60 protein-coding genes (1 of these 60 running past the window's edge) are annotated in these 57671 nt (G+C 40.6%); 26 read left to right on the top strand and 34 right to left on the bottom strand.

Features of this window, described 5'->3' with window-relative positions:
• The 4 genes from E6139_RS19270 to E6139_RS19255 all read right to left on the bottom strand — a co-directional run.
• Window positions 1–242 carry the 5' portion of a hypothetical protein gene (locus tag E6139_RS19270; RefSeq protein ID WP_316405159.1) on the bottom strand. The gene continues 169 nt to the left of window position 1, outside the view, so only the first 242 of its 411 coding nucleotides appear in the window; it begins with the start codon at window positions 240–242; its stop codon lies off the left edge, out of view.
• A 4-nt stretch (window positions 243–246) separates the two neighbouring features.
• A complete protein-coding gene (locus tag E6139_RS19265; protein ID WP_316405158.1) occupies window positions 247–1083 on the bottom strand; it encodes a carbohydrate ABC transporter permease in 837 nt (278 codons plus the stop codon).
• 14 nt (window positions 1084–1097) lie between these two features.
• Entirely contained in the window at window positions 1098–2003 is a 906-nt protein-coding gene (locus E6139_RS19260) for a carbohydrate ABC transporter permease (RefSeq protein ID WP_410470554.1), read from the bottom strand.
• A 78-nt stretch (window positions 2004–2081) separates the two neighbouring features.
• Window positions 2082–3359: an extracellular solute-binding protein gene (locus E6139_RS19255; RefSeq protein ID WP_316405157.1), complete on the bottom strand. Its 1278-nt coding sequence runs from the start codon at window positions 3357–3359 to the stop codon at window positions 2082–2084.
• Between the two features lie 240 nt (window positions 3360–3599).
• On the opposite strand from E6139_RS19255, the gene E6139_RS19250 reads away from it, so the two are divergent.
• Complete coding sequence (locus E6139_RS19250; RefSeq protein ID WP_316405156.1) at window positions 3600–4514, top strand: ArsR/SmtB family transcription factor; 915 nt, start codon at window positions 3600–3602, stop codon at window positions 4512–4514.
• 196 nt (window positions 4515–4710) lie between these two features.
• Here E6139_RS19250 and E6139_RS19245 read toward each other — a convergent pair whose 3' ends face one another.
• Window positions 4711–5523 (bottom strand): helix-turn-helix transcriptional regulator, encoded by an 813-nt coding sequence (locus E6139_RS19245; RefSeq protein WP_316405155.1) that lies wholly within the window; start codon window positions 5521–5523, stop codon window positions 4711–4713.
• 118 nt (window positions 5524–5641) lie between these two features.
• On the opposite strand from E6139_RS19245, the gene E6139_RS19240 reads away from it, so the two are divergent.
• Window positions 5642–6481 (top strand): NAD(P)-dependent oxidoreductase, encoded by an 840-nt coding sequence (locus tag E6139_RS19240; protein WP_316405154.1) that lies wholly within the window; start codon window positions 5642–5644, stop codon window positions 6479–6481.
• A 33-nt stretch (window positions 6482–6514) separates the two neighbouring features.
• Here the strand turns inward: E6139_RS19240 and E6139_RS19235 are convergent, their stop codons facing one another.
• Window positions 6515–8206, bottom strand: coding sequence for a metallophosphoesterase family protein (locus E6139_RS19235; RefSeq protein WP_316405153.1), 1692 nt, complete (start codon window positions 8204–8206; stop codon window positions 6515–6517).
• A 379-nt stretch (window positions 8207–8585) separates the two neighbouring features.
• On the bottom strand, window positions 8586–9590 hold the full coding sequence (gene rsgA / locus E6139_RS19230) for a ribosome small subunit-dependent GTPase A (RefSeq protein ID WP_316405152.1): 1005 nt from the start codon (window positions 9588–9590) through the stop codon (window positions 8586–8588).
• Between the two features lie 453 nt (window positions 9591–10043).
• Between rsgA and E6139_RS19225 the strand changes: the two genes are divergently transcribed.
• Window positions 10044–10193 (top strand): hypothetical protein, encoded by a 150-nt coding sequence (locus E6139_RS19225; RefSeq protein WP_316405151.1) that lies wholly within the window; start codon window positions 10044–10046, stop codon window positions 10191–10193.
• A gap of 41 nt (window positions 10194–10234) precedes the next feature.
• Here E6139_RS19225 and E6139_RS19220 read toward each other — a convergent pair whose 3' ends face one another.
• The 9 genes from E6139_RS19220 to E6139_RS19180 all read right to left on the bottom strand — a co-directional run bounded on the left by E6139_RS19220 (window position 10235) and on the right by E6139_RS19180 (window position 21413).
• Window positions 10235–12967, bottom strand: coding sequence for a cation-translocating P-type ATPase (locus E6139_RS19220; protein WP_316405150.1), 2733 nt, complete (start codon window positions 12965–12967; stop codon window positions 10235–10237).
• A 214-nt stretch (window positions 12968–13181) separates the two neighbouring features.
• Complete coding sequence (locus tag E6139_RS19215; RefSeq protein ID WP_316405149.1) at window positions 13182–13934, bottom strand: SDR family NAD(P)-dependent oxidoreductase; 753 nt, start codon at window positions 13932–13934, stop codon at window positions 13182–13184.
• A gap of 14 nt (window positions 13935–13948) precedes the next feature.
• The gene (locus E6139_RS19210; protein ID WP_316405148.1) at window positions 13949–15226 is read right to left on the bottom strand and encodes an SLC13 family permease; all 1278 of its coding nucleotides are present in this window, start codon (window positions 15224–15226) and stop codon (window positions 13949–13951) included.
• A gap of 171 nt (window positions 15227–15397) precedes the next feature.
• Window positions 15398–16561 carry a sialidase family protein gene (locus tag E6139_RS19205; RefSeq protein WP_316405165.1) on the bottom strand — a complete coding sequence of 388 codons (1164 nt, stop codon included), beginning with the start codon at window positions 16559–16561 and terminating at the stop codon, window positions 15398–15400.
• A gap of 17 nt (window positions 16562–16578) precedes the next feature.
• Window positions 16579–17031 carry a YhcH/YjgK/YiaL family protein gene (locus tag E6139_RS19200; protein ID WP_316405147.1) on the bottom strand — a complete coding sequence of 151 codons (453 nt, stop codon included), beginning with the start codon at window positions 17029–17031 and terminating at the stop codon, window positions 16579–16581.
• 12 nt (window positions 17032–17043) lie between these two features.
• The gene (gene pdxA, locus E6139_RS19195; RefSeq protein ID WP_316405146.1) at window positions 17044–18069 is read right to left on the bottom strand and encodes a 4-hydroxythreonine-4-phosphate dehydrogenase PdxA; all 1026 of its coding nucleotides are present in this window, start codon (window positions 18067–18069) and stop codon (window positions 17044–17046) included.
• 16 nt (window positions 18070–18085) lie between these two features.
• Window positions 18086–18982, bottom strand: coding sequence for a 4-hydroxy-tetrahydrodipicolinate synthase (gene dapA, locus E6139_RS19190; RefSeq protein ID WP_316405145.1), 897 nt, complete (start codon window positions 18980–18982; stop codon window positions 18086–18088).
• 18 nt (window positions 18983–19000) lie between these two features.
• Window positions 19001–20158 (bottom strand): iron-containing alcohol dehydrogenase, encoded by a 1158-nt coding sequence (locus tag E6139_RS19185; RefSeq protein ID WP_316405144.1) that lies wholly within the window; start codon window positions 20156–20158, stop codon window positions 19001–19003.
• A gap of 19 nt (window positions 20159–20177) precedes the next feature.
• On the bottom strand, window positions 20178–21413 hold the full coding sequence (locus E6139_RS19180) for a four-carbon acid sugar kinase family protein (RefSeq protein WP_316405143.1): 1236 nt from the start codon (window positions 21411–21413) through the stop codon (window positions 20178–20180).
• A 168-nt stretch (window positions 21414–21581) separates the two neighbouring features.
• Here E6139_RS19180 and E6139_RS19175 point away from each other — a divergent pair, with 168 nt between their 5' ends.
• Window positions 21582–23366 carry a sigma-54-dependent Fis family transcriptional regulator gene (locus tag E6139_RS19175; RefSeq protein ID WP_316405142.1) on the top strand — a complete coding sequence of 595 codons (1785 nt, stop codon included), beginning with the start codon at window positions 21582–21584 and terminating at the stop codon, window positions 23364–23366.
• A gap of 69 nt (window positions 23367–23435) precedes the next feature.
• Here E6139_RS19175 and E6139_RS19170 read toward each other — a convergent pair whose 3' ends face one another.
• Both E6139_RS19170 and E6139_RS19165 read right to left on the bottom strand, forming a co-directional pair.
• Window positions 23436–23759, bottom strand: a complete 324-nt coding sequence (locus E6139_RS19170; protein WP_316405141.1) for an SdpI family protein — start codon at window positions 23757–23759, stop codon at window positions 23436–23438.
• A 25-nt stretch (window positions 23760–23784) separates the two neighbouring features.
• The gene (locus E6139_RS19165; protein ID WP_316405140.1) at window positions 23785–24048 is read right to left on the bottom strand and encodes a hypothetical protein; all 264 of its coding nucleotides are present in this window, start codon (window positions 24046–24048) and stop codon (window positions 23785–23787) included.
• A 688-nt stretch (window positions 24049–24736) separates the two neighbouring features.
• On the opposite strand from E6139_RS19165, the gene E6139_RS19160 reads away from it, so the two are divergent.
• The gene (locus E6139_RS19160) at window positions 24737–25378 is read left to right on the top strand and encodes a helix-turn-helix transcriptional regulator (protein ID WP_316405139.1); all 642 of its coding nucleotides are present in this window, start codon (window positions 24737–24739) and stop codon (window positions 25376–25378) included.
• Between the two features lie 141 nt (window positions 25379–25519).
• On the opposite strand, the gene E6139_RS19155 is transcribed toward E6139_RS19160, so the two are convergent.
• The 6 genes from E6139_RS19155 to E6139_RS19130 form a co-directional block, all read right to left on the bottom strand.
• A complete protein-coding gene (locus E6139_RS19155; protein WP_316405138.1) occupies window positions 25520–25741 on the bottom strand; it encodes a hypothetical protein in 222 nt (73 codons plus the stop codon).
• Window positions 25742–25958: 217 nt separating this feature from the next.
• Complete coding sequence (locus tag E6139_RS19150; protein WP_316405137.1) at window positions 25959–27116, bottom strand: ABC transporter permease subunit; 1158 nt, start codon at window positions 27114–27116, stop codon at window positions 25959–25961.
• A gap of 1 nt (window position 27117) precedes the next feature.
• A complete protein-coding gene (locus tag E6139_RS19145; protein ID WP_316405136.1) occupies window positions 27118–27987 on the bottom strand; it encodes an ABC transporter ATP-binding protein in 870 nt (289 codons plus the stop codon).
• Window positions 27988–27989: 2 nt separating this feature from the next.
• Window positions 27990–28727, bottom strand: coding sequence for a hypothetical protein (locus E6139_RS19140; RefSeq protein ID WP_316405135.1), 738 nt, complete (start codon window positions 28725–28727; stop codon window positions 27990–27992).
• Window positions 28720–29253: an RNA polymerase sigma factor gene (locus tag E6139_RS19135; RefSeq protein WP_316405134.1), complete on the bottom strand. Its 534-nt coding sequence runs from the start codon at window positions 29251–29253 to the stop codon at window positions 28720–28722. The genes E6139_RS19140 and E6139_RS19135 overlap by 8 nt, the downstream gene beginning before the upstream one ends.
• Window positions 29254–29380: 127 nt before the next feature.
• Entirely contained in the window at window positions 29381–29710 is a 330-nt protein-coding gene (locus tag E6139_RS19130) for a hypothetical protein (RefSeq protein ID WP_316405133.1), read from the bottom strand.
• A 280-nt stretch (window positions 29711–29990) separates the two neighbouring features.
• Between E6139_RS19130 and E6139_RS19125 the strand changes: the two genes are divergently transcribed.
• The 4 genes from E6139_RS19125 to E6139_RS19110 are packed head-to-tail and all read left to right on the top strand — an operon-like array spanning window position 29991 to window position 33689.
• Window positions 29991–30701: an ABC transporter ATP-binding protein gene (locus E6139_RS19125; protein WP_316405132.1), complete on the top strand. Its 711-nt coding sequence runs from the start codon at window positions 29991–29993 to the stop codon at window positions 30699–30701.
• A 12-nt stretch (window positions 30702–30713) separates the two neighbouring features.
• Window positions 30714–31493, top strand: a complete 780-nt coding sequence (locus E6139_RS19120) for an ABC transporter permease (protein WP_316405131.1) — start codon at window positions 30714–30716, stop codon at window positions 31491–31493.
• 52 nt (window positions 31494–31545) lie between these two features.
• Entirely contained in the window at window positions 31546–32235 is a 690-nt protein-coding gene (locus tag E6139_RS19115) for a response regulator transcription factor (RefSeq protein ID WP_316405130.1), read from the top strand.
• Window positions 32232–33689 (top strand): HAMP domain-containing sensor histidine kinase, encoded by a 1458-nt coding sequence (locus E6139_RS19110; protein WP_316405129.1) that lies wholly within the window; start codon window positions 32232–32234, stop codon window positions 33687–33689. Before E6139_RS19115 ends, E6139_RS19110 begins: the two co-directional genes overlap by 4 nt.
• 78 nt (window positions 33690–33767) lie before the next feature.
• On the opposite strand, the gene E6139_RS19105 is transcribed toward E6139_RS19110, so the two are convergent.
• A complete protein-coding gene (locus E6139_RS19105) occupies window positions 33768–34292 on the bottom strand; it encodes a GNAT family N-acetyltransferase (protein WP_316405128.1) in 525 nt (174 codons plus the stop codon).
• 130 nt (window positions 34293–34422) lie between these two features.
• Window positions 34423–36054: a glucosaminidase domain-containing protein gene (locus tag E6139_RS19100; protein WP_316405127.1), complete on the bottom strand. Its 1632-nt coding sequence runs from the start codon at window positions 36052–36054 to the stop codon at window positions 34423–34425.
• A 245-nt stretch (window positions 36055–36299) separates the two neighbouring features.
• Between E6139_RS19100 and E6139_RS19095 the strand changes: the two genes are divergently transcribed.
• Together E6139_RS19095 and E6139_RS19090 are read left to right on the top strand one after the other, a co-directional pair.
• The gene (locus E6139_RS19095; RefSeq protein ID WP_316405126.1) at window positions 36300–37265 is read left to right on the top strand and encodes a GIY-YIG nuclease family protein; all 966 of its coding nucleotides are present in this window, start codon (window positions 36300–36302) and stop codon (window positions 37263–37265) included.
• 67 nt (window positions 37266–37332) lie between these two features.
• Window positions 37333–37827 (top strand): GyrI-like domain-containing protein, encoded by a 495-nt coding sequence (locus E6139_RS19090; RefSeq protein ID WP_316405125.1) that lies wholly within the window; start codon window positions 37333–37335, stop codon window positions 37825–37827.
• A 505-nt stretch (window positions 37828–38332) separates the two neighbouring features.
• Here E6139_RS19090 and E6139_RS19085 read toward each other — a convergent pair.
• Window positions 38333–38947 (bottom strand): histidine phosphatase family protein, encoded by a 615-nt coding sequence (locus E6139_RS19085; protein ID WP_316405124.1) that lies wholly within the window; start codon window positions 38945–38947, stop codon window positions 38333–38335.
• Window positions 38948–39297: 350 nt separating this feature from the next.
• On the opposite strand from E6139_RS19085, the gene E6139_RS19080 reads away from it, so the two are divergent.
• Window positions 39298–39558 carry a DUF6442 family protein gene (locus E6139_RS19080; protein WP_316405123.1) on the top strand — a complete coding sequence of 87 codons (261 nt, stop codon included), beginning with the start codon at window positions 39298–39300 and terminating at the stop codon, window positions 39556–39558.
• Window positions 39559–39656: 98 nt separating this feature from the next.
• Entirely contained in the window at window positions 39657–40391 is a 735-nt protein-coding gene (locus E6139_RS19075; RefSeq protein WP_316405122.1) for a YdcF family protein, read from the top strand.
• 120 nt (window positions 40392–40511) lie between these two features.
• Here E6139_RS19075 and E6139_RS19070 read toward each other — a convergent pair whose 3' ends face one another.
• Window positions 40512–40766, bottom strand: a complete 255-nt coding sequence (locus E6139_RS19070; RefSeq protein ID WP_316405121.1) for a hypothetical protein — start codon at window positions 40764–40766, stop codon at window positions 40512–40514.
• 341 nt (window positions 40767–41107) lie between these two features.
• Here E6139_RS19070 and aspD point away from each other — a divergent pair, with 341 nt between their 5' ends.
• The gene (gene aspD, locus E6139_RS19065) at window positions 41108–42703 is read left to right on the top strand and encodes an aspartate 4-decarboxylase (protein WP_316405120.1); all 1596 of its coding nucleotides are present in this window, start codon (window positions 41108–41110) and stop codon (window positions 42701–42703) included.
• 51 nt (window positions 42704–42754) lie between these two features.
• Here aspD and E6139_RS19060 read toward each other — a convergent pair whose 3' ends face one another.
• The gene (locus E6139_RS19060; RefSeq protein WP_316405119.1) at window positions 42755–43288 is read right to left on the bottom strand and encodes a phenolic acid decarboxylase; all 534 of its coding nucleotides are present in this window, start codon (window positions 43286–43288) and stop codon (window positions 42755–42757) included.
• A 107-nt stretch (window positions 43289–43395) separates the two neighbouring features.
• On the opposite strand from E6139_RS19060, the gene E6139_RS19055 reads away from it, so the two are divergent.
• From E6139_RS19055 to E6139_RS19045, 3 genes are all read left to right on the top strand, one after another.
• Entirely contained in the window at window positions 43396–43932 is a 537-nt protein-coding gene (locus tag E6139_RS19055) for a PadR family transcriptional regulator (protein ID WP_316405164.1), read from the top strand.
• Window positions 43933–44019: 87 nt separating this feature from the next.
• Window positions 44020–44838: a bifunctional hydroxymethylpyrimidine kinase/phosphomethylpyrimidine kinase gene (gene thiD, locus E6139_RS19050; protein WP_316405118.1), complete on the top strand. Its 819-nt coding sequence runs from the start codon at window positions 44020–44022 to the stop codon at window positions 44836–44838.
• Window positions 44828–45376 (top strand): ECF transporter S component, encoded by a 549-nt coding sequence (locus E6139_RS19045; protein WP_316405117.1) that lies wholly within the window; start codon window positions 44828–44830, stop codon window positions 45374–45376. Before thiD ends, E6139_RS19045 begins: the two co-directional genes overlap by 11 nt.
• An 88-nt stretch (window positions 45377–45464) precedes the next feature.
• Here the strand turns inward: E6139_RS19045 and E6139_RS19040 are convergent, their stop codons facing one another.
• On the bottom strand, window positions 45465–45755 hold the full coding sequence (locus E6139_RS19040; RefSeq protein WP_316405116.1) for a hypothetical protein: 291 nt from the start codon (window positions 45753–45755) through the stop codon (window positions 45465–45467).
• Between the two features lie 27 nt (window positions 45756–45782).
• A complete protein-coding gene (locus E6139_RS19035) occupies window positions 45783–46151 on the bottom strand; it encodes a nuclear transport factor 2 family protein (RefSeq protein WP_316405115.1) in 369 nt (122 codons plus the stop codon).
• 196 nt (window positions 46152–46347) lie between these two features.
• On the opposite strand from E6139_RS19035, the gene E6139_RS19030 reads away from it, so the two are divergent.
• The 4 genes from E6139_RS19030 (at window position 46348) to E6139_RS19015 (ending at window position 50436) form a co-directional block, all read left to right on the top strand.
• A complete protein-coding gene (locus tag E6139_RS19030) occupies window positions 46348–47427 on the top strand; it encodes a type II CAAX endopeptidase family protein (protein ID WP_316405114.1) in 1080 nt (359 codons plus the stop codon).
• A gap of 178 nt (window positions 47428–47605) precedes the next feature.
• Window positions 47606–47752 (top strand): hypothetical protein, encoded by a 147-nt coding sequence (locus tag E6139_RS19025; protein ID WP_316405113.1) that lies wholly within the window; start codon window positions 47606–47608, stop codon window positions 47750–47752.
• 516 nt (window positions 47753–48268) lie between these two features.
• Window positions 48269–49798 (top strand): ABC-F family ATP-binding cassette domain-containing protein, encoded by a 1530-nt coding sequence (locus E6139_RS19020; protein ID WP_316405112.1) that lies wholly within the window; start codon window positions 48269–48271, stop codon window positions 49796–49798.
• A gap of 299 nt (window positions 49799–50097) precedes the next feature.
• Window positions 50098–50436 (top strand): hypothetical protein, encoded by a 339-nt coding sequence (locus E6139_RS19015; RefSeq protein WP_316405111.1) that lies wholly within the window; start codon window positions 50098–50100, stop codon window positions 50434–50436.
• Window positions 50437–50495: 59 nt separating this feature from the next.
• Here E6139_RS19015 and E6139_RS19010 read toward each other — a convergent pair whose 3' ends face one another.
• On the bottom strand, window positions 50496–50933 hold the full coding sequence (locus E6139_RS19010; protein WP_316405110.1) for a hypothetical protein: 438 nt from the start codon (window positions 50931–50933) through the stop codon (window positions 50496–50498).
• Between the two features lie 164 nt (window positions 50934–51097).
• Here E6139_RS19010 and E6139_RS19005 point away from each other — a divergent pair, with 164 nt between their 5' ends.
• Window positions 51098–52669 carry an Nramp family divalent metal transporter gene (locus E6139_RS19005; RefSeq protein WP_316405109.1) on the top strand — a complete coding sequence of 524 codons (1572 nt, stop codon included), beginning with the start codon at window positions 51098–51100 and terminating at the stop codon, window positions 52667–52669.
• 132 nt (window positions 52670–52801) lie between these two features.
• Here E6139_RS19005 and E6139_RS19000 read toward each other — a convergent pair whose 3' ends face one another.
• A complete protein-coding gene (locus E6139_RS19000; RefSeq protein WP_316405108.1) occupies window positions 52802–53518 on the bottom strand; it encodes a DUF5131 family protein in 717 nt (238 codons plus the stop codon).
• A gap of 132 nt (window positions 53519–53650) precedes the next feature.
• Here E6139_RS19000 and E6139_RS18995 point away from each other — a divergent pair, with 132 nt between their 5' ends.
• From E6139_RS18995 to E6139_RS18985, 3 genes are all read left to right on the top strand, one after another.
• A complete protein-coding gene (locus E6139_RS18995; RefSeq protein WP_016178166.1) occupies window positions 53651–53920 on the top strand; it encodes a hypothetical protein in 270 nt (89 codons plus the stop codon).
• A 23-nt stretch (window positions 53921–53943) separates the two neighbouring features.
• Window positions 53944–54885, top strand: a complete 942-nt coding sequence (locus E6139_RS18990) for a DNA/RNA non-specific endonuclease (protein WP_316405107.1) — start codon at window positions 53944–53946, stop codon at window positions 54883–54885.
• A gap of 260 nt (window positions 54886–55145) precedes the next feature.
• A complete protein-coding gene (locus E6139_RS18985) occupies window positions 55146–56168 on the top strand; it encodes an LPXTG cell wall anchor domain-containing protein (protein WP_316405106.1) in 1023 nt (340 codons plus the stop codon).
• Between the two features lie 44 nt (window positions 56169–56212).
• Here the strand turns inward: E6139_RS18985 and fsa are convergent, their stop codons facing one another.
• Window positions 56213–56866 (bottom strand): fructose-6-phosphate aldolase, encoded by a 654-nt coding sequence (gene fsa / locus E6139_RS18980; protein ID WP_316405105.1) that lies wholly within the window; start codon window positions 56864–56866, stop codon window positions 56213–56215.
• A gap of 220 nt (window positions 56867–57086) precedes the next feature.
• Here fsa and E6139_RS18975 point away from each other — a divergent pair, with 220 nt between their 5' ends.
• Window positions 57087–57458 carry a YxeA family protein gene (locus E6139_RS18975; RefSeq protein WP_316405104.1) on the top strand — a complete coding sequence of 124 codons (372 nt, stop codon included), beginning with the start codon at window positions 57087–57089 and terminating at the stop codon, window positions 57456–57458.
• The last annotated feature ends 213 nt before the right edge of the window (window positions 57459–57671 follow it).

Below are 57671 nucleotides of genomic sequence, written 5' to 3'. Positions count from 1 at the left end.
TTCTGGCTAGCGATTAGATTGAATAGACCTAATCCGATCAATAGTGTGCCAAATCCACAAATAAACAAAAAGGCATTGCCGAAAAGTGCATTCATTCCATGATATTGTGTGCTGAAACTACTAGTACTATGATGAGCAAAAAACTCTTGATAGACCCCATAAAACAAAATCGTGATAAGACCGTCGATAATTTGCCAAATTCCCATAACTTTCATCAACATTCGTTCTCTTTTTCGACTCATAGGATTATCCTTTCACGCCAGCTGAAAGTGACATCGACTGTAAGAAATACTTCTGGGCAAAAAGATATAAGATAAACGTTGGAACGATCGCAATCAACGCACCAGCCATCAATAAACCAGGCTTCACATCATACATCCCCTGCAGCAATTGCAGTCCAGCAGTAATTGGCATCCGTTCTACATCATTAAAAACAATTGACGGCCAAAGGAAATCATTCCATGATCCGGTGAATGAAAACAACGCAACTACTAGCAATACAGGCTTAACTAACGGCAGAATGATCTTCGTAAAAATAGTGAACTCTCCTGCACCATCGATTTGAGCTGCCTCATCAAAATCTTTTGGAATATTATCCATAAATTGTCGCACTAGGAAAATGTTGAAGACACCCGAAGCAGCGGGAACGATCATCGCCATCGGTGTATTCACCCAGCCAAAAATATCGACTATTTTATACAAGGGGATCAAATTCACTACAGAAGGAAACATCATTGTCACCAATAAAAAAGTGAATAAGAAATTTTTCCCTTTAAAATTCAAGCGGCTGTAGGCAAACGCCGAAAAGGAAACAACAAAGAGCACAAGTACCGTGTGAGTCACTGCGATAAACATCGAGTTCAAAAACCATCTCAACAGTGGTGCACTGGTGTTGTTTACCAGTAAGTTTGTATAATTGCTCAAAACCCACTCCGCAGGCATAATTTTGAAGCCGCTGGTCATAATCTCTCCGTGCGATTTAAAGGAAGTGAAAAAGCCGTAAAGTAATGGCAACATCCAGATGACCGCCATGACAAATAGAAATAGAAAAGCAACGATTTTGGTAACTGATTTTTTCTTCATTTTTACTTTTCCTCCTAATCCTTGTTTCTCAATAAGACAAACTGCACAGCAGAGACAACCATGATGCACAATCCTAAAATTACTGCTAAAGCAGAAGACATTCCCGCGATTGATTGTCCAGAACCAAAGGCATTTTGTTGGATATACATCAAAAGAACGCGTGTTGAATCATTTGGACCGCCTTTTGTCACCATCAAGGGTTGCCCATAAACATTGAATTGAGAGATCGTCGTCATCACCACGGTATACAAGATCTGTCCTTTGATTGCTGGTAATGTGATCTTGAAAAATTTCTGGATAGAAGTAGCGCCGTCTATATCTGCCGCTTCGTAGAAGTCCTTTGAAATCCCGTTCAATGCTGCTTGATAAATGATCATATTTTGTCCAATCACCCACCAGACCGTAACCACTACTAAAGTTATCCACGCATACGGTTGAATTCCTACCCAAGGAATATCTGTGCCTAAAAGGTGGTTGATCGGTCCAAAGCTGACATTGAACATCATCGTCCATAAAATTGCGACCGCTGAGATGGCAAATAGTGAAGGCAAGTAAAATAGTGATTGGAACACCTTCCAAAATTTTGGTTTGGCATTTAACGCGGCCGCCAAAAATAGCGGCACAATAATACAAAATGGGACGGTAAAGATGACAAATAGAACGGTATTTTTCAGACCAATTCGCAACTGCTCGTAAAAGATCGAGTCCTGATTAAAAAGAATTTCTTTATAGTTGGCTAATCCCACAAATTCTGGTGAACCAACTAGATCCCAATCCGTGAAAGACACGATGACACCAAAAACTGAAGGAATTAGAAAAAATATCAAAAAGATAATTAAGTGAGGTGCTAGAAACAACCAAGGCTTCATCGCAAGTTTTACCTGCTTTTTGGGCTTGGCCTTTTCGGCTGCTGACATCATATTGCTTCCGTCCTTTCATTTAGGAAAGAAAATCGTGGTCTTAGATTAAAGACCCTTCTTAGACCACGACTTCTTTACTTATTTATTGGTTTTATCTTTCGCGATTTTTTCTTTCACTTCTTTTTGCATACCTGCTGTAAAGTCTTTTACCGATTTTTTACCGAAAATAGTATCAAAGCCATTCGTTTCAAGATATTCAGAAACATATCCGTTATATTTATAATCAAAAATCGTCAACGTATCCCGTTCTTTTGGATCATTCATGTATAGTGATTGCGGCATTTTTTTATACTCTTCATTGTTCAAGATATCTAATGATGCAGGATTCTGCCCCGCTTTAGCCCACTCTAGAGAATTCGTACGCAACCATTCAATAAAGTCCATAATCCCTTTTGTCTTGGCATCTGAACGATCCTCATTGTTGAACATCACGAATTGGTGTGAAGATGACCAATTGACAGCCTTACTTAAATCATCTGTTAATTGAGGAGAGTTGGTGAAGCCCCATTCAAATTCCGCTTCGTTAATCGTATTTTGTGCCCAAATCCCTTCTGGCAAGAAAATCGATTTTCCAGATACAAAGATTTGTGTCGCGTCTTCGCCATCCTTATTGGTAATACCCATCTCATAAAGATCTCGCCAAACCTTGATAGCGTCTTTTGAAGCTGCAGTGTCTAAGGTTGGATCGACGCCGTTTTCAGAAAGTTGACCGCCTTTTTGTTTTATTACAGAAAGGAAATTCGGTTTGACCCATGTTTCACCAATAGCCGAAATATTATCCGCTTTTGCTTTTTTGCCAGCTTCCTCGATTTCATCAAACGTCACGATCTCATCATCTAAAGCAGTCGGGCAATACTTCTTCACTAGAGCTTTATTATAGTAAGTTCCCCAAGAGTGAATATCTAATGGGAGACCATAACGCTTATCGTCCAATTCCCCCATGTTCCAAGCAGCCTCAACATAGTTATCAGCTTTTATTTCTGGATAATCAGCTAACACATCATCATAAGTTGTCAGCATTTCATTGTCTTTATATTGTTGAATCCGTTCCGCGTGCACAATGTTCAAATCTGGAATATTCTTTCCTGAACTTACCACTGTCGGAATTTTTTTATACATATCCACTTCCTTCATCGCAACATTTTTCACTTTATAATCAGGATTGGTATCATTGTATTCATTAATCATTTTTTTGATATTTTCACTATCGGCACCGGTGAATGGATTCCAGAAGACAATTTCCTTTTTGTCCTTTGCAGAAGAATTACTGGTCGATCCTCCCCCGCCACAGCCCGCGAGCATTCCTAAACACGCACCTGCTACAATTACTAAACTTGCCAACTTTGATACTTTCATTTGTTTTCCTCCTTTTTACTTATAAGTTAATTACTAATCATTTTTTGTAAAATATATAATTAACTCATTGGTCAAACGTAAAGTATTTATTTATTCTGAAAAGAAAATACCACGCTCAGAAAGCGCTGTCAACGCTATTTATTTCGAATTTACCAAATAGTACTTTTTAGTTAAACTAATATTGTGTTATACTGGTTTCACAAACATTCAATTTAACCAATTAGTTAAAAGGAGGACTTCATGGAACTAGATTTAAGCACCTATTCGCTACCAGTTTTTGAGGCGTTAGCAAGCGAAACAAGAATTAATATTTTGTTGTTTATCGGAAATAGTAAAAAAAGCATCGGAGAAATTGCCAAAAAACTAAATCTTAGTAACGCGATTGTGACTAGACACGTACAGCAAATGGAAGATGCTGGACTGTTAGGCTCAGAGCGAGGTATCGGCGCGAATCGGAATAAAAAGCTTGTGTATCTGAAAGTTGATAATATCAATCTTTCATTTCCTGAAAAGGTTTATCAGGAGTACAAGTCCTACCAGACAAACCTGCGTTTAGGTCACTTTACTGATTTTCATGTAGAACCGACTTGTGGGCTCGCCACCGTGAAGGATGTCGTTGGTTTGACAGATGAACCAAGGTATTTCATGGATGAAAAACGTGTAGATGCCGCGTTGCTTTGGTTTAATAACGGGTTTGTTGAATACAAAATTCCGAATATGCTGCAAGAAGATGAGATCCCTGAAATGCTGGAACTCAGTTTTGAGATTGCTTCGGAATTTCCCATTTCAAATAACGTTTGGCCAAGTGATATTTCGATATTCATTAACGACAAAAAAGTAGCAGTCTATACGGTCCCTGGAAACTATTCAGATACACGAGGCCGCTATACACCTTCATGGTGGGGAGATGAATTCAGCCAGTACGGATTATTGAAGCACCTTAGAGTAAACAAAATCGACACTGGTATTGACGGTCAATCCTATTCTGAAGTGTCTATCGATGATTTAAATTTACATGAAGCGGAGTTTATAAAATTACGTTTTGAAATTGAATCAGATGCGAAGAACAAAGGTGGTTTGACCCTCTTCGGTAAAGGGTTTGGTAATCACGATCAAGATATAAAAATCAATGTCTACTATCGTGAAAGCAACTGAGCAGCATCTCCATCCTAGTCGCTGTTTCCAAACAAAATAAACTTCTAGGATAGTGGGTGAGCTCCCTTCTATCCTAGAAGTTTATTTGTATTCATTTTCAAAAGTTGATAAGATTCCCTTCATTCCAAGATATTCTTAGAAAACCAAACCTAAATTCAGATAGAAAGGTACTCATTCCACATTTAGCAACGGGTAATTAACGCAGACTATTCTCTATTTTTACCTTTGTCGAATCATCCGCCATAAATAGCTTGATTGTATAATTCGGTAATTCTGACGACAGTAGATTCATATGATCAAAGGCGACCGCCCCGATTTCTGGATGCTGCCAATCCTTGTAGCTGTCGGTTGGAATCGTAATCGTTTCCTCTGCCCATTTTTTTGCAAACAAGGAGCTTTCCTTTTGCAACGCATCGATTGTTGCTTGAAATTTCTCATCGTGAGGATATTTCGCCTTGTCAGCACGATAGCGATCCACCATGATTTCAGCATATTTTTGCCAATCGGTAATCAGCTGCTTCATGTGTTCATTCAGCAAAAAATGCTCTAATAGATTCGGAGCATTTGTTTCATGCGACAGCTTAAAAATAAAGTCCGCGGCTTGATTCCAATAGAGGATATTCCAATATTGATCGATTACATAAACAGGATTCGGGTCTAAAGCATCGACCATTCGCGTCATTCCAACACTCAATTCAGTGTTTTCTTGAGTGGATTGGACTTCAGATAGGTTCGCTAGTCCAAAGAGATAGCTCTTTTCGGCTGCCGTCAATTGCAAAGCGGCAGCGATGCTCTCTAATACCTGCAGAGAAGGATGAACATTCTTTCCTTGTTCGATCGCGGTATACCAAGACACCCCGATATTTGCGAGTTCTGCGACTTCTTCTCTTCTCAATCCTGGCGTTCTTCTTCGACGCGTATTCGGTAATCCGACCGTTTCAGGAGTGATTCGTTTGCGGGCAGAAGCAAGAAACGCGCCGATTGATTTTGTAGTGGTTAATTCATTCATGATTGTACTCCTCTCTTAGCCTAATACTGTCAATGGTAGGATAACCAGCATCAGGATAAGCATTGATTCTTCGATTATTATAAAGTAAATGATTTTGATAACAAAGGAGAGAGCTTTTATGAAATACTTTTTAACTGGCGCCACTGGAAAAGTCGGCAGTCGTTTTGCCGCATATCTACTAAATAAAGGTGAAGAAGTCCACGTTTTAGTGAGAGATTTGGAGCGTGCCCGCTTTTTGGAAGAACAAGGAGCAAAATTGGTTCTCGGTAATCTATCTGACCAGAAAAAATTAGCCGAGCTGATCAAAGAAACGGATGTTGTGGTTCATTTAGCAGCGCAATTCCGCAATGTTAGTGACGAGGCTGCGTGGAAAGCCAATGTCGACGGCACACAAACCTTAGCAAATGCCGCTATCGCTGCCGGAGTCTCACGCTTTGTATTCAGCAGCACCAGCCTCGTATATATGGATGTTCAAAGAGAACAGGCCTGCTTGGAAACAGAACCTCTCAATCCACAAGGAACTTATCCAAAAACCAAAGTCGCGGCAGAAAAAATCCTATTAGATTTGCAGGAAAAAGCCGGACTTGATGTTCGAATTCTCCGCTTTGCGTTCGTTTACGGTGACGGCGATCAGCATTTGACCGAGTTCGCACCGATCATGAGTCACTGGAGTCCTGAACAAAAAATGTCCATGATCCATCACCATGATATTTGCCAAGCGCTTTATCTGGCAGCAAAAAAATCAACGGTCGCTGGCAGCATTTATAATGTTGGTGACGAGGAGCCTTCAAGTATTGCTGATTTACTCGCAGCTACCAACACTACCGCTGCTGCTGACACCTTGCCAGCAAATAATCCCTTCAGTATGATCTTGAACACAACAGCGATCAAAAATGAACTAGGATTTGAAGCGAAATACCCAGCCTTCAAAGCCGCAGTTGATGCGGATGCATTATAGATATCAAAAAAAGAGTAAAAACGCGAGCCGTTTCTACTCTTTTTTGATGTCTTTCAGCAAGGTCATCAATTCAAAGCCGGTGTTCACCTTCGAATAGATCGAGCAAACCACAAACAGGCGTTTCCCGGCAAAGTCGACGTTTTTGAAACGTCTTGAGGACGCCGGAATATGATGGTGCCCATGAATTGCGCCAATAATATTGTATTTTTTGAATAGTTCTTCGATCTTAGGTTCTTCACAAATATAATCCTTATTATAAGCATCGCTGGTTTCTGGCAGCAGGCTTAATTCATTGAACAACGGTGCATGGGAAACGATCACTGTTGGTATCTCAACATCTTCATCTAAGATTTTCTCCAATGATTCTAAAATAAAGCGTTGGAGCGCCTCTTTTCGTCTGACTAATGCCACCGGGATCGTCAGTCCGACATAGCGAACGCCATCATGAATCAGACTGGCATTATTCAGCATCTGCATTTTTGGAAAGCGACTGGCAATTTTCGCTTTGACCTCTTCATAAAACTCGTGCTCGCCTGTTGGCAATAAATACCATGCCTCATCTGGCTCCGCCAGCAATTCTTTAAACCATTCATAATTGAAAAACGGCCGCCATTTATCCCACGCTGCATCTGTTCGATCAGTCGTTTCAGGCAAGACATCGACTAATTCGTGCCCGCCGATGACATAAAGTCCTTCGATTTCCGAGTCTGCCACATGAGAATCCGACACATCACCAACCAACACATTGAAATTTCGATTAACAAATGGTAGTTTTCCCTCTTTAGCGTGAATATCCGAAACTACATTGACAATATTACGATTCTCAGTCGAGTGAACGTTTTTGAAATATTTCTCCGCCTCATCAGGATGGACGCTGTGAGCGATGTAATTCTCTCGTGTTCTAGCCAGTTCCTCGCAATATTCTGAGCGTAAAAGCGGCTTGGTATTGACCTGTTGAACAGCTTCCGTGGTAACCAAGGCATTTTCGATACCCTGCTTTACTTCTTGCGGCAGTAAGGACAAGGCTGATTCGATATCCGAATGGATGGACAAGCCCTTATCAAGCAATAGCTGATCTTGTCCCACTGCATCTAACAATTGAACATCTTTCCCGTCAATCATCAACGGCAACGAATTCGTCACTTGAACGACAAAATTTAAATACTCGGAGATATAACCCGCAATCCCGGTTTTGACATTTTCACTAAAGAGAAATTTACCAGCGAGATTGGCAGACAGCGGCCCGGTCTCATCATGCTGCATCAGCCGTCCGGCAATTTGGATCTCCAACAGCGGATTCTGTAAAATCGCCTTGTAAGCCTGCTTCACCTCAAAGGAATTTTCCGCAACTCGATTCCCCGTCACCTGGAAGATGCTCAGCGTTAAATATTTCTCGACTGTCGTTTGATGAAGCTCGATGTAACGCCGAATTTCTTCTGGATGCAGTAGATATTGGATCGCGGCCCGTTGAATATAATTTCGAGCCGTATCATAAGGAATCGCGGAATACACCAGATCCCCCTTCGAAGAGATCGCCATCGAATGATTCCGCGTATTATAGGTTAATTGAAAATAATCATTTTTGAAAACCGTCTTATTAACAGGGCGTCGTTTGTTTTCAGGATACAGCTCGATCCGTTCGGCCAGCATTAGCGGAAGTGCCGCTTGCTTAAGCTGATTTCGTTGTTCAACCAATTGATTGATCGGATCCTTCTTTGATTTCATGGAATCACCTCTCTTGGCGTTGTTCTCCTGTACATTAAACCTATTATAGCGCGCCTCGTCAAATCAAGGAATAGCTAGCCCCCGTTAGAGTATTCATTTTTCAAAACCCGCGAAAAATGAAGCTATTTTCGTACGCATACGATTTGGCTATTAGATAGGTTTTGTCACCTGAATCGCAGCTAATTCGTGTTAAGGGATTAACTTTTTCAAAGACCGAAAAAGTTAGGTTTATTCTCATTACGCATATCATCCAACTACACCGCTTGTACCACTGCTCAAGTCAAAGTTTTAATTTGAACTCATCTTTAAATAAAACTGCGAAAAGTTGGACTGACAAAATCGTTTAGAGTCGCAATACTCTAAACGATTCTTCAACTAGCTATCTTCGAATATTCATTTTTCGGACGGATTTACTGAGGTCCTTCAGCCACGCTTCCTTTTTCTGCAAATAGGCCGTTTTATCATTGGTAAACTGCGCCTCTTCAAGGAGCTTAAGATAGCTTTCCCAGCGTTCAGGTGCCAGTTCACCATTTGCCAGCGCTTCTTTGACAGCACAGCCCGGCTCACTTTGATGGTGGCAATCCTTGAATTTACAGTTGCCAAAATAGGCTTCTACATCGGCAAAGGTTTGCTCCAATCCTTTAGAAACATCCCACATACCAACCTCTCGCATGCCGGGTGTATCGATGATCTTTGCACCGTTGTCCAGAGTAAACAGCTGGCGATGGCTGGTCGTATGTCTGCCGCGACTGTCATTCTCCCGAACCGCCTGTGTCTCCATAATTTCTTTCCCCAGCAGACGATTGATTAACGTTGATTTTCCCACGCCCGATGAACCAACTAAGACTACAGTTTTCTTTGGTTGCAAATATTGCTCCAACTCAGCCAGTCCTTCAGAAGTCACCGCACTGATTGGATACACTTCGGTGCCAATCGCGATCTCTTGCGCTTCCGCAAGCTGATCCGAATACTCTTCGATTTGATCTGTTTTTGTTAATAGCACGATTGGAACCCCGCCGGACTGCCAGCCAAGTGTCAGGTAACGTTCTAATCGGCGCGGATTAAAATCATGATTCAACGATTGCAAGATGAAAATATAATCAAAATTCGCCGCAATCATTTGCTCTCGCCCTTCTGTCGAATCCATACGCGATAAGGCAGAACTACGGGTCAATGTCCGCAAAATAATACTGTGGTCTTTTCCCTGCCAATCGATCGCAACATAATCCCCTGTCGTCGGGTAGATTTCCTCTTCCAAGTCATAATGACCGCGCTTGACTCGAGCAAAACCATTGCCTTTTTCACAATTAATTTCAAATAAATCTTTATGCACCGCTGTCACCTGAGCAATTATTTCTGTTTGATTGTCATTAGTTGTTTTCATAGATGATCTCTTCTCCTTTTTGATTAGAGATATCTGCCAAAAATAAATATTTCACCTAAAAAGTATACAAAAAAAGACGACAGTCATACTATCGCCTGAGAATTCAACATTACGATTCACTCGACAGATATCACTTCCATAAGCACACCAAATAAACCTAGGTCTATTTGATTATTTAGCTCATTGATTAGATACCTGCGACACTCACAAGACATACTCCATTCTTAAATAGGTGGATTTATTTTCATTATCAGTATATCAAACACACATAAACAAAGGCAATGTTGAAAAAAGACGAATCCAAGAATTTTATAACGCCATCCTGCGTAATTTACTTAAACAGAAAAATAACAAATGATATGCACTTTTAATAATTTCATTTCGTAATACATTATTGAAGAGAATGATTCTTCTTTCAGTGTTAGCATGTCATAGGAAAGGGATGGGGTATTGATGGAATACATTATTGGCAATGAAATTACGACGGTCGACTGTCACGGGGAGAAAGTAACAGGAATCATTGAACGAATCAATGTAAATACGATCATTGTCGGGACGACAACGATGAAATATGTCTGTCTCAAGAATAAGAAAAGCGCATAATAATAGGCAACGTACTCGATTATGGTACGTTGCCTTCTTTTTTATTCGATCACAGCTTCTTCGACTTTTTCCGTAGACAATTTCCGTTGCAGAAATTTCACCACTTCGACGATTGGAATAATCGAGAAGGATGCTCCGGCAACAACGCCCCACTGGCTACCATTTAATGTCGCTACTCGGAAAATATCGTTCAGACCTGGAACGAGAATGATCACACCCATCAACGCAAACGAAAGCAAGATCGCCCAGTTAAAGGTCTTATTGCGGAAAGGCCCCACTTTAAAGATCGACTGCTTCACAGATTTCACGTTAAAGGCATGGAACAGCTGCATGAATCCTAGTGTTGCAAAACACATCGTCAAGGCATCCGCGTGTTGCAGACTATACAGCGCTTGTGCTGATAGCCCCAGCATATTCATTGCGGTATGGGCTGGGTTTTGGATCGCGAACCAATAGACAAACAGCGTAATGCCACCCTCTAAGATCCCTTGATAGATGATACTGCTGAACACGCCGCCAGAGAATAGGTTCGAGCTTCTTCCTCTTGGCTTATGACTCATCAAATCTTTTTCGGCTGGTTCCATTCCTAAAGCGATTGCCGGGAAGGTATCTGTCACTAAATTGATCCATAACAGATGAATCGGCAACAACGTGTCCCAAGCAAACATCGTCGCGATGAATAAAGTCAACACTTCGCCTAAGTTTGCCGCCAGCAAATATTGAACGGTCTTTTGAATGTTAGAAAAGACCTTTCGTCCCTCTTCAACCGCTACAACAATCGTGGCGAAATTATCATCAGCTAATACCATATCTGATGCCCCTTTGGAGACCTCTGTTCCAGTGATTCCCATACCGATCCCAATATCTGCTTGTTTTAATGACGGCGCATCGTTCACACCATCGCCAGTCATCGCGACTACCTTGCCTTCTTTTTGCCACGCCTTCACGATCCGAACCTTATGCTCCGGTGAAACACGTGCATACACGGAGTAGTTATAAACCTGCTTTGCGAACTCCTCATCGCTCATTTCATTCAGTTCCGCACCTGTCAAGACTGCTTTAGAATTTCCAGAGTGAATGATTCCCAATCGAACTGCGATCGCTTCTGCTGTGTCCTTGTGGTCACCAGTGATCATAATTGGACGGACTCCGGCTTCTTTCGCCATTCTTACCGCTTCCGCCGCTTCTTTACGTTCTGGATCAATCATCCCAACGAGACCTGCAAAGCACAAATCATTTTCAAGTATTTCCGAAGTCAATTCCTGCGGCAGTTCATCCAGATATTTGTAGCCCATGGACAACACCCGCAGCGCTTGTTTTGCCATATCTGCATTGTTAAATAAAATTTCGTTTCTTTGCTTCTCCGTCATCGCGACTTCTTGTCCGTCGATAATGACCCGAGTTGTTCGCTGAATCAATACATCAGGCGCACCTTTGACAGCGACAAGGTACTTTCCGTTTGATAGCTGGTGGATGGTACTCATCAATTTACGATCTGAATCAAAAGGCAACTCAGCTACCCGCGGTTCATTGATTAAACACTCGTTGACATCAAATTTTTGATCGATCCCGAACTGAACCAGTGCTGTTTCTGTCGGATCACCGATCAAGGTTCCATCTTGAGCAATTTTGGTGTCGTTGGCGTAATTCATGATCTTCAACGCCATATTGTCTGTTCCAATCGTCGACTTGGCTGATTTTTGCTGGAAATCATCGTACAGCTTTTCAACCGTCATTTGATTCAGCGTCAAGGTTCCTGTCTTATCAGAAGCGATGATGTCCGTGCTCCCCAATGTCTCGACAGCTGGTAATTTACGAATCACCGAATTGCGCTTCGCCATGACTTGCGTTCCCAAAGCCAAAATAATCGTGACAATCGCCGGTAATCCTTCGGGGATCGCAGCGACTGCCAGAGAGATTGATGTCAGCAGCATATCTACGAAAGACGTTCCGTTGAATACCGTTCCGACAATGAACATAATTACTGCGATCGCAATAATAGCCATGGTCAAAAATTTGCCTAGATCATTCAGATTATTCTTCAGCGGTGTTTCGGTTTCATCCGCTTGCGCCAGCATGTCCGCGATTTTGCCGACTTCGGTGCTCATTCCCGTGTTTACCACTACACCTTTGCCGCGGCCGTAGGTGACATTGCTGTTGGAAAACGCCATATTGACGCGATCCCCAATGCCGATATCCCCCGCTGGCAATATACCTGTTTGTTTTTCTACCGGTACAGATTCTCCGGTTAGCGCCGCCTCTTCGATTTTTAACGAAGCAGCTTCCAGTAATCGAATATCCGCTGGAACAACATCCCCCGCTTCCAAAAGCACGATATCGCCGGGAACTAGCTCATCGCTTTTGATCGACAAGGTATGTCCATCTCTTAACACATTGGCGTTGGGTGTCGACATTTGCTTCAGCGCTTCGATCGCCTGTTCCGCCTTCGCTTCTTGAAAGACACCCATGATCGCATTGATGATCACCACTAACAGGATGATGATGGAATCCACGATCTCATGGGAAACAACTGCAGATATGATTGCTGCCGCCAATAAAACCAAGATCATAAAATCTTTAAACTGCTCAGCAAATTTCATCAGCAGACTTTTTTTCTTACCTTCCGCTAATTCGTTTTTGCCGTACTCCTTTAAGCGTTTAGCAGCCTCATTGTTGCTTATCCCCGCACTAGAAGACTGCATTTCTGTTAAAACAAGTTCTGCAGCTTCTGAATAAAATTCTGACGTACTTTGTTTCTTTTTCAACTCTGTCATAAAATCCTCCTAATTTTTATAAAAAAAGAGACTTGCGTATGTCTAAAAAGGCATACACAAGTCTCACCATTCAAGACAGTACCAGAAATTTACTTTCGGCATTGGTGATACTGTCACAGTTTACACTGCTGGTTACTCCCTTATGTGGGTTTTCTTCGATTCTTATGGAGAACGGTCAATACTCGTAAAAGAATCCATATTTATACTTTTTTTCTTACATCCATTTCCCGCCACTGAGATTCAGGCTAGCTCCTGTGATAAAATCAGCTTCATCTGAACATAAATAGAGTGCAGCTTGAGCGACGTCGTTAGGTTTCCCCAAACGTCCGAGCGGAATATTGTTTAATACAGTTTGACGATACTCCGTCGACCACTGATCGGTCATTTCTGATTCGATTGGGCCACATTGAATCGCATTTACCCGAATCTTGTCCCTGGCAAATTCTAGTGCAAAGTGTTTCGTTAAGTAGGTCACTGCAGCTTTTGACGCTCCATAACTTGGTGAAGCGTTAGCATGCGGAGCAACACTGGAAGTAGATGTAATATTGATAATATTTCCTGCTCCGAACTTTCGCATCTCGGTTAAGACTAGTCGAGAAAGATAGAAAACTCCATCCAGATTTACACCAATAACCTTTTTCCAATCATCCATTGACGTATCTAATGTAGAGCTTCGGTCAATCACTCCAGCATTGTTAACAAGAATATCGATCCTATTGAACCTTTTTAGTGTCCGATCAACGATTTCCTCACAATTCCCAACTTTAGAAACATCCGCAGTCACAAAAGCACTTTTCCCGCCAAGCGCTGTGATTTCAGTCGTTACCTTTTCTAAATTTTTCGTATTTGTTCCACAAATCATGACCGCAGCTCCGGCTTTCGCAAAACTAACGGCAATTTCTTTACCAATTCCGCGACTGCCGCCAGTCACAATCACAACTTTTCCTGCAAAATCCTTCGCTGGCATTTCGTCACCTCATCTTAAAATGGGAAGACTACGACAGAACCAATTGTTAAAGCCACGATTCGAATAAGATACATAGGCACTGAATACTTCCAAAACTCAGGCAATTTGTATTTACCCATCCCCATAATCATCGCTGGCATTCCATCAACTGGCATGTAGCCGCCATTCCAACCAGAGATTACGACTGCAGTCGCTGCCGCAACCGGACTTAAACCTAGACTTATGGTTGTCGCGATTGCGATCGGCGCGAAGATATAAACCGACCCCATGTTTGAACCTGTAAAGGTTGCGCATGTACTAGTCAATAAAGCAAAGATCAAGACTAAAAAGAACGGATGGAAGTTGGTTCCGATAGTCTCTGCGACCAAATCTCCAATCATCGCTGTAAATCCAGTATTCGCTAACGCATCCGCGACTCCGATCACTCCAGCCATCATTAAGATTACAGGTGCGCCCATGCTGTCACGCACTTCTTTGAAATCTAGAACATTGATCACTAGAATCACTGCTCCTGCTAGTCCTGGAATGACATATGAGGCGTCCCCTAAAGTATTCATCATCATCATGCCGGCAACACTAAGGATAAATAATGCAATCGTGAGATTTTCTTTCCAAGCTGGCAATACTACTTTTTCCGATTCTTCGTTTTTATCTTCTTCGCCAGGTTCAGTGATTGGATGATCTGGTAATAAACGATAAGCAATCAAACTCCAGACTAAGAAACCCATTGCTAAAATAAAGTTAACAATCGCGAATTTTGGCATAGAAATCGTATCTTTATACCCTACCGTTTCCAAAACACTGACTGTTACGCCATAAAATAGTGCACAGTTGAAAGGCAATAATGGATGGTTTGTAGCAAAACCTAAAGGCATCATTAGCTTTGAAGTAGGCATTTTTTTGTTATAAGGAATCATCGATACTAACGATAAAATAAGAACATAATAGCCAGTAGAACCTGAACCGGTCAGACTCGCACCTAGCATAACAACAATCAGTAACAATACATAACTTTTATATCCGCCGCGATTAACCAATGAGATCATCGTGGATTGGACCCTGCTGATCAAGCTGGTTTTCATCAATCCTGCCATTACAACCATAAAACCCGCGACCATGATTACACTTGAATTCACAAATCCTGCAAAAGCTTCTTGAACCGTTGATAAACCCGTTACTACCAACAAGAGACATGCCAACAATGGTGGTGCGCCAAAGGCCATTTTGTCGGACATGATCAAAACGATCATGAAGACCAAAATACCCAGGGCGAGAATCATTTCAATAGTCATTTTTGTATTCTCCTTTATTAAAACTGTTTTTTCACTTGCTGCTGATACATAATGCTGCTATCCGCCTTATGTATCAGCAGTAATCGTAATTCAATTCTAAGTCCTGAGCAGCGGTCGCTCTGCAGCGCAACACACTGATGCTGGGATAAATCCATTACTAATTCTCTATTTTTAAACCCCTTCACCGGAAGTAGGATTATAAACGCCTTCCGCTTCACGCTTTTCCCCAAATAAGTCTTCCACTGTGAAACGAACATATTTCACACACAAACGATTTTTATAAGCATAGACTAAATGCAAAAGTCCTTTACTATCTTGATATAACGTTGGGTATTCATGTTGAGTATTATTGGTCTTGTTCTCGATACCGATATACCCTTCCGCCGGCTCAAAGATTCTGCCGATCGGCCACGTTTTTCCGCCATCTTCAGTCACTGATACTGCGACTGGATTTCGCAGTCCTGGCCATGCAACTTTACCGAATTCCGCGTTGTTGGCAGCGTTCACATTATACGCTAAAGCGATTTCACCCGTTTGCAGCTTAATTGCACTGACACTGGCATTATTGTTCGGTAAAACTGTTGCTTCTGGTACAGTCCAAGTGTCGCCAAAATCAAAAGATTCACTCTTATATACATGATCCGCAAAGCGACTACGCATGAATGCGACTAAATGACCTTCTTCCAGCTCATTTAAGTTTGCATGAACTCGCCCGCTACTATCCGGCATCCGTACAGCTTTCCATGTTTGTCCTTGATCATCTGATACTTGAAATTCTGTTGGATCATTTGTCAATCCCTCTGGGGAGTCTTCACAGAGCCAAGTACTGAAGATCCAACGACCATTACTTAATACTTGAATCGCTTGTCTAGAGAAGGTTCCTTCATTATTGAACAATACTTCGGGCTCTCCCCAAGTCTGTCCTTCGTCACTGGATTTTTGAACCATTATAATAGAAGTAAACTGCATGTTATCTTTGCCTTCTTGGCGACTCAATTGGGAGGTATAGATTAACCAAATGTCGCCATCTGGAGCTCGGAAAAAGGCTGGATTTTGTTCACTGCGGTCCTCACCTTTAGAAACAATCTCAGCTTCAGACCAAACCTGAGTTTCAGGATCTAATTTTGATACAGCAATGGAAATATCTCCGCTGCCCTCAAAGCTTCCCGCAAACCATGCACACAACATGCCGCCGTCTCTTTTTTCGATTAAAGCTGGAGCATGGGCCGTGGCTTTTCCACCTGTTGGGATCAATGCAAAATCCACATTTAAAAATTCATCCCGGTACACAACACCATTCGGTTCAGATTGTCTTACTTTTGGTAATTCTTTCATCATACTTTTTCCTCCTTTTATTTTTCATTAAGCGCTAACTTAATAACAGCTTTCTTAAAGTGAAGCGGCTGGTCCACATGAAATACCGCTTTATGTCCATCCCAAGGAAAACAGATATACGCCATTCCTTCTGACATCTTCATCTTGTGAGCATTTTTGCCCGAAAACTTTTGGACATCTTTTTCATCGTCGTATGGGATTACTTCGTCTAGATCATCAATTTTGTTCCAAGCGATGTACTCTTCACCCTTCAAAACGATCTGAAGATCCACGTATTTTCGATGCGCTTCAAATTGTGCCTCTTCTATGGGTTTGGTCGCTCCCTCTTGAAAGAAGAAGTAACCACCCTCAAAGAAATATTTTTTACTAAATTCCTGTTGCTGAATGCTGTTCATCGCTTCGATCGCTTCAGGGATGTTGGGAAATAATTTGGTATAGTGCTGCAAATTCGCTACAGCGTCAATAATCATCTCATCAGCCTCCTATGAATTTTCGGCTAAACGAATGGCGTAATCAATGGCATTCTCGAGACTGAACTCACTCGCTGTCCATTTTCCAGCCTGATCGAAAGCAGTCCCATGATCCACAGAAGTTCGAATGATCGGCAACCCAAGCGTGATGTTTACTCCCTTGACTGCTTCCCAGGCACCTGTTTTTTGATCATAGACAAAGCCTAATGTTTTCAGCGGGATGTGCCCTTGATCGTGGTACATCGCTACAACAATGTCATACATACCGCCGTTAGCCTTTGAGAATACGGTATCTGCCGGTAGTGAACCAAAAGCCTTGATCCCTTCCGCCTGTGCGGCTTCTACTGCAGGATTGATTTCTTTGATTTCTTCTTGTCCAAATAACCCATTTTCACCACAATGAGGGTTCAGTCCAGCCACTGCGATCCGCGGTTCTGCAATCCCCAGATTTTTACAGGCTTGATCCGCGATTCGGATCACGTCCAATACGCGTTCTTTCGTGGCACGATCACAGGCTTCTCTTAAAGACACGTGTGTAGATACGTGCACGACCCGCAAGTTTCCATCAGCCAGCATCATTGTATATTTTTCCGTGCCTGTCAGATCAGCATAAATTTCAGTATGCCCCGCATAATGATGGCCAGCAGCATTCATCGCTTCTTTGTTCAATGGATTGGTAACAGTAGCATCCACTTCATTTTCCATAGCTAACTCAATCACTTTTTTTACATAATGAAAAGCGGCGTTTCCTCCAACCTTAGAGACTTCTCCGATCGGCAAATCCTTCATATCCACAATGTTCAGATCAATCAAATCAATCGTGCCAAACGTGAACTTGCCTTCACTCGGTTTGTTCACTACATTGATAGCTAGCTCTAGTTCTGGATGTTTTTCTAAATAGTATTGCAAGACACTTTTGTCACCGATTAGAATAGGATCACACCGATCATACAACGCCTGTTTGTCCAGTGCTTTGATCGCAATTTCCGGTCCAATGCCTGCTGGGTCGCCCATGGTGATTCCAATGATTTTCTTCATGTTGCTTCCCCCTATCCTATTTCATGCCTTTTTCTTGGTTTTCGGCGATTACTTTTTTCAGCGCCTCTGTCGCTTGTGAAGATACTTGATTGAAAGGCGCACGACATTTTCCAACTGGATAGCCTAATAAACCAACTGTATGTTTGACAATCGTATTCGGATTGCCGAATTTGAAGCAATCTCTAAATGAACGAATTGAATCTTGGTATGTGCGTGCTTCGTCAATTTTGCCTTCTAAGAATTGTTCATAGATTTGCGCCATAACAAATGGATAAATGTTCGAACAACCAGCAATCCCGCCTTGTCCGCCAGCTAATAACGTCCATAAAATCAAGGAGTCGTTGCCGGAAAGAACAGCAAAATCTTTCCGATCGCGAGTTTGTTCAATGTATTGCAGAATATTGTCGAAATTCCCGCTGCTGTCCTTCACTCCGATAATATTTTCAATCTTACTTAATTTCCCAACGGTGGCTGGTGCGATAGCATTTCCCGTCCGAGCAGGAATGTTGTATAAAACGATCGGCATATCCACATTTTCCGCAACTGTTTTAAAGTGGGTATACAGCTCGTCTTGTGAAGCAGCCGCAAAGGATGGTGTGATAATGGATAGCACATCAATACCGACTTCCTTGGCTTTCTGTGATAAACGGATCGTATCTTTAGTGCCCACCAGACCAGTGGATGCATAGACAGGAACCCGTCCCTTCACTTCCTCTACTGCCACTTTCATGATTTCGACTTTCTCTTCTTCTGAAAGAATATAGCCCTCTCCATTTGTACCAAAAACAAAGATTCCGTGAACGCCGCCGTCAATCAAGCGATTGATTTGCACCCGCAGCTCCTCGTAATTCACACGTTCATCCTCATACATTGGTGTTAAAATCGGGGAGATGATCCCTTTGATTTCTGTCATTTTTTCTTCCCCATTCCTTTATAAGATTTCCAGATAGATGTTTTTGGCATCCTCTGGTGTGACTTCTCTTTTATTATTTACTAGTAATCGGGTAACCTCCATGCCTGCAGCTACCAAATCATCCAGATCTTCCTCTGGTACATTGAAGGTTTTCAAGCTTGTCGGAATCTCCAACTCTTTAACGATTTCCTCTAACTGATTGATCATGTAACTAGACTTTTCATCAACGGACAAGGCTTTATCGCCATCTTTGATTACCCGTTCATAAGCAACTGCCAGCAAATCTTTAATCGCTGGTTCATTGAACTTCATCACCGGTGTCAACAGCATCGCATTGGATACACCGTGAGCGATATGATATTTTCCGCCTAGCGGATACGAAAGCGCGTGAACCGCGGTCGTTCCCGATGAAGTGATGGCAACTCCGGCATAAAATGAGCCTAACAGCATCTTGCTTTTGGCTTCTAGCGCATCTGGATTCGTGCAAGCTTCAATGAGATTGTTCATGATCAAATCAAGTGCTTCTAAGGCAAAGGTGTTACTAATTGGATTAGCTTTAGCAGATGTAAAGCATTCGATCGCGTGACATAACGCATCTACGCCAGTCGCTGCGGCAATTGGTTTTGGCAAGTTCTTGATCATTCGACTATCTAAGATCACGTAGTCAGCAATCATTTCAGGATTGACGATCCCGATCTTCAATTCCTTTTCTGGCACTCCCACAATACTGTTTGGCGTTGCTTCTGAACCAGTTCCAGCGGTCGTTGGAATCATCAGGCTGGTGATTTGTTTCTTCGCCAGCAATGGATCATCCAATAATTCTTTGACCGTATACTCATCTGTTGCCAGGATCGATGCCAGCTTGGCAACATCCATCACGCTGCCGCCGCCGATCGCGATAATAAAATCCGCTTGTTCCTTTTTAAATTCATCGATCATCGCCTGCGCTTCATGATAATTTGGTTCCGCCGGAATCTCTGAAATGATCGTATAATCTACGCCAGCTTTTTCGATTAGTTCTTTCGGTGCATCAACTAAACCTGCTCCTAAAATTCCCTTATCGGTAAAAATCACGATCTTTTGAATATCCTTAGCGATGATCGCTGATAACTGCTCAATCGCATGTTCACCAGCGATAATATTTTTTGGCATCTTTAAACTGTAATCTGCTAGCATTTTTTCTTCCTCCGTTTTCCTACTTTGTTAATTGACTGACTTCTTCAAAAAGTTCGACATTTCCAAACCCGCCGGACTTAGTTATGACTTGAATTTCTTGTCCTTTCCATTCAATAGAGGAAAGAACCACACCAGCACTGATTTCAGCGATTGGTTTTATCTGACTGATTCCTAACACATTCATTGATTGGAACAACGTGTCTCCACCAGTGAAGAGAAAAGTATTTTCAGATTCCTTTGACCAAATCGCTTGAGTCAATTCTCCCAACGATTGCCCGATTTTAAAACGAAAGTCCGAAATGTCTAATCCTTGCTCTCGGCTATAAGACTCGATTCCTAAACTCGTTTCCTCGCTCAGTGTTTCAAAAAGAATCAATGAATTTCTCTTCATTAATGAAAGATACTCATCAATTTCCTTTTGACCTTCTGCTTTGGACCAATAATTTGATTGCAGTAGCTGATGGTGGGTCAAGGAAACTCTGGGATAGTTTTGTTGATCTACGTAATCCACTTGTTTTCTCGTAATAGGATTGATACTTCCGCAAATCACAACGAGCGGTTTTTTCAAGAAATAATCCGTTGATTCACTTTCAGGAAATAGCTTGGCGGCCAATACCTTTGCAAATCCTGCACAACCGATCGTGATTGATAGTAACTCTGCCTGCTCCAAGATTTCTGCTTGTTGTTTCAAATTCTCGTCCGTTTCGGCATCGAACACCAAAATACCCTTGCATTCTTCTGGCAGCTCTTCTTTGAATAGTTGCCCATCAAGATTCGCTTCATTTTTCAATCGGTGTAAAACATTGCTTTCTTTCACTGGCTCATAGGGATCGTCTGCGAAGACACTCTGTGAAACTGGCACCTGATCGATATACAGATTTCCATCAATTAATACACGATTCATTTCTGGATAAGCTGGCAAAAACGGAATCGCAGACTTCTTACTAGCGTCTAAAACCGCTTTGATCTCCGCGCTGACATTTCCCCGTAAAGCGGAATCAACTTTTTTATAGACAAAAGGTATTTCAGCCTTTTTAGCGCTTACAATTATTTCATGAATCAATTGATAGGCTTCATCAAAACTCAAGTACCGGCTTTCCGTATCAATCACTAAAACATCGATTTCCTTATTCATTTCAGTAAATTTTATAGTTGTATCGGTTGAAACTACTGTTGGAATCCCCTGCTTTGAAAACTGAACGCCGGTATCAAGGGCTCCTGTAAAATCATCCGCGATAATTAGTAGCTTAATCATCCGTTCACCACCTTTGATTTCATGGTTTCATTTTAGCTTGCTTACTCGCCTTTTGATATTTCTTAGAAGAAAAATACGTTTCTTTTTGAAACGTTTTCGCATTTTTTATATTCTAAAAAGTAAAAACACGCTATAATAGTTTCAATATGAAACGCAAGGAGAAAGTCTATGGCAACGAAAATCAAAATTTTGGGAATTGCCCCTTATGAAGAATTGAATAATTCAATGAGTATCGTCAGTAAGCAATTCACAGAGGTAGAATCAGATATTTACACAGCCGATCTGGAAGAAGGACAACAGGTCGCAGCTGAGCGGTTCGATAATAATTACGACGCGATCATCTCCCGCGGCGGTACTGCTGATTTGATCCGACAAGTAGTCTCGATTCCGGTGATAGATGTTTCGATCTCTATCTATGATATTCTCGGCACCATTCGCTTAGCCAAAAACTATACTGAAAATTTTGCGATCGTTGGATACGCCAGTATTACGGAGCCGGCTCATTTACTCTGCGATATTTTGGGCTATAACATTAAGATCATTACGCTAGATAAAATGACCGATGCAAATATGACCTTAGATATCTTAGTAGAAGAAAACTATGAAATGATTCTCTGCGACGCGATCACCAATCGCTTGGCCTTGACCAAATCAATCAATACCATCTTGATTACCTCTGGCTTCGAAAGTGTCAAACACGCATATCAAGAGGCGCTTACCATCGCGAAGCAGCTAAAAAGAGTCATTCATGAGAAGTCCGTCCTAGAAGAAAGCATCAAGCAGCAAAAACAAAGCTTCGTGATTGTTGACGATACTTTTCATGTTCATTATTCCAATATTTCAATGGAGCTTTGCGACTCGATCGCCAAATCTTTAAGCACAAAAAAAGATATGACAAACGAAAACCAATACTATCATACCTTCAAAAACAAGGTCTATATGCTTTCTGTAAAAAAAATAACGATCGATGATTCGACCTATTTCAGTTGCAATCTAAAAGCTTCAACTCCACCGATCATTAACAATCGCTTTGGGATTTTTTACCAAAAACGAGCGGAAATTGAAGAAATCTTCACGACCAAGCTCCTGTTCACCCAATTCATTCAAGATGAGACGAAACGGGAATTGCAGCGAATCAATAATTTCTATAACTCCATCATTATTGTTGGCGAGACCGGAACAGCGAAGTCCAGTATTGCTTATCAAGCCTTCTTGAATCAGGAAATGCACAATAATCAATTGATTTCGATTGATGCCAAGCTGATGAATGAAAAAATGTGGAAATTTCTCGTCAATTCCACAAATGGCCCACTAGTGGATGAGAATAATACACTGCTTTTCCAGAACATTGAACAGCTCTCAGTTCGAGACGCCGAGCAGCTGATCACGATCGTAAAAAACACGAAGCTTCTGCAAAGAAATAATTTGCTGTTCACCTACAATACCAATAACGTCAGTGAAGAAAAAATTTATAATCGCTTGCTTTTTGAACTGAACTGCGCCAGTATCTATTCGCCACCGATCAAAGAACGAAAACACGAGCTGAACGCGATCACGACTTTGCTGTTGAATAAAATGAATATCGAATGCAACAAGGATGTGATCGGCTTTGATCCCAACGCGCTAAAGGAATTTTTAGCCTTTGATTGGCCAGGAAACTTCAATCAGCTGCAATCAGCTATCAAAGAATTGGTGATCAATTCAACCACCCATTATATTTCTGAGCATCAAGTTATCCAATTGCTGAGAAAAGAACGCTTGATTCAAACTTTCTCGGACTCTCACTCGGGAAGCTTTACTCTGCAAACAAAAGTGGAGAATCCTACCCTCTTTGATTATTCGAAGGAAATCATTTTGAATGTGTTGGAGCAAAATAATGGCAATCAAACCAAAACAGCTGAGCAGTTGGGAATCAGCCGCACAACACTATGGCGATATTTGAAAGACAATTAAAGACTTTAAATTAGACGAATAAAGGAGGAGAAACTGAGTGATCGTTTCTCCTCCTTTTGTTTGTCTTAACTAATCAAGCTTGCTATTGACGTAAAGAAATTGAATGCCTAACAAAACTCCAAGGAAAACAGCATTTGCGATCAAAAATAGATCCTCTGACCATGAACATATAAGTAGCGTAAACACGAGTTGGACACCGCCAAATACAAACGAAGAATTTCTGACAGCCAGCTGCGCTTTCCTCCAATTTTCCGGATTTTTTACTGCTCTAGTTGAGCGAAATCCGTAAACCGATTGCGTTCGATAGCGATCCTTTTGAGCGATAACCGTCTCTAAGACAGGCATAAATACGAAAAAAAGCGCCGTTGGCAGCAAACCAATCAACCAAATCATCACAATCTCTCCTCTTCAACATCTTTTAACGAAACAGATAGACTAACAATAGCCCGATTAAAACGAGAATACAGCACGGTATCAAAACCCTTTGAATGAGCAAACGAATTTTCGTACCAAACCCTCGTTCAAACTTAAAACGGTCATCCTGTTTATGTATCTTAAATTGATAAGTCGTTCTTGCCCAGATCAAGCCATTGATCGATTTGAAGATTAATGCGATCACTATCAACACGACAAGAACAATGAAAACAGATTGAATCAGCTGAAGCCATGCATGGTTACTCATTTACCCACCTCATAGTAAACTTTTTATTTATTATATCACCCGTAAACCTCCACAATGCGTATTCCAACGGACATTTTCCCTAGTTTTTTACAAATGCTAAAAAATTGGAAGACACTATCGCAATTGCTGGCAGTCGATTCTATCTTTGATTGCGTATAATAAAAAGGAAAGAAATTTAATCAAAAGAATGAGGTGGCCATTTTGGAAAAATATGTATATGTTGTCTCGATAGTCTTGTGTGTTTTTCTGGAAGCAACTTCGACCATCAGTATGCCATTATTTCTTTTATTATTAGGAATTGTTTTTGCTCTCGCCACTTGTCGCATATTTATCTTTCGTAGATATGATCTGCTCTTTCCTTTTTTTCGAGGAGATAGCGAAAGCGGGAAAGCAATCCTTCAATGCACTAGCCTCATCGTCTATATCACCGCCCTATCATTCATTGCTATCGGTTCTTGGTTGTGTTTACAATAATCAGCTACAATTGAACGACAATTTTTGAACAGCACTTGACACTTTGTTGAGTGCTATTTTATTTGCCCACGAAAAAGAAAATCCTAAAACCATTTTACGATATACTGGAAATACGGAATGTCAGCCCGACTGACATCCTTAGAAAGTCTATGCCACAAGCGCGAGCTTTAATTATACGAGAATTTTTCTATCATAGAAGTAGAGGGAGGAAAAAATGAAAAACTTTTCTAATCGGTTAAAAGAGGAACGAAAGCGACAAAATATGACTCAGCAGGATTTAGCAGATCAGCTTCATATCTCAAGAACGAGTATCTCCAATTGGGAGGTTGGCAGAAATTATCCTGATCTGGAAGTCCTTGTTCGATTGAGCGAAGTAATGAACCTCTCGCTGGATCATTTATTGAAGGAGGATATCGATATGGTAGAAGATTACTCGCAAAAAATTAAAACAAGTAAGAAAAAAAGTACCATCATTAAGGTTTTAGCGGGAATACTGATCGGACTTTTTGTTGTTACAGGTTTGAGTTTGAAACTTTTTGTAGTTGGCTGGGACGTTGAAAGTAAGAATGTTCGTATTGACTATGCAAAGACACCCGATAATAATGCGACGCTTAGAATTGATTCAAAAAATAATCGTAAAGTCGAGTTGGTAAAAAATGGCTCGGACGAAATGCGGGTTGTTGAAAAATTCGAACCCTTCTTTATAAAACGACCACAGAAATTCAGCTACTACTCTATTCATTCAACTACTGAGCAATTTCAACAATTAAAGTTCAAAGATAGGAAAGTCTCGATTAACTGGACGATCATTAATAACGCGGACAAACAATATCACTATCAAAAATACCCGCTGTGAGAACTTAACAAACGTAAAGCCGAATGACTGAACGACTTTCTAAAATGAAAGCAAACGGTCATTCGGCTTTATTATCGTAATGTTTCAAAATGGATTCGCCTCTCACGAATGCTTCAATAATACTTTGCAAATCAACCACCTTTACCTGCTTTCTTGACAAAAAGGCGATAAATTTCGGAAATTATTCTGAGAATACAGCTGAATTTCCAGATATTCTTGTTCTATGATCCAATAATCTGAAAAAATCGTTGGAAACACAAGCAACAGACCGACAATCAAAACCAACCAATAAACCTGCTGCATCGGCGGATACCCAAAATTCGTCAGAAGAACACTGATCGCGTTCCATATCATCAAAAACATTAATCCCTTTCTGTACGTAAAATTCCCACCAACCATTCTTGGTCTCTTAAAGTGTGGGCTACCTTGAACGAGTTCATCAATCGAAGGCATCGCTTGACCATTCTCCCATTTTGGGACAGCTTAAGTCGTTATCCTATTTTTTTAGCAACCTGTCGTTGTTGATAAACGAAAAAATGATCTTTAGTACGCTTTTGTACTAAAGATCATCTGACATTTTCTAGGCAAATCGCCAATTCTTCATTTTCAAATATGCCAATAAATCGAAGATCGTTTTAGAGAAGATCAAGAAAACGAAGATTACCAGTATATTACCTGTAAATGAGTTTAACATAAACCCTTCTGATGAAAATCTGGCAAGTGTACTTACTGGGTCAGAAAAGTTTAAAGGAAACAGTCGTAAGAAATCATTGATTGATCCCACTCTAAACAGCTTGGTCAATAAATAAGGTAGGAAAAACAGACCTAATGAACAAGAGAATGCTGACATTGGTGTTTGCATGATCGCCGAAATCAAAAGCGTCACACTGGCTGAGAACAAGATACCCGCTAGCTGTAAGAACAAGATGAAAAACAGTGCCTGCCAGTGAGTCCACTCCAATGGAAAATCAAATAGTTTTATGCTGAAGTTAGTCTGAATACTTGAGCTTCCGCCAGAAGTATCAAACAATAGCTTGAATAGACCAAAAGTTAACAATTGAAACCCGATAAAGACCAGCGTCGAAGTTTTGATACCCGCGATAAGTTTCGCAGCATTCATTTTACTGCGTCCATATCTGGTCACATAGAGGAGTTGATTGATATTATTGCTTGTATCCCCTGAAAAAATCTGTGCGCAAATCAAGATCACTAGTACATTCACTAAGATAAAAACCTGTCCAACTACTGTAAATAGGTTTTTCCAAGGAGAATAGTTGCCGATTTTCAAAGGCTTACCAAAGCTTTTCAGGTTCAAAGAATTGACTTTCTTGATTTTTATCTCGTCTATTGTCAACTGTTTCCCTTGTTCGTTTTTACTGATCATTTGATCTGAGACTCCAGCAATTTGATCCTCAAACATATGCTGCCCCATCTGATAATAAAACATTGGTGTACTATAAAATTCTTTACTATTCTCCTGTCGAAATTTCAAATAATCTGTAAAGATCATCTCAACCTTTTCATCCGTAAAATCTCCTGAATATCTGTCCCGAATCAATTCATTTACATCCGTCTGAAATCCTGATTTTTCATTGCCCTTTTGAATAGAATAATCTTGACTATAGAAGTAACCCACAAAAAGGATTCCTGCCAAAATGATTAACCCTGCGATGATGGCACCTTGAGTGGTTCTGCTTTTCTTGATTTTCTCAAATTCAAATCCCAGCAGTTCTCTCATTTCATAACGCCTCCTCTCTAAAATAATGCAGATAGAGATCCTCTAGTGTCGGTGTCACTTGTCTCGCTGATTTTAACGGTTGTTCGATGGAGACGATTCTTAAAACAATCCCTTCATCGGAATGCTTTTGATTACTGACGGTATATTTTTGAGTCAATTGATGAACCAATTTATCAGGAACGACACATTCCCAGACTGCGCCATCGATTTCATGCACGAGTTTTTGCGGTGTCCCTCGATTGATTAATGACCCCTGCTTGAGGATCAAGATTTCATCTGAGATGTATTCCACGTCTGAAACGATATGGGTCGATAAAATGACGATTTTTTCTTCAGAAAATGAAGAAAGCAAATTCCGAAACCGCACACGTTCTTTAGGATCGAGCCCAACAGTTGGTTCGTCTAAAACCAGCACTTCCGGATCATTAATCATCGCCTGTGCGATCCCTAATCGCTGCTTCATCCCGCCGGAATAGGTTTTGATCTTCCGATTTTGAACATCTGACAATCCAACCAGTTCAAGTAATTCTTTGCACTTCTTCTTAGCTACTTTTCTATTCAAGCCCTTCAGTGAAGCGACATAGAGCATAAATTTTAATCCAGAAAAATCAGGGTAATAGCGAAAATCCTGTGGCAGAAACCCCAAGATACAGCGAAAGTTCTCCGCTTCCCGTAAAATATTTTGCTGATTGTATTGGACATCTCCTCTGGTTGGCTTCATCAGACCGCACAGAATTCTAAATAAGGTTGTCTTTCCTGAGCCATTCGCTCCGAGAAGTCCATACACCCCCGGCTTCAAATCAAAGGATACATTATTAAGAACTTGCACATCTCCGTATGTTTTTGAAATATTTCTTAGCGTTAATTCCATTTTTATCCCTCCTTTGGAATCTGTCTTAGTTGACTGTAGACTACGTACATCAAGATACTGCTAGTAAAAATAAAGCCTGCGATCCAGTAAGAAAAAGCAATCTCATAGATATTCCATAAATTCATGATGATAATGCTCGCTGCCCCAATCAATCCGGCTACGCACCATAAGACGGTTCGATTCATATTGTTGCGCCAAAATGTGACCGTCGAGAATAGAATGATCGTAAAAACATTGAATGGGACTAGCAAATAAAACAAAACTTTTATCAACGGAATTGCTAATGTCGCATGTGACAGCAGCGAAATACAAAAAATCAGAATAAAGTCAGCAATGCCAAAAATCAGCAGCTTCATTAACGTGTGTTGTCGCAAATCATATTTGAAACTCTGCTCAATCATCCACATTCCTGAGGTAAAGCTTTTGTAAATCTCATCTGTAAAAAAAAGAATCGAGAAAATCAATAGAATCATGTAACTATCCATCATCAAAGAAAGGGCGGTTCCCTTCGTTGCATGGACAAAAACCATAACTATGCTAAGTATTAAAATCAAAAACTGACTAATCCATGTCTTTATTGAAATGAAGCGAAGTGTCGAAAGAAAAAGATTTAAATAGGAATGCTTTCTCAGCTGATTTTGATTAATCCTTTTGAGTCCAAGATCAATCGTTTCTTGTTTTTTATTCTCTTCGTTAGAAATTTGATAGGATAATAAAGCTTTTTCAATTTTCTTAGTCATGCTCAAACTCCTCTCTATCCAAAAACTTCTCCAGTTTTTTCAACCCTTGATTGATCCTTGATTGAGCTGTCGGCACAGATGTATCAGTAATTTTTGCGATTTCTTTTACCTTAAAGCCTAGATAATACTTCAAAATGATTGCATCCTTTTGATCCTCATTCAAGGAATCCAATGCTTTTTGGATACTCTCATTTTTATTCAGCATGTCGAATGAAGCCCTGTCTTCTGTTATTTGATACTCTTCATAGGTGACGGTTTCTAAACGCTTCTTTTTGTGGTAGTTATGACAGGTATTGACCGCAATCGTAAATAGATAATTGAAAAATTTCCCGCTAAAATGATACCTGTCAATATTTTCTATCAGCTTCAAAAAAATATCCTGTGACAAATCGGCAGCGAGAACACGATTTCCATAACAACGGCGAACACAATAAGCAAAAATTTGATCATAGTATTTATTGACCAGCACTTCCCATGCCTGAGAATCGCCACTTTTTATCCGTAAAATCAACAGATAGTCATTCATTGTTCTCACCTTCTTTCGAAATCCCTCTTCATTAAGATTAACAAACGAGAAACAAAAATCATTTAAAATGAGCAAAAAAAAGAGAAGCTTTTTTTCGCTTCTCTCGATCTGTTCTAATTTTGTTTTCCTAAGCCCGCTGCTTCACAAAATTATCGGTGGCATCCACCACAATCACATTCTCTTCCAATAAGCACAGCTCCTCCATCAGCAGGCGTTTCATCTCTTCTTTTGTCAGCGGCGATCTCCCTCTGAAGACACCTTCTCCATAAACCTGCCAAGTCGCGGCGTCTTTGATCTTTGCATGTTGGATAATATTTGGTGCAGGTTCTACTTTGATTGAGACAATTAAGTCATAGTGAACTGCGTCATTTTTTGTTGAATCTCTTGAGTGCTTCATCAGCAAATAAATGATAACAAACACTAAAATTGCATCAATAATTAGTAGTACTTTTCCCATTTTTTCACCCCATCACTTTTAACAAAAGAATCGACACGCCACAATACAATAAAGTATATTCTGCCTACTGATCACAAAACCTTTTTTAATAATGAAACATCTTTTTTTGTCACCCTAATTATACCAAAATATGTATCCAAATAATAAAGTTCACTTATTTATCTTCTATAATTTATCGTTTCGATTATTTTGAATTGTAAGGTTACTTTAAGGTTAAGACCAGTTCCATGCAAGTTTGCCTCCCTATACTAAACCTATAAAGGAACAGGGGGTAAAAATCATGACAACAACGATCTTAGAAATTACTGATTTGCGAAAAAGCTATGGGCACAACGAAATTTTGAAGGGGATCGATTTGCAGATGCTGCCAGGAAAAATTACCGGGTTACTTGGTCGAAATGGTGCCGGCAAGACCACCTTGATGAAATGTGTTTTAGGACTGACCGCTAATTTTGAAGGAAAAATGCTGTTTAACGGACACAATCTGAACACGACGGATACTCAGACAAAAATGAAAATCGGTTCGCTGGTGGATGTCCAATTTTATGAAGACTTGAACGCTTACGATAATTTGATGCTTTCCATTCGCTTGATCGACTCAATTCCACGGAAGGATCGAAAACGGATGATTCAGGAAAGCTTGGAATTTGTGGAACTAAATAATGCCGCTAAGAAAAAAGTGAAGAATTTTTCTTTTGGAATGAAACAGCGTCTAGCGCTGGCACTCTCATTGATGACGAAACCAGAGTTATTGATTTTGGATGAACCATTTGTCGGCCTCGACCCAATCGGCGTGGAAGAAGTCAAAGGAATATTGCGAAAGCTTTGTCGTGAACGTGGCACCGCCATCCTCTTCTCCAGTCATCAAATGCAGGAAATCTGCGACTTGACCGACAATATTCTCGTTTTAAGCAACGGCATTATCAGCTATTCCGATCAAAATACACATTTTGAAAATCAACAGGCTCAATTGATTGAGCTAATGAAATAGGAGGAAGAAATCATGGAAATATGGACAATTTATAAAATGGAAATGATCAAAACGTTGAAAAGAAAAAATAGCTTGATCCTGCTGATTCCGTCAATTTTGATCGTGATCATGGCTTTTGGTATCTCGACTGGCGGACTAACTTTTACAGGCGCGGTAGCATCCGGTGATGGCAGATTCGCTTGTCTCGACTTTGTTACTGCCATGTGGTCGTTTTTTAATACTTTGGGGATTTGGGGCATTTTATTGATTTTAGTCACGGCTTTTCAGTTTTCCGGCGAGATTTCCAGCGGACAAATCAAAATGACGTTACTTCGAATCGGCAAAAGATGTCCGATCATCAGCGCCAAATTTTTAGCCTTAGTAACGACAGCTCTTGGTGCATTTGCCCTATTTACATTCGCAGCGGGCGGCAGTTACTATCTCTTTGTCGCAGAATCATCGATTGGAAACGGCAATTTCTCTTCTTCCATGATTGATTTACCAAATGCTGCGGCAATGATTGGTTTCATTTTTCTGCATCTTGCGCTATTCATGGCAGTAACTCTATTGGCGGGATTGTTTCTATCGCCTTTTATCGCGTTTATCATTTCGCTGGTCAGCATGTTTGCGGTCAGTTATTTGATCAATACCAATGCCTTTGAGCTGACGAAATATTCGGCATTGTCAGTTAGTAATCATTTGATTAGCGGAAAAGCGGAGTATCTGCTTCCAGCATTTCTATCTTCTCTTTTAGTCATCATCCTTCTTTTAATTCTGACTTCACTGCTTTTTAAAAGAGTGGATATAAAATAGCCTCCTTGAACGGTATAATAGAGAGAAATGATTAGTTAAGGGGTGTTGTTCGATGGCATTTTCAATCTTAGTGGCCGACGATGAGCAAGGGATCGTTGATTTTGTCACCTTATATTTGGAAAAGGACGGCTACGAGGTATTCACTGCTTCCGATGGTGAGCAGGCTTGGGCCTGTATTCAACAAGAAAAAATTGATCTAGCAATTTTAGATATCATGATGCCGAAATTGAACGGCTATCAATTGATCAAAAAAATCCGGGCTGAAAAAAATATGCCCATCATCTTCTTGACTGCTAAGGATGCCAGTGCGGACAAAGTATTAGGCCTAGATATCGGTGCTGACGATTATGTGACCAAACCTTTCGATCCTTTGGAGTTAGTCGCTCGAGTCAGCGCTCAGCTTCGCCGCTTCTACTCTTTGGGAGCGCAAGAAGTCAATGAACCGGAAAAAATCGCGCTTCATGATTTGATTCTCGATCTAGATCAATGCCTCCTATTCAAAGAAAACGAACCAATCGCTCTGACTTCGATCGAGTTCAAGATTTTACGTCTTTTAATGGGTACTCCAGGACGTGTATTTACCAAAAAGCAGATCTACGAAGCCGTTTGGGAAGATACCTATATTGTGGATGACAATAATATCATGGTCTACATCAGCCGTCTCAGAGAAAAATTAGGAACCAGAGGGGAGGAATCTTATATCCATACGATCCGCGGATTAGGATATAAGATACTGCCATGAAGAAGAAGCCCAAATCATTAGGACGCTTTTTGACGAAGAAGTATATCACGACCTCACTGTTGTTGCTTTTTTTGATGTCGGTTTTTGCTGGGGTTATGCAACTTTTCATAGGTATAAACGCTACCTCCGCTGAACTTTCCGCTGAAAGGATCGTTCGAACTGATTATAAAAAAATGGATGTTTCCGCTTTGGAAGCTGTTGATGGCTGGGTTGAGATTCTCGATGACAAGAATAATGTGATCTATACTAAAGGAAAAGTCAAAGAAAGAAAGAGCCATTACACACAAAAAGAATTGTTAGAGATGGACGGATTAACGTCTATTCTTGCAAAGAGAATCTACCAACTCGGTTCTTTATATGTATCTATCGGCGATAAAGGGCATCAATACCTAGCGACTTTTTCTTCATTTAAAGGCAAAGATGGTCGAAACTATACTTGTGTTGCAAAACTGCCTCAGAGCCAAATCCGAGGAAATATTTCACCTGTTTACCATAATTTTTCCTCTCTTATTGCTTCATCAGGTTTTAAGTGGCTACCAATAATTGCGATTCCACTGTTACTGATCTTCATTCTTTGTGTGCGACGCTACTCGAAATCGGTCAAAGAACACATCGTCGCTCCAAATACGGTTCTAATCGACGGACTAAGAACAATAAAAAACGGCGATTATTCGAAAAAGATCCATATGAATGCCGAGTATGAATACGTGGAAATTGAAGATTCCTTCAATCATATGGCAAAACAGCTAGAGGAAGCAGAACAGCAACGATCCTCTTATGAAAAGGAACGACAGCTGCTATTCGCCAACATGGCTCATGATTTACGAACACCGCTCACTACGATCCAGGGTTCAGCCAAAGCCGTGGCCGATGGCTTAGTTAGTAAGGATAAGCTGAATCAAACAATGGAAACCATTATTACAAAAACCGATCACATGAACGAGCTAGTGAATCGACTACTGATCTTCTCAAAACTAGAAAGTCCTGACTATCAGCTGCACATCCAGAAGTTCGATTTATCAGAATTGATTCGTGAAGTTTTGTTGGATCAGCTTGATGCAGCTGAAAGCAATCAAATCGAGCTGACATTTGATCTGATAGAAACATCCGTAGAGATTTCTGGTGATCCCGTCGAATTACGGCGCGTTTTTGATAATTTGATCGGCAACAGTATGCAACACAATCCGCCAGAAACAGCTGTTCATATCCGACTCTATACAAATGATAATCAAGTGATTTTCGAGATCAAAGACAATGGCGATCCGATTTCGAAAGAATTGCAGAAACATTTATTTGAACCATTCGTCAGTGGTGATAGTTCTCGAACCACTAAAAACGGCAGCGGACTGGGGCTTGCTATCAGTAAAAAAATTGTGGAAAAACATGGTGGAAAGATCGTCTTTGTTGAAATGAATGATCAGGAAAAAATGTTTCAAGTGTTTTTATTTTTATAGAATATGAAAATTTATCCTAAATAAACTACCCTCCAAGACTATTATGCATCTCTTGGAGGGTAGTTCAGTTTAATTCTATTAGGAGGTACGAAGCTTCAGAAGATATGACGGATGCTCCAACCCTGTTGGTTCATAATATTCCTTCGACTGAAACTGAAATCCCAACTTCTCCAATAATCTCTTTGAAGCAAGATTTTCAGGATGATGCCCAGCAAACAAGGCTTGCAACTCTGTTTCTCCTGTTGTATAAGCAATCACACCTCTAGCCGCTTCTTCCGCAAATCCTTGGCCCCAAGCTTCTGGTACTAAATGAAAGCCCAACTCTGCAATCTGGTTTTCCGAATCATAGTCATGCAGTCCGCAGCAACCAATAAAAGTCTCTTCTTCTTTTAGAAAGATCGGCCAATATTGAAAACCGAAATTCGTTTGGCTTTCAATTTCTAAAGCTAATCGCTGAACTACTTGCTCTCTTGAAAAGCTTCCATCCTTGGCAATAAAGTGAGTGACCTGTTCATCCGACCATAATTTATCAGCGAGCGACTGATCGTTTGCTGTCCAATAGGAAAAAAATAATCGTTCGGTTTCGAATTGTTTTTCTCGCATAAACTTCTCTCACCTCATCAGAATTTACTTTTCTTTATTTTAATGGATATTTTTCTTGTTTTTCAACAAAAAAATATCCAAACAAACGTATTATCTTTTTGTTTGCTTGGATATTATTTTTAAGTTAATTTTAGTATACGCGAACACCGAAGTCTGGTGCGTAGTATTGAGTCGAACCATATTTCACGTTTTCACCTGGTTGTGGTGCATGAATGTATGAATCGCCCCCTGCTGAGATTGCTACATGGTAGCTAGATCCTTGATCGCCCCAGAATAATAAGTCGCCTTGCTGTGCTTGGCTGACATCGATTGTTGTACCTGATGACTCTTGTGCTACAGTCCAAACACCGATATCTTTACCCGTTACTTGCTTGTAAACATATTGAGTAAGACCAGAGCAGTCAAAACCACTAGTATCTTTCCCACCCCATACATATGGTGTGCCGATATATTTTTCAGCTTCATTCACAATTTGTTGTCCCTGTGAATTTGTCGATTGTTCAGGAGCAGTTTGTTCCGGCGTTGTTGCTGGTGTTTCTGCCGCTGGTTGTTCTGGCGTCGTTTGCTCCGGTGTTGTCTGTTCTGGTGCTGGTGTTTGTTCTGGTTGAGTCTGTTCCGGCTGAGTTTGCTCTGGCTGTGCTACTTCTGGTTGTTTCTCCACAGTTGGTACTTCAGCTGGTGCTTGCTCTTCTTGTGCAGGAGCTTGTTCTTTTTGTACCAGTGCATCTGGTTCTGCTTGTGGTACTTCTGGTGTTACTACTGGTGTTTCTGGTGCTGGTGTTACTTCAGCTATTGGTGTATTATCAACAACAGGTTGGTTCTCAACAACCGGAGTCGTTTCTACAACTGGTGCTGCTGTTTCTACTGGAGCTGTTTGAGCGACAGGCGCTGCAGCTTCAGTTACTGTACCATTTCCTACTACTACTGTTTGTCCAGCATAGATATTGCTGTCTGAAACATTGTTCCAAGCAAGGAAATCTTCAACGCTGATTCCGAATTGAGCGGCGATGGAGCCAACTGTATCTCCTGATTGAACAGTATATTGCACTGGTTGAGCTGGTGTTTCTACTGCTGGTTGTGCTACTGGCGGAACTACAGGTTCTGTTGCGTCATAGCTAGTTAAATCATGTTCCTGAATCGTTGAAACCAATTTTTGAACATAATCTTTATCGTCATTGAAGCGTCCTTCTAACGCTGCGGCAGCTGTTTGGTAGTCCTTCGCGTTACTGCGCCAAGTACCACTAAAGTAGTTTTCGTTGCCGTCGCGAGAAGTTGTCTTCAAGATTTCTATATAGTCTTCGATTGCTTCCTTATATGACCCATATTGTTTCATTTCTTTCTTTTCAGTCGTACCTGTTTCAGGGTCTTTCCTATCTAGCATCGCAGACTTGCCTTGATATTGACCTTCTAAGCCAAATAAATTGTAATAAGGGGCTTGTGCATAATCAGTTTGTCCCCAATCACTTTCAACGATGGCTTGAGCGATCATAATCGAAGCATAAAGATCATGCTTTTCGGCTAACGGTTTGATTTCATTTGAAATTTCATTGATAAACGCTTTTTTATCAACGTTTGAGGTGGTTGCAGTCGTTTTGCCTTCAACAGCTTCTACTTCATGTGTGTTTAGTAGTGGTGCCGCTACTGAAACCGCTACTAGTGCTGTACCTACAACAGCAGACCCTTTTTTCAAATTGCGATAATTGATGGTCTTCTGTCGTTTTTGCTGACGCAACTCGCGCCGTGTTAAAACTTTATTTGACATTTAACATCTCTCCATTTCTCTCTCTCATTGCTTTCTTAACGTAATTAATTATAACACAATAGAAATGGCTGGTCATTGTTAATGAACTGCATTTCTTGATATTTTAGATTATTTTTTCAGAGAATAGACCAAAATCGCCTATTTTTCAATTAATTTCAAATTTCTAAAAAAATTGATTCTACAATAGTCTTTTAAAAAGTTGGTTAAAAATCTTTTTTGTCAAATCGAACAAACGAGGTGAAAATATGCTAAAAGAGAAAATTAAGAATTTACCAAAAACACCTGGAATCTACAAAATGAAAAACACGAGTGGGGATATTATATATGTAGGAAAAGCGAAAAATCTGAAGCAGAGAGTCAGCTCCTATTTTATCCAAAACAAGCAGCACTCGCGAAAAGTTTTAGAGATGATTCGTTGGATCGATGATTTCGATTATGAGATTGTTGACACAGAATTCGACGCTCTCTTATTAGAATGCCATTTAATCCATCAAATTCGCCCACGATATAATCGAATGATGAATTATTATGAGGGATACGGGTTCTTTCAACTCATCGATAAGGCGCCATACTTGAAAGTTCTAAGTGAGTGGTCTGCTGATGGTCTGGTGATTGGTCCCTTTTTCAAACAGAGCAAGATTCAGGAATTGAAGGAGATTATTAATAGTACCTACCGTCTAGATGGACCGTTAAAATATGTGGAGGGCATCGTGAAAAAGTATGATGAAATCAGCCCTGAAGCCGAATTTGACATGCGTATTCAAGAGATTAAGCAAACTCTCTCGGGTCAATCAACTGCTCTGCTGACACGGATTGATCAACGAGTCCAAGCTGCAAGCGAGCGTCATGACTTTGAAGCCTCCGCACAATGGTGGAACAATTATTTAACGGTACAGCGTTTTTTGCGGCGCAATAAACAGCTGATTCAGATTATGCAGAATCAAACGTTTGTGGGGATCTTACCGGAGAATGGTTCCTATTATTGTTACCTATATGCTAAAGGCGAACTGCTGAACCGCGTCATCTATCAACGGAAACCAAACTTTCAGCAAGCAAAAAAAAGGTTGGAAAAAGAGATCTCCGCAAAGACCTGGCAGCGACTTGAGGGCAAGACACGCTTAGATAAGGCTGATGTTGATTTATTCCCCATTTTTTTCAACTACTTGAACCAGCATGGACAGGTTTTAGGCTTTGAATCGCAAGAGAAATAGTTCCTATTTGTATTCGATTTCAATCCTTGTTACAATCATCGTAAGTGTTATGAAACGGGGGATAAGAATGCAAATTGAGAAGATTACCAAACCAGCACAGACGATTGTTTCGATGTCTACGCATATTTCACACGAACACATACCAAATTACATCGGAACTTCTTTTGTAGATTTATTAGAATACATTCAAAAAAATGGAGCTGAACTGGTTGGCACACCGTTTATCTCCTATTTAAATCTGAATGACCAAGGCCAGCCGAAAGACGAGCTGCTAGATGTGGAGATTGGCTTCCCTATTAGTAAAGAAATTCCTTCCACAGAGAAATTTCAAAGCTATGAACTGCCTAGCTATCATGCCGTACGGACACTTTACGTTGGCGACTACGATGACCTGACGGATTCATATAAAGAATTGATTGAGGCGATCAAACAAGAGAATGGCATCTTCACCTACCGCAGCTATGAATACTTTTTGACAGATGCCTCGGTTCCGTTGGACGATCAAGAAACGATGATCGAACTAACCTACCGTTCAAAACGGAAAGAACTTTTAACAAACTAAAGCCTATATATTAAAACATGATGAGAAGCCCTTCAAGACGATTCTTGAAGGGCTTTTTATTACGAAGCAAGCTTTTTGAGTCTTCAACACTATGATATCCACGTTCTTTTATCTGGCCCTTTGCAGTCCGTTTTTTAGATAAAAAAACACTTTAACGCAAGACGTTAAAGAGCCTTTTAAAAGTCACTTATAATCTTCGAGCCCTGCATTTCGAAAATAAAGATGGAAATCGACTTGAATTGTATTTTGTTCGATCATTTATAAGCTGAAATTAAGCGTTTTACTCCATATTCGGGTAAAAAACCGATGTTACTTTCATGTGTATTGTATAAGCTTAAAAATTAACAAATAACTAATTCGAGCATTTAGACTTTTAATTAGCACATTCATCAATAATTAACAAGTTCTTTTTAGAATATGTCCAATCATTTTATATCTGTCTACAATTTGAATTTAACTGCTTGTTCAATCGATAAAAAGGAGTATATTTTCATTATTTATTCATTTAAAACATTTGTCCCCAAGATTTAAAAATTCGTTTTTCTTTTGAATAATCCAGAATAGTCAGACTGGAATTATCCACGATTCCGCTCTCACGGATCTTCGCCAAAGGAATCCCCTTCAACGTATTCAGTAATGCCATCAATAAAATCCCATGACTAACAACTAGAATCTTCGCCTCTGGATGCGTTTCTGCCACATCTTGGATTACCTTTGTACTACGGGCAATCAAATTTTCATAAGACTCCGCATGGAATTTTTCAGCGTCGAACAAATCAGGACGTGTTCGATAATTTTTTAAGTCCTCTGGATAAGCTGCTGTAATCTGATCAATCTTTTTGCCGTCCCAATCGCCTAAACGCATTTCTCGCAAATCTTCAATAATTGTTAATTCAGGCGGCGTAGGATTTTCCTCCAGAATGATTTTTGCTGTTGTTTGTGCGCGCATCTGCGGGGAAGTTAATGCTAGATCAAATTGGATATTGGCTAAATGTTTTCCCATTCGTTTTGTTGCTTCTACACCTGATTCAATCAAAGGTGAATCGACAGTCCCTCCGTTGAACAGCCCTTCCGCATTATTTTCAGTTTTTCCATGTCTGACAAAATAAAAAGTAGTCACACTCTCACACCCTATTCATTATTATCTCCTCGTTTTTCGCAAACGAGTCTTATTTCCATACATGTACAGTTTCACCCACCCAGTATACACTACTAATCAGTGATTTATACCAAAAAGATTAGCCCTATTAAATAAAATCCCAAAAATTAGCCATTCTATTTAAATACGAAATTCTGAAACACGTGACATTGGAATCGGATTCATTTATAATAAAAACAACAATGAACATGATATCGATGCAGTTTTTCTTAATTTGTAGCCGTTCACCAATTAAAAAGCCTTGATATTTAATTTGAAATTAATATGAAAATTGATTTAGACAATTAATCTTTAAGAATGGAGGACAACGCATGGAAAAAGACCGAAAACAAACCAGCACCGACTTGGCACTTGCTACTGCAGGTATATTTAGTTTGATCCTTTTCAGCATTTTAATGCTTGCACGCGTTGTCGAGGAACGCCAAGTGATGGATCTGGTAAGTCTTATTACAGGGGCAGCCGCAGCTTTTTGTTATGGAAAATTTCTGTGGATCAAACAGAAATCATGGTTGACCTTGTCTGTCATCCTATTCGCTTTATGCATCTTCTTCTTCATTCGCTATCTCTTCTGATTTCTTACTGCCGATATTTTTTATTGGCAGTTTTTTTCTGCCCTGATTTTTGCTACTATTATATAGTGCTATTTCGATAGAATATTAAGGAGGCAGTTATGTCCGATTTTGCTACACTCGTGGATTATCTTACGACGGCTCCATCTCAACCAAATTTTCAATCTGATACACTCGTGATTGCCGGTAACAGTTTACCGAGTTTGATCGTTTCTGCGGCGAAGTTTTGTGAAGAAGAGCTTACGATTCAACGCATCATCTTTGTGGGTGGAATCGGTCATGGCACGGCTCCTTTGATTGCAAACTGCAAGAAAATGTATCCTGAGCTCGTTCGTTCAGAATGGGAGGAGCTTTCTGAAGCTGAAATCACGCAGGAAATCTTTTCTCATTACTGTTCGCGCAGTCTCGAGCAAGTTTTAGAAAAAAAATCAACCAATACAGGTGAAAATGCCCGCTTTTCCCACGACCTTTTTGATCAAGACGCACCCAATAGCTTTTGGCTCGTGCAGGATCCAATGGTTCAGAAGCGTACTCACATCACTTTTTGTAAAGAATGGGGCTTAAGCCAATCAGCGATCCAACCGCTTTTTTTCGAACAACCAAAGCTGATCAATTTTGATGCCAAACCGCAATTTGAGAATCCCAAGATGGATAGCTGGTGGGAACCTGATTATTTCTTATCCCTAGTTATTGGCGAGATTCGCCGACTGAATGACGATGAACACGGTTATGGACCCAAAGGCGCAAACTTCATTCCTCACGTGGATGTCCCCGAAAACGTCCTGGCAAGTTATCGCCGATGTCAGAAATATTTGGAGCATATTGAGAGAAAATAAGATAGAAATAGCCTCTGCTTTTTGAAAGCAGAGGCTATTTTTCCAATTTATCTAAATGAATTAGGCTATCCATAGATAGTTTCCAAAAAAAGAAGCCCTCACTCAGAGAACTTCCTATTTTTATTCAATTACGGTACTGACGAAGCCAGCAACCTTATCAAACAAATCTCCGAAGAAACTTGAAACGCTCTGCCACAGACCGCCAAAATTCGGATTAGCGATAAAGTTCTGAACCTGCGAGATCACCTGATCCTTATACATGTAAATGATAAATAGCAAAAATAATACGCCGGCAATGCGCCACAGAACTGAACCGACCTTTACAACAAAAAATACTAACAATGCGATAAACGCAATAGCTATCAACTGTTCCATCATGGATTCCTCCTTAAATTTCTTTATCTATACTTCCACGTCCGATAATTTCCAAATGATTAACTTATAACAGTATTATGCCTCTTTTCTTTATTTTTTACATGGGTCGAAAGTCTGATATCTGTTCGGGAAATAAAATCTTAAAAAATAGAATTCTTAGAAAATCGTAAGCGCTAACTTTGCCTGTTTATTAGGGTTGGAGGCAAACAAGCAAAGAAAACGAGTCTTTTTTATTTGTTTTTTAACAGAAACTTTCTCATAAACTCTAAGCATATTTACGCTGTATTAAAAATTATTCTTGTTACTGTGGTGGTAAATAAACCGTTGAAGGAGTCGTATTTGTGCCAACAATTACTGAACAAGCCTTAGAAGAATTAAGTCCCTTTGAATTAAGTCTCTTTTTAGAACAAAAGATTCATGAAAATAAGAATGTCACCAACCTATTGAACGCAGGACGAGGTAATCCAAACTGGACCGCCCCTACTCCCCGCGAGGCTTACTTTTTACTGGGCCAATTCGCTACACAAGAAACGTTATATGGTACGGGCGAACTAACAGCTGGAATGATCCAATCTGATACAGGCCGCGGTGAACGATTTGCTGACTTTTTAGCCGATCATCCTGGTAAAGGTGCCGATTTCTTGAAGAAGCTCTGGTTTTCTGACAATAACTATCTAGGAATGCCAAAGGATGCTTGGTTAACCGATATGCTGGATCATATCATCGGCGACAATTATCCTAACCCGGTCCGTTGCTTGACCGCCTGCGAAGGACCAATTAAAGCCTATTTGAATCAGGAGCTTTTCTCTGACAGCACGATTCCTTTTGATATTTTCGCAGTTGAAGGCGGAACAGCAGGCATTTGTTATATCTTTGACACACTTTTCAATAACTTTTTATTGAATCACGGCGATAAGATCGCTTTGATGCTGCCGACATTCGCACCCTATTTGGAAATTCCTGAATTGCCAAAATATTCGTTTGACATTGTTAAAGTTCAAGCGAAACAAACGATGATCGACGGCAAGATGACCTATCAATACCCTGACGAAGAAATTAACAAATTGCGCGATTCTGATATCAAGGCTGTCTTTGTCGTAAATCCCAGCAATCCGACAGCAAATGCATTGGCTCAACCAACGATTGACTTACTAAAGGATATCGTAGCAACAGATAATCCTGAATTGATGATCTTGACCGATGATGTTTACGGGACCTTCGTTCCAGTATTCACATCACTATTTTCAGAGATTCCTTATAATACCGCCTGCATCTACTCGTATTCGAAATATTTTGGAGCAACGGGCTGGCGTGTTGGAACGATAGCTGTCGCTAAACATAATCTATTTGACGAATTGATCGCCAACTTGCCGCAGGAAAAAATCGAACGATTGAATGAACGCTATGCATCCCTGACGGCTGATCCAACAACAATCACTTTTATTGATCGGATCGTAGCCGATAGTCGCGATGTTGCGTTGAACCACGCCGCTGGTCTTTCAGCTCCACAACAAGTTATGATGGTGATGTTCAGTTTATACAGCCTGTTAGATGAAGGTAAAGCTTATAAAGCCGAAGTCATGGACATTTGCCGCCAACGTGAAAAATTACTGTTTAATACATTAGGATTGCAAGAACCGCTTGAAGATTTGGACACCGCCTACTATTGCGAAATCAATTACGAAGATTGGACCCGTAAACGTTACGGCAACGCCTTTGCTGATTATCTGAAAAATAAATGGACGGTCACCAAAGTTCTCACCTCACTAGCAGAAAAAGAACAATTGATGCTTTTGAAAGCCAACGCATTTGGCAGCAGCGAATGGGCAGTGCGTGTTTCCTTAGCGAACTTGGCTACCAATCAATACCCAGAAGTCGGTAAACGAATCATTCGCTTAACCGATGAGATCCGCGACCAATGGATGAAAACAAAATAGCAAAAAAAAGTTCAACATTCGTTAGGAATGTTGAACTTTTTTCGTCTCTCATTATTTATTGATCCGACGATAATTTTCATCAAAATATATGCCCTTGCGAATATCATCAGGCATTCCAGCATAAGGAGCTTCACTGATAACATCCTCATTGTCTTCCCCTGCTTCACCAACATAGGTGATGTTCGCAAATTCTGGGACAACTAGTTTAGGGTACGTTTCATATTTTTCTCTAGCCTCTAGCATTTCATCAATATGCTCGTTTTGGAATGTCACCGTGATTTCGGGATGCTCTTCCACCCATTTAGGAAAGAAAATTGTGCCGTGCAGCTTCTTTTCATTTGGTATAAAATCCAACGCAACGTCGGTACCAGTTGGTTCTGTCCAAGTAATTTTGTAGACTCCTTCAGTTAAGAGGTCCATTTGTACTTCTTGATCCTTTACCCAGCGGCCTGCGACCATTCCTCCATGAATCCGATAGTCTACTGTGTGATCATTTTTTGCATACCATTCATATTCCCAGCCGTTATCATAGGTATAAATAAAGTGTGTGCCGACAAAGTCTGCCAATGTTTTAAATTGTTTCAATTTGATCCCTCCAAATTTTTCAATATAAACATGTAATTAATTACATGTTTTAGATTACTTGATTATGATAGAATGATTCTATTCAATTGTCAAGGGGGATGTTTACCATCGCACAAAAAAATACATTGCAATATATTATTCTAGGAATGCTTCAAGAAGAGAAAAAAACTGGCTATGATATAAAAACGGCCTTTACAACAGAAATAGGCGAATTTTGGCAGGCGAAGCATAGTCAAATTTATCCTGAGCTGTCTAAGCTCACAAAAAAGGGCTGGATTGCTTTTCAAACGGAAATCGTGGGGACAAAATTAGAAAAGAAGGTCTATTCACTGACCGACACCGGAAGAACCGCTTTACTCGACTGGCTTAAGGAACCACTCACTGAGCTGCCGACAAATAAGGACGAGTTTGTTTTAAAATTGTATTTTATAAAAAGCATGGAAGACGATCGACTACCAGAGATGATTCAGCAGCAAATCGATTTGCATCAAAAAAAATTGGCTCATCTAGAAGAACGCAAACTTGCTGTTTTTCCAGACAAAAAGATCAAAGAAAATTACGGACATTACCTCATCCTGATGCATGCGATTCATCGTGAAGAGGAATACTTAAACTGGCTGGAGAGCTTGACACGCAAACAATAATTGGCTGAGGAAAAACAAAGCCAATTGGCTGTTTTCAGCAGATACTCAAAAAGATATGCTATTAAAAAACAAATGGAGCATTACTATATGAAAAAAGTTGTAACAATCGCTGGTTCAGATGCTACTGGCGGCGGTGGTTTAGAGGCAGATTTGAAAACCTTTCAAGAGTTCGGTACCTTTGGCTTAGCCGCGATCACTTCCATCGTAAATTTAGATCCCAATGATGGTACCCATCATTTGTACAGTCTTTCTGAAGAACTGATTCAAGAGCAGTTAGCTTCTGTCTTCGCCGGACCAATTGAGGCAATAAAAACGGGACTCCTGCCTTCGAAAGAAATCATCGAGCTAGTCAGCGCGCGGATTCCAAAAAATATCCCCTTGATCGCTGATCCTGTAATTGGCGGCAAAGGTACCCAAGATTTTATTCAAAATGATCAGGTTCGTGCTTTACGAGAAAGCTTACTCCCTCAGGCGTTGATCACTACACCAAATTTACGGGAGGCGGGTATTTTATCCGAAATGGGTGAACTCACTTCTGAAAAACATATGCAGGAAGCGGCGAAAAAAATTGCTTTATTTGGCGTTCAACACGTAGTCATTAAGGGCGGCGCGCGGTTAGATACAAAACAAACGCTCGATCTTCATTATGACGGCAGAAATTTTCAGCGTTATCCTCATCCCGTCATCGCTACGCCCTACAATCATGGTGCTGGCTGCACATTTGCTGCGGCGATCACTGCGGCAATTGCGAAAAATTGTCCCGTTGAACAAGCGATCAAGCTGGCAATCGATTTTGTGCAAGTGGCGATCGCGATGGGCGAAAAAATCAATCCGTATGTTGGCCATGTATGGCATGGCGCCTACACCCACGGAGAAAAACGATTGGAGTATTCAGATGAACAATGATAAACGAATTCAAAACCTAGTATTAGTTGCTTTATTTGCGGCACTGACCTTAATGGGAACCATGATTAAAATTCCCTTGCCAACTGGTGCCTTTATTCATTTTGGAAATTCTGTCGTACTGTTGGCAGTTCTACTGGTCGGCTATTGGCAAGGATCACTCGCTGGTGGGCTCGGATTTTTCGTTTTTGATATTTTAAATGGTTTCGCGGCTGAGGCGCCTTACTTTCTAATTGAAAGCTTCGTTGTTGGCGCTGCGGCATACGTCGCCTTCTCTTTTTTCAAACAAAAACCAACACGTATTCGCCAAGTGATCATAATCGGAATTAGTGCCGGTATTGCTAAATTCGTCATGTCAGTCATCAAAGCCACAGTCATGTCGATGATCGCTGGCGCACAGTTGAAACCCGCCTTCTTCGCAGCACTTGCTACGATGCCTGCCACAGTAATCAATATATTTTCAACGATTTTGATTGTCAGCCTTGTCTACTTCCCATTAAGACGTGCAATGCAGCTGATTTTTCATAATCAACCAGTATAAATTATGCTATAATAAACTTCCTTGGCAGGGGCGAAAGCTTAAATAAAAGCGTGTCTAAAAATCGATCATCCGATTCTTAGACACGCTTTTATTCTTCCATCGGCGGCACTTCATAGTATTCTTTACTCATAATATCGCGGTAAACGCCAGGTATCGATTCCCAGGAAATGAATGAAATTCGCTTCACATAGGTTCCTTTATGCTGAACCAGTGCATAATTCTTTCCTTCTGGCGACTGTCCGCCTTGAAAATCCAAAATCATTCCTTCCCCAAATGGATCATCCGCCACCCAGATGTTCTCATACGGATTAAAGCACTTAACCCACTGATTCTGATTTTGATACTGTGTCAAAAATAGACCGCCCGCAAGAATGATCATAATCAACCTCTACATTTTGTAGAATCCCTATTTCATCGAATCCAATTGCTTTTTCGAATCACAGAAAACCTGCCACGATTTTATTTGCTGCCCGTCTACGACTACCTTCCAAGCTGCCGGAAATGCCCAATGTTTTTCAGCTTGACCTAAGTAAGACCCACTAGCTTTACCAATGATCATCGCAAATTCTTCATTGTCTATATAATCCTCAATCACGATCAAATAATCTGGAAACCAATCAAAATATCCCTGCCAACCAGTCTTCATCGCTTCTTTATCCTCACACTCGCCATAGGTATCGATGAATTGAAAATCATCCGTCATCATGTCGATGATCTTTGATAGATTTTGCTGGTTGATTGCTTCTACGAACTGTTCGACTATTATCCGCTTCACAGGTATTCCCTCCTAGATAGGCTTTTTATTAGTATAACAATTTTCGTGATCGATTTAAAAAAATGAAAGACAGAGCAATCGGCATTTTGGTCATTCAGGACTTAAGAACAACCGTTTAAGATACTTGTTTCGCACCGAGTGCACTTTTTGGTAGAATTTTATTATTCAGAAACGATTATTAAAAGGAGTGAACAAAATGAATGAGAAAAATGAAAAACGGCAGCTTGCTATCTTTTCAGTAATTGCTTTCGGGCTTCCTGTTATCATGGGGTTGCTCATGTGGTACGGCTATAGTCATGATAAAGATTTAAACTTATTTACGATTACGCACATGTATTATCCTGCGGCGGGCTCTATGATCGCGCTATTGGTTAGTAAAAGAAGGACACAATTAATACCGAAGACCTTCTTTATGTGCTATCTATTTCAAACTGCGGTGATGATCGGTTTCAGCCTTATCAGTTTGTTTGTGAATAACCCTTCACTTTATAGAATCGCGGTATATTTTTCCATGTTCGGTGGTTTATTATCACTGATTTTCTTGATTACAACGAAGAAACAGCAGCGAACTGCTTATGGTTTGTCCCATAAAAATTGGAAAGCGACAATTGGAATGGTGCTGCTTTATCTCCTTCTATATATTGTACGAACACTTGTCGCTTATTTAGCCGAAGGCAGCCTTGCACCATTGGCAAAAACCTTCTCTGATTCAATGACTTGGATTGCTCTATTTTCTATCCTTATTTCAGCTCCTTTGACCTTTGTCCCTTTTTTTGGTGAAGAATATGGTTGGCGCTACTTTCTCCAACCAATTCTGCAAAAGAATTACGGTTCTCTGAAAGGTGTCCTGCTGCTTGGTATCGTCTGGGGGCTGTGGCACCTTCCGATTAACTTCTTCTTTTACACTTCACCATCGGTTGGGATCATCTCCGTTACCAATCAAATCGTTGTTTGCATTGCTTATGGCATTTTTTATGCTTATGCCTATATGAAAACCGATAATATTTGGACGGTCGTTGCGCTGCACTTTCTAAATAATAACCTGATTCCAGTTTTTAGCGGCGATCTGAGTGGAGAATCCATGAGCGGCTACAGTATCACCTGGAGTCAAGTTGGTGCCATGGCAATCCTCATGACCCTCTTCTATGCTTGGCCTGCTTTGACTAAATTCTTCAGAGACCGCAGCAAGCTCAATCCAACACCAGAACAACGGGCAGATCGTGTTGCCTACGCGTTAGAAGTCGAACTGAAACAAAAAACTGCTGGATTAGGATAAATCGTACGTAAAATACACCAAGACTGCAATAATGATATTGATGTCTTGGTGTTTTTGGCAATAGTTCAAATTTTAAACAATTAAAATAGTTTATGAATACAAATTAGTTTTATTATTTTATTTTAATGTGTTATACTTTTATTTGTAAGTTTGTTATTAAATGAAAGGACGAAGGAAGATGACTTTTTTTGAAACAGAAAAACCTTACCGTGTGACTTTTGATTTAGAAAAGAATATCTTTATTGTGTATTCGACTGTTACCGGTCAACAAGGAACTGGAATCACCATTGAACAAGCGATCTACGACTTAAAAAAACCTGCCTAAGGAGCGCACATCTCAATGAATGAAGCCTATAATTAAAAGCCTCTGCTCACTAATTGAAAGCAGGGGCTTTTTTGTGTGCTCAGCTTACATAATTGTTCGTTAATGATAAGGTGAATGCATGTCCTCTACCCTTCTTTCCAAGTTATACTAAAGCTACGAAACTCACGGAGGTAGAATAATCATGAAAAAACTGTTATTTCCATTCTTCGCAATAAGTTATTTGTTGGCCCATATCACCCTGCATTTGTCTCTATATCCAATCAATTGGCTGTCTAGCTTGTTTCATTAATGAGGTGGAGAAATGTTTGAAGTAATCATCCAGTTTATTAGCGAGTTGATCAGTTGGGTAATCGAATTTTTCGGTCAAATCATTGATGTGGTATCCGACATCATCATTTTTTTATTCTCTGCTCAACTATAAAAAGTCCTAGAGTCCAAAAAAAAGGACTCTTTTTTTCTTGACTATTCCCTACTTTTATTAGATGATGAGAATTTGAGCAAGAAAGTAGGAGAAACATGAGTATCTTAGATTTAACAGGGATCGCCCAACAATTTGGCGACAAGATCCTGTATGAAGATTTAGAATTACATTTGAATAAAGGGGAACATCTCGGCCTGATTGGACAGAACGGCGCCGGAAAAAGTACCTTGATCAAGATTATTACCGGTGAGCAGCTGCCGGATGAAGGCACCATCGCTTGGCAAAAAAATATCCACGTTGGTTATTTAGACCAATATGTTGAAGTTGATCCCACCTTGTCTATCAAGGACTTTTTGAAGACGGCTTATGCGTCAGACTTTGCTAAAGAAGCGAAAATCGGTGAACTGTATATGGAATACGGCGAATCAATGGATGACAAGCTGTTGGAAAAGGCTGGCCGTTTGCAGACGGAGCTGGATCAGGGCGACTTTTATCAGATTGACACCTTGATCGCCGAAATGAGCAGTGGTCTGGGCCTAGATGTACTGGGCATGGATACGCCGCTGGAAGATTTGAGCGGCGGACAACGGTCGAAATTGATTTTAGCGAAATTGTTACTGGAAAAACCAGACGTATTGATTCTGGATGAACCGACGAACCATTTAGACGATGATCACGTCGCTTGGTTAAGTCAATTTCTACAGGATTTTTCTGGGACCTTTGTTGTGATTTCCCATGATCGCGACTTTTTGAATCAGATCACGACTCATATCGCGGACATCGAGTTTGGTAAATTGACGAAATATACCGGCAACTTGAAGAAAGCGCTGAAGCAAAAGGAACAGTTCCAAGAAACCTATATGAAGCAATACGCTTCTCAAAAGAAACAGATTGAAAAAACCGAAGCCTATATTCGCAAATACAAAGCTGGTTCCCGTTCAACCATGGCAAAAAGCCGTCAAAAACAATTGGACAAAGTTGAACGCTTGACGCCTCCTTCTTCAAACGCGATTGCCCACTTCGAATTTCCTTATGCACCGATCGTCACAACATTGGCACTTGAAACAACGGATCTGGAAATTGGGTACCAAAGACCCTTATTAGCACCGATCAATATTACGTTGCGTTATGGTGAAAAGGTCGCGATTCGCGGATTCAACGGGATCGGTAAATCAACCTTGCTGAAAACATTGATCGGAGCAATTCCAAAAATTGCCGGAGAATTCCATTTTCCAGCAAATACGAAGGTTAATTATTTCGAGCAGGACCTTCAATGGGAAAATCCGTATCAGACGCCGCTGCAATACTTGAGTGACCATTTTCCAAAAGAGACTGTCAAGGAGTTGCGAAAACATTTAGCCAAAGCAGGGTTACCGAATCAACTAGCGCAGGAACCGCTTAGCACCCTAAGCGGTGGTGAACAAACGAAGGTCAAGCTTTGTCAGATGACCATGCGAAAAGGCAATCTGTTGATCCTCGATGAACCTACAAACCACATTGACCAAGCAACGAAAGACAGCCTGCGGGAAAGCCTAGCGAATTTCGCCGGCACTGTCATTGTTGTTTCCCATGAAGAAGGCTTCTATCAGGATTGGACCGATCGTGTGATTGAAATCAGTCAATAAGTAGCTAATAAATCAACTACTCCAACAATCAGTGCTGTTTTCAGCTCTGCTGTTGGAGTTTTTTTGATAGCAAATGATTCTTGTAACAAATCCACTAGAAAAGCTGATAGATCAAGACTCAACTGTTGGTTGAGCCTCTTTTAACGAAAGGTTTATTGTGTACAAAATAGCTGTGAGCATATACTTATGGTAGAGGGTCAACCAATCAACAGTCGCTAAAAACCTTTGTCTGTTACGCTGATATTTGTCATTTCAAGCCTTCAATTCTTATTACATTAAAAAAAAGGGGGATTATATTAATGAATAATAAAAAGAATAGTCATAAAGCAAGTTATCCAGAAGGAGATATTCCAAAAGCGGTTCGTGTTGAAAATGCAGCAAATATTTTGGTCATCGAATTTGATAATGGGGAAAAACGCTATCTAAAATCACATTATATCAACGACTATTTAGATGCCTATTCCATTAAAAGAGGACATGGAAAACGCCGCTTATTATTTTGGGGCGGTCCTGCCAACATGTGGTTAGGTTCCGAATTCGAAATTCAAGAAGATGGTACCGTGGTTCTATTTGGGAAGGACACGTATTCGCCGCAGGAGCTTTGGTATGAAAGTCAGCCAAGTGTTACTCTCTTATAAGAACAAAAAGGCCGCGTCGTTTCGCGGCCTTTTTGTATGACTGGATTCAGATGTTATGGCTACCATTTTAAGGTATCTTTTTCTTCGGCAGTCAAACCAAAGTTCTCGTAATGCGCCGCTACTCGCTCGCGTAAATCAGGAATCATAGCGCCCTTTTTTACTAAAACATCCACTCCTGCTGGGGTTACCAGCGATTTCTCAAAGCGAATCACTAAGACATCGCCTTTGATCGTTACTACCTGCCAGTGACTGCTTAAAATCCTTAAAACGCCCAATCCACGCCAGATAAATCCCTTCGCGCCTAAACGATCAATCCCTTTAATTTGCTTCGTTTTGCCATCCACTTCATATTCTACCAAATCAAGTAGTTCTACTGCGTTTTTTTCCGTTCGCTTATAGGTGATCCGTGGATTTTTTCTTTTTTCTGACAGCCACATTGGAAAAGTTGTTCCTTTGATTTCCCAAGTACCATCCAGTTGAGTATGCCATTCTGTCATGCCCTCACCTCATTTTCTTCTTTTTAGTGTAAAATAAAACATATTATTGCCAAAGAAATATGCTTTCAGAAAAAAATTAGGCACGCCGAATCTTTTTCTTTTATTTTCCTGATTTTGGGTGTATGATTGCATCGTAGAAAAGTTTAGAGAAAGGTGGGAATCTTTTGAGTTCAAGTAAACATCCCATTTTAAAACATACAAATGGACTTTCTCTAGAGGAAGTCAACGGTACTGTGGAAGTACCGAAAGGAAAAAGTTTCTGGCGGACATTACTCGCCTATTCAGGACCGGGAGCCCTAGTCGCGGTCGGTTATATGGACCCAGGAAATTGGTCAACCTCCATCACTGGCGGTCAAAATTTCCAATACTTATTAATGTCGGTCATTTTACTATCCAGCTTGGTAGCAATGCTATTGCAATATATGGCTGCCAAACTAGGGATTGTCACTCAAATGGACTTAGCCCAAGCAATCCGTGCCAGAACAAGTAAATCGTTAGGAATCGTCCTGTGGATTTTAACCGAGCTGGCGATTATGGCAACAGATATCGCTGAAGTTATCGGGGCCGCTATCGCATTGTATTTACTATTTAATATCCCACTAGTCATCGCGGTCTTCATTACTGTCTTTGATGTACTCGTGCTCTTACTGTTAACAAAAATCGGTTTTAGGAAGATCGAAGCAATCGTCGTGTGTTTGATCTTCGTGATCCTTTTCGTTTTTATTTACCAAGTAGCTTTGTCCGATCCTAACTGGGGCGATGTTCTAAAAGGGTTCGTACCAACGCAGGAAACTTTTTCAAATGCGCCAGCCATCGGCGGACAAACACCGTTGACAGGTGCTTTAGGGATTATCGGAGCGACTGTTATGCCCCATAACCTGTATCTCCACTCCGCAGTTTCACAAACACGGAAAATCAATCATGCAGATGAAGAAGAAGTAGCTAATGCGGTGCGCTTCACGACTTGGGATTCCAATATCCAATTGTCAATGGCTTTCATCGTGAACGCGTTGCTGCTGATCATGGGTGTGGCGGTCTTTAAGACTGGAACAGTCAAAGATCCTTCATTCTTTGGATTATACGAAGCTTTATCAAATCCGGCTACTATGAGCAACAGCATCTTGATGAACGTAGCCAAAACTGGTGCCTTATCTACCTTATTTGCTGTTGCATTACTGGCCTCCGGTCAAAATTCAACCATTACCGGAACTTTAACTGGACAGGTCATCATGGAAGGCTTCATCCACATGCGGATGCCAATCTGGTTGCGTCGTTTAGTTACACGGTTGATTTCTGTAGTCCCAGTATTGATCTGCGTCTTGCTCTTTAGTGGAAAAGGCGTGATTGAAGAACACGAAGCCTTGAATAACTTAATGAATAATTCGCAAGTTTTCTTGGCCTTTGCTCTGCCATTCTCCATGCTGCCACTATTAATGATGACCAACAGCAGTGCCGAAATGGGCGAACGCTTTAAAAACAAATGGATCATTCAACTGCTGGGTTGGATCTCAGTTATTGGATTGACTTATTTGAATCTAATCGGACTGCCTAGCCAAATCGAAGGCTTCTTTGGAGACAATCCAACTACGGCAGAAATCGTGACCGCAGACAGCATCGCCTATGTCTTGATCGCCGCTGTTCTTGCATTGCTCGTTTGGACAATTGTTGAATTGCACAAAGGCAATAAACGTGTTGCTCTCGCTGTAAAGGAACTAGATGAAGATATATCTGAATAAAAAGAAGCTCTTAGAAAATCGCTAAATGGATTTTCTAAGAGCTTCTTTATTTTTCCTGCTTCAAGGATTTTCCTGAAGTTCAACCACAAAAATATACAATAATAATCTTCTCTTTTCTTATTAACCTTACAACTATTTGTTTGGATACCAATTAATCCCAGCCTTTTTTGCTTGGGAAAATAATTGGCGGTAATTCAACTGATATTCTTGCTGATCCTTGATAAAATGCGTACCGCACTGACGAAATTCAAAGGCAACACCTTGCGAAACTGCTTCTTCCCTCAATTTCAAGATCCAATCATAGTTCAACGGTCGCGCATTTTTATGGTATTCGCCACCGGCCACGACTAATTCGATATCTTTCAGATAGTCACTAATTGAAATTTCTTCAATCAACGGCTGACAAGCGATATTCTTATGCTTAATCGGCAATTCTTGTAATAACGACAATCGTTGATCAGCCCGCGCTTGATTTTCCACTGAAACACCAATTGTGACATTGTCATACCCATCGCCCCAATCATCTGGTACACAATCCATCAAACGCTCGATCCTTTTGGTCAGGAACATAAAATTCAGATCGCTGCGTTCCTTGATCATTTCCCAGCATTCCCCTCGCCATGGATCGGCAGCTTCTATCAAAAAATCACTGGAAAAACAAACAAAGACCATTTGACCACCCTTCATTTTATAGCCATTTTTGGTTTTCTTCACAGGAGCATCAAACTGAGCTGTCTTTTCAATCTTGCTGGTATCGACCGCTCGTTTTTTATCACCTTCATGAATAAAACAATATTTACAGCCTTCACTGACACGACGGCAGCCCCGCCATGGATTCCACATGCCCATTGTCTCACCTGCTTTTTTCTTTTATCTTATCAAATTTATCAAGAGCATAGCGAGCTATTTCGTTATCAGAGCATTAATTAGCTAAAAATGCTAAAATTAAGCCATAGATTTTAAAAAGAAGGAAGTGATTTTTTGGAAGAATATCGCGGCTTGTTAGAAAAGACGATTTTACTACAAGAAAAGCCGATCATGATGTCCTTGCTGATTATGAGCGATGGCGAAAATAAAACGGAAGTCTTGATCAAAGACCGTTATCTATCCAGTTATGTTTTTCGTCTACCGGAAAACAAATATATGATCCATATCGAAGGTCGCCGCAACAAGCGCAATCAGTTAGTTGCCAAGCATTTTGAGATCATGAATCCTGATGAATACATCAAGATCATCGGCGCACCAGAATAATAGAAGGAAGAGGAGCAATTCCCTTGTCAAAGAAAACTAAACTAGTTGCTGCGATTGTGATTGCGGCAGCTAGTTTCGCTGTTTATAGCGCAAAAGACCATTTCCAAGAGGCAAAACCAAACACGCCTCAAACAACACAAACACAAAAGCAGACACAGGCCCAAGTCGTTTCGCGGCAACAGGACCTAGCCCAGCTCAATTACGAGGGCACGCAAACGATCGAGATCAATCAAAATAATCCAACATTTTCAAAAGAAGACCTCTCAACCACGAATGGACCTTGGGAAAAATACGGAGATTTAGACCACTTGAATCGCGCGACGGATGCTGAAGCGCTATTGAATAAAAAGCTGATGCCAACAGAAAAACGCGGGGAAATATCCAGTGTGACCCCGACCGGCTGGCACAATAAAAAAATCAATGGGCAATACCTCTTCAACCGTTCACATTTGATTGGCTATCAATTAACTGGACAAAACGCCAATTGGAAAAATTTGATTACCGGTACACGCCAGTTGAACAGTCCAGAAATGCTGCGTTTTGAAATGGATATTAAATATTATCTAGAGCAAAGTAATAAAAATTATGTTCGCTACTCAGTCGTTCCTGTATTTCGTGATGACGAACTTTTAGCTCGCGGGGTACACATGATGGCCCAGTCAATTGGCAGCAATGATGTTCACTTCAACGTCTACATTTTTAACGTACAAAACGGCGTAACTTTGAATTATGCGGATGGTACAAGTACTGTCGGGACAAGTTCAAGCTCGCACGCTTCAACTTCATCGTCCGCTTCTACTGACAAAGAATACGTCGATAGCAGCGGCAAAGGCTTGATCAAAGGTTCAAAAAGCGGTGTCTATCATCTGCCTGGTAGTAAGTATTACAACAATACGACCAATCCGCGCGCGTGGTTCAAGACGATCGAGGAAGCGAAAAAGGCCGGATATCGACCAGCAAAATAAATTTGCAAAAGTTTTCACATTTACTCTTTACAGATATATTTCTTATGTTACAATAATGTTACGAAATATGCATAGAATCGTAACATTGAATAAGAATGCCAGTCCAACTTTTTGCAACTTATAATAATTGGAGGTATTAACAGAGTTCACAACAGATATTTGTTCGAATGATTTAGTTGGATGGTATACGGCATGAAGATGAGACTCATTTTTCGCTTTTTGAAAAATGAACTCATACTATTGAATAAGGAGTGATTACTTTGAAAAAAATTTTTTTTGCTTTATCGTTATTAATTCTCTTCCCCATCGGTGTAAATGCCGAAACTGAGAGCTCTTCTACAGCGGATAATTCCCCTGTAGCTGCCACTGAACAAACAATCCCCACTGAAACTCAAAGCTCGGACAGTGCAACGGTTGAATCCAGTTCTACCACTGAATCAACAACCGCTGAACCGACTGAAAACAGCGAGGTTAAAGATATTCAGCAAGCCAAGGATGATACGATCGAACAAATCGAAAAGGAAACTGGCGTGAAGAAAAGCAACGATCCAATCGGCAGCGAACACGATCCCGCAAAGCTTCGCGAGATGCTAAAAGAAGATTCAATGAAGATTATCATCACTCCAAGCGAAGTTGACGGCTACTCAGATCAGCAACTATTGAATGCCATGACCCTTTGCGAACGTATAAGCACTGATACCTACGGCTTGGATGTCGGCGGTTATGCCCGTATCCTGCAAGCTCTTTACAAAGATAAGACCTTATCTTGGGATAAAATTGAAAATATTTTGAGCTACAATCCAAATAATTATACCAATGCTCTTGAAATGATTGATCAGATTGATAGTCTGCAAGCTTATCTAGCAGCACTTTATCCTAGCAACAGCTCCTTCATGCCGATCCGCCAAATGAGCAATCAAGAATTGACGAATGTCTTGAAGTACATTTCGCCGATTCAGGAAAAAATGATCGGAACCGAAGGTGACTTCTTCCCTGGAATCATCGCTTGGATCAGTCGTTACGCAGAAAAAGACGATGTTCGTAATGGGGTGACCGGCTCCAGTACGACAGATACTTCAACATCTGAAAGCTCTACGGAAACTTCAACCACGCAAAGTGCCGAAAACAAGTCACCTGCAAATAATGATAATGACAAAAAAGAAGATAAAGGCGGCTTCCTGCCAAAAACAGGTGAAGAACGACGCACCTGGTTGACTGTAGCCGGTGTGATTATCTTAGCGCTGATCGCGTTTATCATGGTTCGCCGAAACCGTAAAAAATAGGACAAAAAATCAGTGAGCAAAGAAATTTTCGCTCACTGATTTTTTTATTTATTCTTTTCTTGATAGGCTTGCCAATCGGCTTCAAATTGGGCAATGCCATTAGTAGTAAGAGGATGACTCCATAATTTAGGGAACAGATTTCCTGGAATCGTCGCAATGTCCGAACCTGCTAAAGCCGCTTCTTCGACGTGTCCTAGATTTCGTACACTGGCTGCGATGATCTCTGTATCAAAGTCGTAAATATCAAAAATTTCTCTTAAATCACACACCAGTTGAATGCCGTCAGAAGCAATATCATCCAGACGTCCTAAGAAAGGACTGACGTAGGTGGCTCCAGCCTTAGCCGCCATCAACCCCTGTGCCGCAGAAAAGATCAGGGTGACATTGGTTTTGATGCCTTCTTGCGAGATCGTATGAACAGCCTTTAGCCCTGCTTCGGTCATGGGAATCTTCACAACGATATTCTCCGCCCATTGATGGATCTCCCGAGCTTCGCGAATCATGCCCTCGCTGTCCAACGAAGTGACTTCCGCGCTGACCGGTCCATCAACTAATTCGCAAATCTCTTTGATGACCGTTTCGAAATCTTTCCCTCCTTTTGCAATGATCGTGGGATTTGTCGTAACACCGTCTACCAATCCTAGCTGATTGATTCGTTCGATCTCTTCAACATTCGCTGTGTCTAGAAAAAATTTCATGTTTTCCTCCTATTTAATAGCTTGTTCCACTGCAACATCATTTGCCATTCCGCCGACTTTCCTTCTCTTCAAGTATACTCACTCACCTCAACCACTTCAACAACAGCCCGAACCTTTGTGACAGTTTTGTTAGTCGCAGATAGGTCCCTCGCCCGATTTTTGGCGCATGAATCCTTGATAAGCTAAATGTATCAAATTTGAAAGGACGATCAATCGATTTATGATCAAAAAAATACTTGGAGTTATCATCGGAATTTTCATCTTGCTATTTGGAGCGATGCTTTATTCCAAAAATTCATCCAGTGAGGTTGCAGGTACCCTTGACCAGCTGAATCCTTTAGTTCCTAAAAGTGAAATTTATGTAAAAACAACGAAACCACAGTCAGTCAATGGCTACGGAACAGCAAACTACCAGCAAATCGCTGCTGATGAAAATGGCAAAACACGGACGATCCAATTTAACGGAATCACTGAACTTAAGACTGATCGCTATTTAAAACTATCCAATAAAGGGGCTCATATTGAAACCTATGAAGAAGTTCGCCGTGATCAAGTGCCTGAAAAAGCGTTAAAAGAAATTGATCCAAGATAAAAATGCAGGAATGATTGAAATCATTCCTGCATTTTTTTTGTATGTTTGAAAACCACCTGCTATGCTGGTGGTTCAAAAGAGCTTCCAGCGTGGTATTAAAAAGACCTCCCAAACTTGATAAACTGATGTTGGTTTCCCGACCGCATCACCATCAAAGATAGGAGGTGTCCTTATGGAAAAGGACAAAGAAAGTTTATCACATAGTAAATGGAG

It is taken from the genome of Enterococcus sp. (genome assembly GCF_032555305.1).
GTDB lineage: Bacteria > Bacillota > Bacilli > Lactobacillales > Enterococcaceae > Enterococcus_A.
Note: the sequence above shows the minus strand (reverse complement) of the source record. Positions and strands in the feature narration are given on the sequence as shown.

Coding starts and splice junctions, on each gene's coding strand:
- E6139_RS19155 (WP_316405138.1), bottom strand. CDS start 25,741: ATGTTTTTGATGATATGGAACGCGATCAGTGTTCTTCTGACGAATTTT.
- E6139_RS19100 (WP_316405127.1), bottom strand. CDS start 36,054: ATGTCAAATAAAGTTTTAACACGGCGCGAGTTGCGTCAGCAAAAACGA.
- rsgA (WP_316405152.1), bottom strand. CDS start 9,590: ATGAAAACAACTAATGACAATCAAACAGAAATAATTGCTCAGGTGACA.
- E6139_RS19185 (WP_316405144.1), bottom strand. CDS start 20,158: ATGCTAGCAGATTACAGTTTAAAGATGCCAAAAAATATTATCGCTGGT.
- E6139_RS19010 (WP_316405110.1), bottom strand. CDS start 50,933: ATGACAGAATGGCATACTCAACTGGATGGTACTTGGGAAATCAAAGGA.
- E6139_RS19180 (WP_316405143.1), bottom strand. CDS start 21,413: ATGATTAAGCTACTAATTATCGCGGATGATTTTACAGGAGCCCTTGAT.
- E6139_RS19200 (WP_316405147.1), bottom strand. CDS start 17,031: ATGATTATTGACGCTGTAGCGAATTTGCAGCACTATACCAAATTATTT.
- E6139_RS19025 (WP_316405113.1), top strand. CDS start 47,606: ATGACTTTTTTTGAAACAGAAAAACCTTACCGTGTGACTTTTGATTTA.
- E6139_RS19080 (WP_316405123.1), top strand. CDS start 39,298: ATGGAAAAAGACCGAAAACAAACCAGCACCGACTTGGCACTTGCTACT.
- E6139_RS19255 (WP_316405157.1), bottom strand. CDS start 3,359: ATGAAAGTATCAAAGTTGGCAAGTTTAGTAATTGTAGCAGGTGCGTGT.
- E6139_RS19075 (WP_316405122.1), top strand. CDS start 39,657: ATGTCCGATTTTGCTACACTCGTGGATTATCTTACGACGGCTCCATCT.
- E6139_RS19030 (WP_316405114.1), top strand. CDS start 46,348: ATGAATGAGAAAAATGAAAAACGGCAGCTTGCTATCTTTTCAGTAATT.
- E6139_RS19115 (WP_316405130.1), top strand. CDS start 31,546: ATGGCATTTTCAATCTTAGTGGCCGACGATGAGCAAGGGATCGTTGAT.
- E6139_RS19070 (WP_316405121.1), bottom strand. CDS start 40,766: ATGGAACAGTTGATAGCTATTGCGTTTATCGCATTGTTAGTATTTTTT.
- E6139_RS19205 (WP_316405165.1), bottom strand. CDS start 16,561: ATGAAAGAATTACCAAAAGTAAGACAATCTGAACCGAATGGTGTTGTG.
- E6139_RS19000 (WP_316405108.1), bottom strand. CDS start 53,518: ATGGGCATGTGGAATCCATGGCGGGGCTGCCGTCGTGTCAGTGAAGGC.
- fsa (WP_316405105.1), bottom strand. CDS start 56,866: ATGAAATTTTTTCTAGACACAGCGAATGTTGAAGAGATCGAACGAATC.
- dapA (WP_316405145.1), bottom strand. CDS start 18,982: ATGACAGAAATCAAAGGGATCATCTCCCCGATTTTAACACCAATGTAT.
- E6139_RS19105 (WP_316405128.1), bottom strand. CDS start 34,292: ATGCGAGAAAAACAATTCGAAACCGAACGATTATTTTTTTCCTATTGG.
- E6139_RS19160 (WP_316405139.1), top strand. CDS start 24,737: ATGAAAAACTTTTCTAATCGGTTAAAAGAGGAACGAAAGCGACAAAAT.
- E6139_RS19125 (WP_316405132.1), top strand. CDS start 29,991: ATGACAACAACGATCTTAGAAATTACTGATTTGCGAAAAAGCTATGGG.
- E6139_RS19130 (WP_316405133.1), bottom strand. CDS start 29,710: ATGGGAAAAGTACTACTAATTATTGATGCAATTTTAGTGTTTGTTATC.
- E6139_RS19020 (WP_316405112.1), top strand. CDS start 48,269: ATGAGTATCTTAGATTTAACAGGGATCGCCCAACAATTTGGCGACAAG.
- thiD (WP_316405118.1), top strand. CDS start 44,020: ATGAAAAAAGTTGTAACAATCGCTGGTTCAGATGCTACTGGCGGCGGT.
- E6139_RS19235 (WP_316405153.1), bottom strand. CDS start 8,206: ATGAAATCAAAGAAGGATCCGATCAATCAATTGGTTGAACAACGAAAT.
- E6139_RS19215 (WP_316405149.1), bottom strand. CDS start 13,934: ATGCCAGCGAAGGATTTTGCAGGAAAAGTTGTGATTGTGACTGGCGGC.
- E6139_RS19245 (WP_316405155.1), bottom strand. CDS start 5,523: ATGAATGAATTAACCACTACAAAATCAATCGGCGCGTTTCTTGCTTCT.
- E6139_RS19220 (WP_316405150.1), bottom strand. CDS start 12,967: ATGACAGAGTTGAAAAAGAAACAAAGTACGTCAGAATTTTATTCAGAA.
- E6139_RS19225 (WP_316405151.1), top strand. CDS start 10,044: ATGGAATACATTATTGGCAATGAAATTACGACGGTCGACTGTCACGGG.
- E6139_RS19170 (WP_316405141.1), bottom strand. CDS start 23,759: ATGATTTGGTTGATTGGTTTGCTGCCAACGGCGCTTTTTTTCGTATTT.
- E6139_RS19120 (WP_316405131.1), top strand. CDS start 30,714: ATGGAAATATGGACAATTTATAAAATGGAAATGATCAAAACGTTGAAA.
- E6139_RS19250 (WP_316405156.1), top strand. CDS start 3,600: ATGGAACTAGATTTAAGCACCTATTCGCTACCAGTTTTTGAGGCGTTA.
- E6139_RS19090 (WP_316405125.1), top strand. CDS start 37,333: ATGCAAATTGAGAAGATTACCAAACCAGCACAGACGATTGTTTCGATG.
- E6139_RS19150 (WP_316405137.1), bottom strand. CDS start 27,116: ATGAGAGAACTGCTGGGATTTGAATTTGAGAAAATCAAGAAAAGCAGA.
- E6139_RS19135 (WP_316405134.1), bottom strand. CDS start 29,253: ATGAATGACTATCTGTTGATTTTACGGATAAAAAGTGGCGATTCTCAG.
- E6139_RS19095 (WP_316405126.1), top strand. CDS start 36,300: ATGCTAAAAGAGAAAATTAAGAATTTACCAAAAACACCTGGAATCTAC.
- E6139_RS19140 (WP_316405135.1), bottom strand. CDS start 28,727: ATGACTAAGAAAATTGAAAAAGCTTTATTATCCTATCAAATTTCTAAC.
- pdxA (WP_316405146.1), bottom strand. CDS start 18,069: ATGAAGAAAATCATTGGAATCACCATGGGCGACCCAGCAGGCATTGGA.
- E6139_RS19175 (WP_316405142.1), top strand. CDS start 21,582: ATGGCAACGAAAATCAAAATTTTGGGAATTGCCCCTTATGAAGAATTG.
- E6139_RS19110 (WP_316405129.1), top strand. CDS start 32,232: ATGAAGAAGAAGCCCAAATCATTAGGACGCTTTTTGACGAAGAAGTAT.
- E6139_RS19015 (WP_316405111.1), top strand. CDS start 50,098: ATGAATAATAAAAAGAATAGTCATAAAGCAAGTTATCCAGAAGGAGAT.
- E6139_RS19265 (WP_316405158.1), bottom strand. CDS start 1,083: ATGAAGAAAAAATCAGTTACCAAAATCGTTGCTTTTCTATTTCTATTT.
- E6139_RS19260 (WP_410470554.1), bottom strand. CDS start 2,003: ATGATGTCAGCAGCCGAAAAGGCCAAGCCCAAAAAGCAGGTAAAACTT.
- E6139_RS19210 (WP_316405148.1), bottom strand. CDS start 15,226: ATGACTATTGAAATGATTCTCGCCCTGGGTATTTTGGTCTTCATGATC.
- E6139_RS18975 (WP_316405104.1), top strand. CDS start 57,087: ATGATCAAAAAAATACTTGGAGTTATCATCGGAATTTTCATCTTGCTA.
- E6139_RS19045 (WP_316405117.1), top strand. CDS start 44,828: ATGAACAATGATAAACGAATTCAAAACCTAGTATTAGTTGCTTTATTT.
- E6139_RS19040 (WP_316405116.1), bottom strand. CDS start 45,755: ATGATCATTCTTGCGGGCGGTCTATTTTTGACACAGTATCAAAATCAG.
- E6139_RS19165 (WP_316405140.1), bottom strand. CDS start 24,048: ATGAGTAACCATGCATGGCTTCAGCTGATTCAATCTGTTTTCATTGTT.
- E6139_RS19145 (WP_316405136.1), bottom strand. CDS start 27,987: ATGGAATTAACGCTAAGAAATATTTCAAAAACATACGGAGATGTGCAA.
- E6139_RS19240 (WP_316405154.1), top strand. CDS start 5,642: ATGAAATACTTTTTAACTGGCGCCACTGGAAAAGTCGGCAGTCGTTTT.